The following is a 53932-nucleotide window of genomic DNA, read 5'->3' as shown; positions in this document are numbered from 1 at the left end:
CCCCCACGCCCATCAACGCGCCGGGATCAGGCCCACCCGTCGCCCACCCGTCGCCTACCCGTCACCCCTCCACCCCGGGGCCTGGCCCGGGCCCCGGCCCCGGCCCCGGCCCCGGAACCTGCCCGTCCCGCCCCCGCCCCTGCCGCGGCAGATCCAGCGCGGCCGCCGCGGCGGAGTCGCAGTACTCGCGCACCGCGCTCGTCCGCGCCACCACGCGCCCCCGGTGGACCACCACGCGGCTGTACGCGAGGGAGAGCGCCCCCGGGAGGGTGTCGCTGCGGACCGCGAGGAGTTCGGCGGGGAAGCCCGCCTCCAGCCTGACCTCGGGGAGGCCCAGGGCCGCGCGCGCCGCCGCGCTCACGGCGGCGTACGCCTCGTCAGGTCGCAGACCCGCACGGGACGCCAGGAGGTACGCGGCCTCCAACGGGTCCCCGCGCCCCACCGGGTTCGACACGTCCCGCAGGGCGCCGCTGCCCGCGGTGACGCGCACCCCGGCGCCGCGCAACAGCCGTACTGGCGCCGTCTCCGTGACGTCCGGCAGCGCGCCGCAGGCGCCCTGCGGCAGACACACCACCGTCACCCCGGCCGCCGCCAACTGCTCCGCCGTGCGCGCGGCCACCCGCGGCGGCAGCCCGGCGAGGCCGCCGCAGGGGCCGACCGTCACGCCCGGACGCAGGCCCCCGGCCATCGCCGCGAGCCGGGCGAGCCGCACCGGGTCGACGCCGTCCGTATGCAGGTCGACGGGGCGGCCGAACTCCGCGGCGAGATCGAGGACGGTCTCCACGTACCCCGTCGGATCGGGGTCGAGATCCGGGCAGCCGCCCACGACGGCGGCACCCATCCGCACCGCGTCCCGCAGCATCGCCACCCCGTCGGCACCGGCCGCGCCCGTCAGGAGCCGCGGCACCGCGACGACGGACAGGTCGACGAGCCCGCGCAGCGCCCGCCGCGCCTGGAGCACCGCCTCCAGCGAGACCAGGCCCTGCACGTCCCCCACGCGCACGTGTGCGCGCACCGCGGTCGCCCCGTGCCCGAGCTGGAGCAGCGCGGCCTCGGTGGCGCGCCGCTGGACGTCCTCGGCGGCGTACGAGAGCGGCCCTTCGGAGAGGGCCGACAGCGCCGTGTCGCTGTGGGCGTGCGGCTCGGCGGCCGCGGGCAGCAGGAGGAAGCCGCTCAGGTCCAGGCGCGCGCCGTGGGCGGTGAGGCTGCCCGCGGTGCCGACGGCCTCGATGCGTCCGGCGCCGATCCGGACGTCCACGGTCCTGCCGTCCGCGAGCCGCGCCCCGCGGAGCAGCAGGGACCCGGGTTCGGCGGCGGGCTCGGCGGAGTGGGGCTGCGGCTGACTGTCGGGCATCGCGCTCCTGGGGGCTCGGGGGCGGCTGCGAGGCTCGACGCGCGACGCCGTCAGGGACGGCGCCCGCCCACGGGTTCCGCGTACGACGACAGGCGACTCCCGAGTACCCGACTCCCGAGTACGCCGACGACCGCGTCCCGGCGCGCGAGCGGCGACGCGCGGCGACGCGCGAGATCACGCAGCGTGAGCCGAGCCTAGGGCGGCGGCGGCCCCGCATCGGGGAGGAGCGCAATAGTCGTACCGATGTGGTGCGAGTGCGCCGTGAGGTCCCCTGAGGCGGACGAGACGGCCCGATCCCGGCCCGTGCCATGCCCCCGGACGGGCCTCGCGAAACGGATTTGGGCGATCGGCGGCCGAGCGTGTAATGTCTTCATCGCTCGCCCCAATAGCTCAGTCGGTAGAGCGTCTCCATGGTAAGGAGAAGGTCTGCGGTTCGATTCCGCATTGGGGCTCTGATGTGCCAGGTTCCTCGCCCTCGGGCGAGGGTCCGAAGCGCATCGCAGCGGTGTAGCTCAGTCGGTAGAGCAAGCGGCTCATAATCGCTGTGTCACCGGTTCAAGTCCGGTCACCGCTACCCTCAGTAGCCGATTGTGGGGTCGGTCCTTCGATCGGCTACTCTTTTATGCGTTCATCCGTCCATCCGTCCGTCAAGGAGCACTCACGTGGCTGCCACCGACGTCCGCCCGAAGATCACGCTGGCCTGCGTGGAGTGCAAGGAGCGGAACTACATCACCAAGAAGAACCGGCGTAACAACCCGGACCGACTGGAGATGAAGAAGCACTGCCCGCGTTGCAACTCGCACACCGCGCACCGCGAAACGCGATAATCACAGGCTCGCACTAGAGGCCGCTCCCAGCCATGGGGGCGGCCTCTAGTCGTTCATAGAGAAACCAGCGAGAAACCAGCTGCAGGAGGTGCCGAGCCATGGCGCTCGACCAGTCCTTCGTCGGGCGGTCCTACCCGCCCACCGACCCGTACGAGGTCGGCCGCGAAAAGATCCGCGAATTCGCCGTCGCGGTGGGCGACGCCAACCCCGTGTACACCGACACGGAGGCGGCCAAGGAGTTCGGCCACCGGGACGTGCTCGCGCCGCCGACCTTTGTGTTCGCGATCACTTTCAAGGCCGCGGGCCAGGTCATCGAGGACCCGCAGCTGGGTCTCGACTACAGCCGCGTCGTGCACGGCGACCAGAAGTTCGCGTACACGCGCCCCGTGTACGCGGGCGACCGGCTCACGGTCACCTCGACCATCGAGGCGATCAAGTCGCTGGCGGGCAACGACATCCTGGACATTCGCGGCGAGGTCCACGACGAGGCGGGTGACCACGTGGTGACCGCGTGGACCAAGCTCGTCGCGCGAGTCGCCGAGGAGGCGTGAGGCGATGACGGCGAAGATCGCATACGACGACGTGGAGGTCGGCACCGAACTGCCGGCCCAGAGCTTCGAGGTGACGCGCGCCACGCTCGTGCGGTACGCGGGCGCGTCCGGGGACTTCAACCCCATCCACTGGAACGAGAAGTTCGCGGTCGAGGTCGGCCTGCCCGACGTCATCGCCCACGGCATGTTCACCATGGCCGAGGCGATCCGCGTGGTGACGGACTGGACCGGTGACCCCGCCGCCGTCGTCGAGTACGGCGTGCGCTTCACCAAGCCCGTCGTGGTCCCGAACGACGACCAGGGCGCGACCATCGAGGTCAGCGCCAAGGTCGCGGCCAAGCTCGACGACAACGCGGTCCGCGTGGACCTCCTCGCCACCAGCGCCGGACAGAAGGTGCTCGGGATGTCGCGAGCGGTCGTACGGCTGGCCTGAGCAGGCCGCGGACGGCTGCGACTCCGGTCGGCCGTGGATGCGTGCGCATGCATGTGGATGCATGTGGATGTACGTGAATGTAAGGGGCGCCCTCCAGGTGGGGCGCCCCTTACGGCTTTCTGGGGGCCGGGGCCCGCCCTTGACTTTGTTAGTGATTGAGTACTAACTTATCTGCATGGTCAGGATGAGCGCAGAGGAACGGCGCGAGAGCGTCATCCGCGCGGCGATGAGCGAATTCGCCCGCGGTGGGTACCACGGGACGTCGACCGAGGCGATCGCCAAGCGCGTCGGAGTCTCGCAGCCGTACCTGTTCCGGCTCTTCCCCGGCAAGAAGGCGATCTTCCTCGCGGCGTCGGTGCGCTGCCTGGAGGAGACGCGCGAGGTCTTCGAGGGGGCCAGCGAGGGGCTTCACGGCGAGGAGGCCCTGCACGCCATGGCGCGGGCGTATCACGGGCTCATCGCGAAGGACCCCGACAAGCTCCAGATGCAACTGCAGACGTATGTGGCCGTGGCGGCCGCGGAGGCCGACGGGGACCACGAGTTCGGCGAGGCGGTCCGCGCCGGCTGGATGGGCCTCTGGGAGGCGGTGCACCTGCCGCTCGGGGCCGATGTGAACGAGACGACGACGTTCATGGCGTACGGGATGCTCATCAACGTCCTGTCGGCCATGGGGTTTCCGCCCGAGCACCGTGTGTGGGAGGGGTTCTATGACTCCTCTCGGCCCGCGGAGGAGTCACCAGAAGGGCCCTAGGCGCGCTCCGCTCGTGCGGGAAGTGCCCGGCTTCCGGGCCTTTCTCTGTCCGTGAAAGTTAGTCAGTAATTACTAATCAACTGGGGGAAGCGATGTCACAGCAAGCCGTACCGCGCGGGGGAGTCGTCTGGGCCCTCGTCATCACCAGCGTCGCCGGGTTCATGGCGGCCCTCGACAACCTGGTGGTCACCACCGCGCTGCCGTCCATCCGCGAGGACCTCGGGGGAGGCATCGAAGACCTGGAGTGGACGGTCAGCGCCTACACCCTCACCTTCGCCGTGCTGCTGATGTTCGGCGCGGCCCTGGGGGACAGGTTCGGGCGCCGCAAGCTCTTCGGGATCGGCCTCACGATCTTCACCGTGGCCTCCGCCGCCGCGGCCCTCGCGCCCGGCATCGAGGAGCTGATCGCGGCCCGTGCGGTGCAGGGCGTCGGCGCGGCGATCATGATGCCGCTCACCCTGACGCTGCTCACGGCCGCCGTGCCCGCGGACAAGCGCGGGATGGCGTACGGGATCTGGGGAGCCGTCAACGGCCTCGCCGTCGCCAGCGGGCCCCTCATCGGCGGCGCGCTCACCGAGCACGTCTCCTGGCAGTGGATCTTCTGGCTGAACGTTCCGCTGGGCATCGCCCTGCTGCCGCTCGCCCGGCTGCGCCTGAACGAGTCGTACGGCACCGGCGCCCGGCTCGACGCCGCCGGCACCCTGCTCGCCAGCGGCGGTCTGTTCGGCGTCGTCTACGCCCTGATCCGCGGCAACATCGACGGCTGGACCAGCGCGCCCGTCCTCGCCGGTCTGATCGGCGGCGGCGCCCTGCTCGCCGGGTTCGTCCACCACGGCCTGCGCAACCCGGCGCCGATGCTGCCGATGCGGCTGTTCCGCAACCGCGCCTTCGCCGCGATCAACGCCGCCAGCCTGCTGATGTTCGTCGGGATGTTCGGCTCGATCTTCCTGCTCAGCCAGTTCCTCCAGACCGTGCTCGGCTACTCGCCGACGGAGGCGGGCCTCCGCATGCTCCCCTGGACCGGCATGCCGATGATCGTCGCGCCCATCGCCGGCTACCTCTCCGACCGCGTCGGCGGCCGCCCCGTCGTCACCCTGGGGCTCGCGCTGCAGGCCGTGGGCCTCGGCTGGTTCGCCGCGATCCTCACGCCGGACGTGTCGTACGCCGCCCAGCTGCCCGCCCTGATCCTCAGCGGGATCGGCATGGCCCTGTTCTTCGCCCCGGCCGCCAGCCTGGTCATGGCCAGCGTCAGGCCCGCCGAGCAGGGCATCGCCTCCGGCGCGAACAACGCCCTGCGCGAGGTCGGCGGCGCGCTCGGCATCGCCATCCTCGCCGCCGTGTTCTCCGCGCAGGGCGGCTACGGGCCGCCGCGGATGTTCGTGGACGGCCTGGAGCCCGCGCTGTGGGTGGGCGCGGGGGTCGTCGGCCTGGCGGCCGTCGCCGCGGCGCTGCTGCCCCGGCGTCGGCCGGGGCAGGCGGATACCGCGGGTGCCTCTCCGGTGGGGGAGAAGGTGGCCGTCTCCGCGTGACGCGGGGTGCTTGACCTGGGGCGGGTGCGTCGTGCTGGCGCACTCGCCCTCACGCGCCGGGCGGGCTCTATCGGCATCGGGGCCGCGCGTCTTGTCCTCACGCGCCGGACGGGCTTCGACGCATCGGCGCTTCGCGCCTCGTCCTCAAGCGCCGGACGGGCTTCAACGCATTGGCGCTTCGCGCCTCGTCCTCAAGCGCCGGACGGGCTTGTTCTGTCCGCCCCCTGCCCCGGGGGCTTGTCGGTGGTGGCGCATACCCTGGTGTGCGTGCAGGTACTTCACGACGCTCCGCTCGCCCCGCTGACCACCTTCCGGCTCGGGGGTCCCGCCGATCGGCTGATCACCGCGACGACCGACGCCGAGGTGGTCGCCGCCGTCCGCGAGGCCGACGAATCCGGTACGCCGCTGCTGCTCATCGGCGGCGGCAGCAACCTCGTCATCGGCGACAAGGGGTTCCCCGGCACCGCCCTGCGCATCGCGACCCCCGGCTTCGCGCTCGACGGCACGACCCTGGAGCTCGCTGCGGGCGAGGTGTGGACGGACGCCGTGGAGAAGGCCGTCGCCGCGGGCCTCGCGGGCATCGAGTGCCTCGCCGGAATCCCCGGCTCCGCGGGAGCGACGCCGATCCAGAACGTGGGCGCGTACGGCCAGGAGGTCTCCCAGACGATCACCGAGGTGGTCGCCTACGACCGGAAGACCGGCGAGACGGTCACCATGGAGAACGCCGCGTGCGCGTTCTCGTACCGCCACAGCCGCTTCAAGGCCGACCCCGAGCGCTATGTCGTCCTGCGCGTCCGCTTCGAACTGGAGGACGCGGACGGGATGAGCGCCCCGATCCGGTACGCGGAGACGGCCCGGGCGCTCGGCGTCGAGGTCGGCGAGCGCGTCCCGGCCGCGGTCGCCCGGGAGACCGTCCTGAAGCTGCGGGCCGGGAAGGGCATGGTGCTCGACCCCGAGGACCACGACAGCTGGTCGGCCGGGTCGTTCTTCACCAACCCGATCCTCACGGACGACGAGTTCGCCGCCTTCCACGCGCGCGTGGCCGACCGGCTCGGCCCTGACGTCGCTCCGCCCGCGTTCCCCGCGGGCGACGGCCGGGTGAAGACCTCCGCCGCCTGGCTGATCGACAAGGCCGGGTTCCACAAGGGCTACGGCCAGGGCCCCGCCCGCATCTCCACCAAGCACACGCTGGCCCTCACCAACCGCGGCGGCGCCACCACCGAGGACCTGCTCTCCCTGGCACGCGAGGTCGTCGCGGGCGTCCGGGACGCCTTCGGGGTCACGCTGGTCAACGAGCCCGTGACCGTGGGCGTCAGCCTGTAGCCAAGGCCCCGGGGGCGCTCAGTAGGCGACGCCCACGCCCTGCTTCACCGTCGCCGGGTCGTCGATCATCGTCAGCATGGCGTGCGCCACGTCGGCCCGGCCGATCTGCCGGGCACTGCGCGGATTGCGCCCGACGGCCGTCCGGTAGGTGCCCGTCAGCGGCTTGTCGAGGAGCCGTGGCGGGCGCACGGACGTCCAGTCCGTGGCGCTGCGCGCCAGCTCGTCCTCAAGGACCCGCAGATCGGCGTACACCGCCTCGAACACCCTGCTGACCACGGACATCATCGCGCGGTCGGCGAGCGGCTCGCGCTCAGGGCGGGGCGCGAGCGGGGCCGCGCTGACCACCAGGAGGCGGCGCGTCCCCTCCGCCTCCATCGCCCGCAGCACCGGGCGCGTCAGACGCGCCGCGATCCCGGTCCGCGCGTCCTCACGCCCCCGCGCGCCGAGCCCGGAAAGCACCGCGTCCCGGCCCGCCACGACCTCGCGCAGCGCCTCCGCGTCCGAGAGGTCGGACCGGAACGTCTCAAGGCGCTTCCCGGTCGCCGTGAGCCGCGCCGGATCGCGCACCACCGCCGTGACCTCGTGCCCCGCCGTGAGCGCCTGCCGGACGATCTCCCGGCCGATGCCGCCGGTCGCCCCGAACACCGTGAGCCTCATCGCACACCCTCCAGGTGGGTAAGTATTCACTCACCACTAGAGTGAGTAAGCACTCACCCCTTCGTCAAGCCCGGATGGACGGCCCATGGAACCGCACGAACCCCGCAGACCCACCCGGGAGCGCATCCTCGACGCGGCCCACGAGCTGATGTTCACACTCGGCCTCGCGCGGGCCACCACCAAGGAGATCGCGAAGGCCGCGGGCTGCTCCGAAGCGGCGCTCTACAAGCACTTCGCCAGCAAGGAGGACCTGTTCGTCGCCGTCCTCCAAGAGCGGCTGCCCCGCCTCGGACCACTCCTGAACCGCCTCACCGAGCAGCCGGGGGAGCGCCCCGTCGAGCGGAACCTCACCGAAATCGCCGTCATGGCCTGCGAGTTCTACGAGCAGAGCTTCCCGGTCGCCGCTTCCCTGTACGCCGAGACGAAGCTCAAGCGCCGCCACGACGACGCCATGCGCGAGCGCGGCAAGGGCCCGCACCTGCCCATCGAGGCCCTGGACGCCTATCTGCGCGCCGAACGCGACGCGGGCCGCATCGCCCCCGGCGCCGACACCTTCGCCGCCGCCTCGCTCCTCCTGGGGGCCTGCGCCCAGCGCGCCTTCGCCTATGACGCCACGGTCGGCAAGCGGCCGCCGCGGCCCGTCCCCGAGTTCGCCGCCGGACTCGCCCGTACGCTCCTCGCGGGGATCAGCGACTGATCAGCGGCTGACCAGCGCGAACGCCTGACTAGCGCGCCGGACGTCAGCCGTCGAGCCACTGGTCGATCCCGGCGAGCAGCCCTTCCTGCACCCCGGCGGGCGCCGCCGAGCCGCGCACCGACTGCCGGGCCAGCTCCGCAAGATCGGCGTCGGTGAAGGCGTGGTGCTCGCGCGCGATCTCGTACTGCGCGGCAAGGCGCGAGCCGAAGAGCAGCGGGTCGTCGGCCCCGAGCGCCATCGGCACCCCGGCCTCGTACAGCGTCCGCAGCGGCACCTCCTCGGGCTTCTCGTAGACGCCGAGCGCCACGTTGGAGGCCGGGCACACCTCGCACGTCACGCCCCGCTCCGCGAGCCGCCTGAGCAGCCGCGGGTCCTCGGCGGCCCGCACGCCGTGCCCGATGCGGCGCGCGTGCAGGTCGTCCAGGCAGTCGCGCACGGACGCCGGGCCCGTCAGCTCACCGCCGTGCGGGGCCGCGAGCAGCCCGCCGTCCCGGGCGATCGCGAAGGCGCGGTCGAAGTCCCGGGCCATCCCGCGCCGCTCGTCGTTCGACAGGCCGAAGCCGACGACACCGCGGTCGGCGTACCGCACCGCGAGCCGCGCCAGCGTGCGCGCGTCCAGCGGGTGCTTCATGCGGTTCGCGGCGACCAGGACGCGCATCCCGAGCCCGGTCTCGCGCGAGGCGCTCTCGACGGCGTCCAGGATGATCTCCAGGGCCGGGATGAGGCCGCCGAGCCGGGGCGCGTACGACGTCGGGTCGACCTGGATCTCCAGCCAGCCCGAGCCGTCCCGCAGGTCCTCCTGCGCGGCCTCCCGCACCAGGCGCTGGATGTCCTCGGGAGTGCGCAGACACGACCGCGCGATGTCATAGAGACGCTGGAAGCGGAACCAGCCCCGCTCGTCCGTGGCGCGCAGCTTCGGCGGCGTCCCGCTGGTCAGCGCGGCGGGCAGATGGACGCCGTACTTGTCCGCGAGCTCCAGGAGGGTCGCTGGCCGCATCGACCCGGTGAAGTGCAGGTGCAGATGGGCCTTGGGCAGCTCTCTTACGTCACGTACGCGCTCCATTCGAGGATCTTGCCGTACGAGACCGGGCTCCCGGAAGCCGCTTTTTCACATGGGGGACGCACCTGAACAAAGAAACGGCACCCCTGAACGTTCAGGGGTGCCGTCACGCGCGTGGAGCGCGAAAACCAGGGAACCTCAGTCGCGGGCCTCAGCCAGCAGCTTCTGGATCCGTGAGACGCCCTCGACCAGGTCCTCGTCGCCCAGGGCGTACGAAAGGCGCAGATAGCCCGGCGTGCCGAAGGCCTCGCCCGGGACGACCGCGACCTCGACCTCGTCCAGGATCAGCGCGGCAAGATCGACGCTGCTCTGCGGGCGCTTGCCGCGGATCTCCTTGCCGATGAGGCCCTTCACCGACGGGTACGCGTAGAAGGCGCCCTCGGGCTCGGGGCAGACGACGCCGTCGATCTCGTTGAGCATCCGCACGATCGTCTTGCGGCGCCGGTCGAAGGCCTCGCGCATCTTCTCGACGGCGGTCAGATCGCCGGAGACGGCGGCGATGGCGGCGGCCTGCGCCACGTTGGAGACGTTGGAGGTGGCGTGCGACTGGAGGTTCGTCGCGGCCTTCACCACGTCCTTCGGGCCGATGATCCACCCCACGCGCCAGCCGGTCATGGCGTACGTCTTGGCGACGCCGTTGACCACGATGCACTTGTCGCGCAGCTCGGGCAGGAGCGCCGGGAGCGACGTGAACTCGGCGTCTCCGTAGACGAGGTGCTCGTAGATCTCGTCCGTCATGACCCACAGGCCGTGCTCGTGCGCCCAGCGGCCGATGGCCTCCGCGTCCTCGCGGCTGTAGACCGCGCCCGTCGGGTTCGACGGCGACACGAACAGGACGACCTTGGTCTTCTCCGTGCGCGCGGCCTCCAACTGCTCCACGGAGACGCGGTAGCCGGTGGTCTCGTCGGCGACGACGTCGACCGGGACGCCGCCCGCGAGGCGGATCGACTCCGGGTACGTCGTCCAGTACGGCGCCGGGACGATGACCTCGTCGCCCGGGTCGAGGATCGCGGCGAAGGCCTCGTAGATGGCCTGCTTGCCGCCGTTGGTCACCAGGATCTGGGCGACCTCGGGCTCGTACCCGGAGTCGCGCAGCGTCTTCGCGGCGATCGCGGCCTTCAGCTCGGGCAGGCCGCCCGCCGGGGTGTAGCGGTGGTACTTCGGGTTCTTGCAGGCCTCGACGGCCGCCTCGACGATGTAGTCCGGGGTCGGGAAGTCGGGCTCGCCCGCGCCGAAACCGATCACCGGGCGCCCGGCGGCCTTGAGGGCCTTGGCCTTGGCGTCGACGGCGAGGGTCGCGGACTCGGAGATCGCGCCGACTCGGGCGGAGACCCGGCGCTCGGTGGGAGGAGTGACAGCGCTCATGCGCCCATCGTTCCAGACCCGCGACGCCCCGGGCACACGGGTTTGACCCACCGCCGGATCGGCGTCCGGAACCCGGGCCGGACCCGAGCTGTTCGACGGGGGGCTCCGGAGCACGTACACTCACTGGTCGTTGGCCCTCACCGGCTGCACCTTCCAACCGCACTCCGTGCACATGGTCGGATGCTGTAGGTTGGGGGAAATCAAAGGGTCGTAGCTCAATTGGTAGAGCACTGGTCTCCAAAACCAGCGGTTGGGGGTTCAAGTCCCTCCGGCCCTGCTACACACTCCTTCGCCAGGATGTGTGCGCATGTACGTACTGCAATGCACCGCCGTGCGGCTCAACCGGGCGCGGCACGGCCACGACCCGGAATCAGGTGAGGACGAGTGACGGACGCCGTGGGCTCCATCGACATGCCTGATGCCCAGGACGAGGCGCCGGAGTCCAAGAAGGCTCGTAAGGGCGGCAAGCGCGGCAAGAAGGGCCCCTTCGGCCGTCTCGCGCTCTTCTACCGCCAGATCGTCGCCGAACTCCGCAAGGTCGTCTGGCCCACGCGCAGTCAGCTCACGACGTACACCGCCGTCGTGATCGTCTTCGTCGTCATCATGATCGGCCTCGTGACCGTGATTGACTACGGGTTCAGCCACCTCGTCAAGTACGTCTTCGGCTGATCCGCAAGCGAAGGGCGCCGCACCCGGCGCCCCTTTCGCGTGTTCCACCCCTAAGTAGCCAGGAAGAAGCAGCCACCGTGTCTGACCCGAACCTGAACGACGACGCCATCGAGTCGGCGGAGTCCGTGGAGGACCAGATCGACATCGTCGAGGCTGCGGACGCCGTGGACCCGGACCAGGCCGAGGCTGCCGACGTCGTCGCGGGCGAGCCCGCCGAGGAGGCGGCCCTGCACGTGGAGTCCGAGGACGCCGAGGACGCCGACGCCGAGTCGATCGAGGCCGCCGACGCCGAGGAGTCCGACGAGTCCGCGGACGCCGAGGCAGCCGACGAGTCCGAGGACGCTGACGACGCCGACGAGGCCGAGGAAGCCGCCGAGGAGGCGGAGCCCGCCGAGCCCGTCGACCCGGTCGCCGCCCTCCGCGACGAGCTCCGCGGCCTGCCCGGCGAGTGGTACGTCATCCACACCTACGCCGGTTACGAGAACCGCGTGAAGACCAACCTCGAGCAGCGCGCCGTCTCGCTGAACGTCGAGGACTTCATCTTCCAGGCCGAGGTGCCGCAGGAAGAGGTCGCGCAGATCAAGAACGGCGAGCGCAAGACCATCCGCCAGAACAAGCTCCCCGGCTACGTCCTGGTGCGCATGGACCTGACGAACGAGTCCTGGGGCGTCGTCCGCAACACCCCCGGCGTCACCGGCTTCGTCGGCAACGCCTACGACCCGTACCCGCTGACCCTGGACGAGATCGTCAAGATGCTCGCCCCGGAGGCCGAGGAGAAGGCCGCCCGCGAGGCCGCCGAGGCCGAGGGCAAGCCCGCCCCGCAGCGCAAGGTCGAGGTCCAGGTCCTGGACTTCGAGGTCGGCGACTCGGTCACCGTCACCGACGGCCCGTTCGCCACGCTGCAGGCCACGATCAACGAGATCAACGCCGACTCGAAGAAGGTCAAGGGCCTCGTCGAGATCTTCGGCCGCGAGACCCCGGTCGAGCTGAGCTTCGACCAGATCCAGAAGAACTGACGCCACGCTCTTCCGACAGGGCCCCCGACCAGCGGATCACCGCCGGTCGGGGGCCCTGTCGCAGGCCGTGCCGCACCCCCGTACGAAGTAAATGTGTTCCACACCACAACCATCGGGCCGCTCGGGCTGTCTGACCTGATAGACGGAACCGCTCGGCCTGCTCCGCCCTCCTCGAATCGCCAGCCACGCCCCAGGGGATCTCTGCGACCCTGGCGCGGCGATTTGTGGTGCTCTGCTGGGGTATGGCCGGTCGGGCTCACCACTCACGAGCAAGGGGACACCTCATGAGAGCTCGTAAGACCGCGATCGCCGCCAGTGCCTGCGCCTTCGTCCTGATCGGCGGCGGCTCCGCCCTCGCGGGCACGGGACCGGCCCCCGCGCCGGAGGCCCGCAAGGGCGCCGCCCAGTCGACGGCGCCCTCCGCGGACGGCAACCCGAGGAGCGCCAGGGCGCAGGCGGCGGGGGTCTGCGCCGACGCGTACCAGATCGGGACCACCGCCTACATCGACCGGAGCGGCGCGCACGCGGCCTCGGTCAAGCAGTTCTACTCGCCCTCGTGCAAGCAGAACTACGGCTATGTGTGGGTGTGGAAGAGCTTCCGCGACAAGGTCGACGACTACGACGTCTCCACCGGCGTCTACAGCTACGCCCGGGACGAGATCGTCGGCCAGGACTGGTGGAACCGGACCAACGGCGCCGAGTTCTGGTCGCTGCCCGCGGACACCGCCGACGAGTGCACCTCGGCGATCGGGACGCTGCGGGCCCCGGGCGACGCGCTGCCCGGCCAGGCCAGGACCTCCAAGCGCTGCTGACGCCCGCCCATGAGCAGGTCCGCGGGTCCGCGCACGGGGGCGGACCCGCGGACCTGTTCGATACTCGGTTTGGGCCCCGCCGTGTTACCCGTTATCGTAGGGCGGTATGCCTCCATCCAGATGATCCGGACACTCCTCTGGAGTAAAGCCGGATGATCATGTATGGGATGGGGCTCAACACTCTCACTAGGACCCGGAGAGAGCAATGCCTCCCAAGAAGAAGAAGGTCACGGGGCTTATCAAGCTCCAGATCCAGGCTGGTGCCGCCAACCCGGCTCCGCCGGTCGGCCCCGCGCTGGGCCAGCACGGCGTGAACATCATGGAGTTCTGCAAGGCCTACAACGCCGCGACCGAGTCGCAGCGTGGCTGGGTGATCCCGGTGGAGATCACGGTCTACGAAGACCGTTCCTTCACCTTCATCACCAAGACCCCGCCGGCCGCGAAGATGATCCTCAAGGCCGCGGGCGTGGAGAAGGGCTCCGGCGAGCCGCACAAGACCAAGGTCGCCAAGATCACCCAGGCGCAGGTCCGCGAGATCGCCACCACCAAGATGCCCGACCTCAACGCCAACGACCTCGACGCCGCGTCGAAGATCATCGCTGGCACCGCCCGCTCCATGGGCATCACGGTCGAGGGCTGATCCCAGCCCCACGTGGCGGAGTCGCGCCGTCGACCCCGTGACCTGAAGTGGCAGGGCCAGCGCTGGCCCGGACCACGAACTCCCCACCTGAACCTCAGGAGTAGAAGTGAAGCGCAGCAAGACTCTCCGCGCTGCGGACGCCAAGATCGACCGGGACAAGCTGTACGCCCCGCTCGAGGCCGTCCGTCTCGCCAAGGAGACCTCCGCGACCAAGTTCGACGGCACCGTCGAGGTCGCCTTCCGCCTGGGTGTCGACCCGCGCAAGGCCGACCAGATGGTCCGTGGCACCGTGAACCTCCCGCACGGCACCGGTAAGACCGCCCGGGTCCTGGTCTTCGCGACCGGTGACCGTGCTGCGGCCGCGGAAGCCGCTGGGGCCGACATCGTCGGCGCCGACGAGCTGATCGACGAGGTCGCGAAGGGCCGCCTGGACTTCGACGCCGTCGTCGCAACCCCGGACCTCATGGGCAAGGTCGGCCGCCTCGGCCGCGTGCTCGGTCCGCGTGGTCTGATGCCGAACCCGAAGACCGGCACCGTCACCCCCGACGTCGTGAAGGCTGTCAACGACATCAAGGGCGGCAAGATCGAGTTCCGCGTCGACAAGCACTCGAACCTGCACTTCATCATCGGCAAGGTGTCCTTCGACGACACCAAGCTGGTGGAGAACTACGCCGCGGCCCTGGAGGAAGTCCTCCGTCTGAAGCCGTCGGCCGCCAAGGGCCGGTACATCAAGAAGGCCGCCATCACCACCACGATGGGCCCCGGCATTCCGCTGGACTCCAACCGCACCCGCAACCTCCTCGTCGAGGAGGACCCGGCCGCCGTCTGACACTGACGACTGCCGCGCGTCTGGCGCGTATCGGACGGGTCCCGCAACCATTCGTGGTGCGGGACCCGTCCCGTTGTTCGGGTACAAACTCGGGGAACGAGCTTTCCCCGTACGTGATTTCGGATACGTGGCAAGGACGCCGGAGGGCGGGGCGCGCTACCGTGCTGGCTCTCCACGGACGCAAGGGGTGGGACGACATGAACGGCACGACAGTGCGCCGCGTGGCGGTGGCGATCGCGGCCGCGGCGGCGCTGACCGGCGTGACCGCCTGCGGTTCCTCGGGCGATTCGGGCGACTCGGACCGCTCCAAGGGTTCCAACGGCTCCACGGGCGGCGACAAGGGCAAGGGCGGCCTGAGCGTCAGCCCGATAGCCGCCCTGCGCGCGATCGAGAGCACCACGGACAAGGCGGACTCGGCCAAGGTGGAGTCCGAGACCACCATGGGTTCCGTGATGTCCATGAAGGCCAGCGGCGCCCTCGGCTGGTCGGACGGCCTCACCGGCAACATGACCATCACGTACACCGGCGGCCAGCTGGCCGAGACCATGCGGCAGACGGGCAGCACCTCGATGGAGGCGCGCTATCTGCCCGACGCGTACTACGCCAAGATGGGCGAGCAGTTCGCCGCCCAGGCCGACGGCAAGCACTGGATCAAGTACGCGTACGACGATCTGGAGCGGATCGGCGGCGGTTCGGGCGCGTACATGAAGGACGCGATGCAGAACAGCACGCCGCATCAGTCCGTGAAGATGCTGCTCGCCTCCGGCGATGTGAAGAAGGTCGGCGAGGAGACGGTCCGGGGCGTGAACACCACGCACTACTCGGGCACCGTCGACGTCGCCGAGCTCGCGGAGAAGTCCTCAGGGCTGAGCGAGTCCCAGCTCGCCGACATGAAGAAGCAGCTGGAGCAGGCGGGCGTCACCACAGAGACCGTCGACATCTGGGTCAACGACGAGAACCTGCTGGTCAAGAAGGTCGAAAAGGGCCAGATGAAAACCGGTGAGCTGTCCTCGACGGCGTACTACAGCGACTACGGCACCGACGCCTCCGCCGAGGAGCCGCCCGCGTCCGACACCGCCGACTTCAAGGACCTGATGAACCGCCAGCCGACCGTCTGACCACCAGGGACAATCCAGAGGAGCCCCCGCGCGTCCGTCAGGTAATCTCACCCCACGCAATATGTGGATCAAATGTTCCTAGGGGTGGGGTAATGAACGTTTCCGTACGTACGGGTCGTAAGAGAGCGGCCGGGGCCGCGCTGGCGGCCCTGCTGCTCGCCGGTGGCGCGGTGGCCTGCGGCACGGAGAAGAAGTCGGACAGCGCGGGGGACGACCTCTCGCCTGCCGCGGCCGTGAAGAAGGCCGCGAGCAACAGCGACGAGCTCAAGTCGTTCAGCTTCCGGATGAAGGGCCAGGTCCCCGGGGACGGCCGCGTCCAGGGCGAGGCGTCCATGTCCACCGAGCCGCTCGCCATGAGCATGAAGATGAGCGCTCCGGACCAGGGTCCCGAGAAGATGGAGCTGCGCCTCGTCGGCGACGGGATGTACCTCGGCGGGGGCAAGGAAGCCGCCAAGGAGATGGACGGCAAGAGCTGGGTCAAGTTCGACGCCAAGACGCTCGGCAAGGGCGCGCCGAACAAGCCCGCCCCCAGCTCCGCCACCAGCCAGGCCGACCAGAACCCGGCCGCCGAGTCCACCTTCCTGACCGGCTCCGACGACGTGAAGAAGGTCGGCGAGGAGAAGGTCGAGGGCGTCGAGACCACCCGCTACCGGGGCACGGTCAAGGTGGACGACATGCGCGCCGAGCTCAAGGCGGACAAGGACCTCGACGCCAAGACCCGCGAACGCCGCGAGAAGAACCTCAAGAAGTACGAGGACATGGGGATCGACAAGCTCACCATGGACCTGTGGATCGACGGCGACAACCACACCAAGCGCTTCCGCACCCAGGGTGACGCCGACAAGGGCAAGTTCGACATGACCATCACGTTCTTCGACGTGAACAAGCCGGTGAAGGTCACGGCGCCGCCGAAGAGCGAGGTCATGGACATCGCGGCGATGATGAAGGAGATGCGGGGCTGACCTGCTCTCCGGCGCGGGGCTGACCCGCTGCGTGGCGTGGGGCTGACCCGCTCCCGGCCCTCGTCCGTGCCCCGGACGACCGATTTGCATGACGCGGCCCCGTTCGCGTAATCTTCCACAGAAGCCAAAGACCGCTGGTCGTTGCTGTGTGCTCGCAAGAGTGTGCGGCGGCCGAAGGATCCGCTGAACTGCGGGCGACCCGCGCAGGTGACTGTGGAAGTGCTCCCGGATGGATGCCCTCGTGGTGTCTTTCGGTCGAGCTCACGCCCCGTGCGCCTGCGCCGGGGCGTTTCGTTTTATGCAGAACCCCTTCCTTGTGTGCCTGATGCAGGCGGTCCGGCGACGCGCGGCTGATCGATCAGGTCAGTCGAGGATCATCACCCCGGAAGGAGGCCGAGGCTCATGGCGACGTCCGACAAGGTCGCAGCCGTCGAGGAGATCACGCAGAAGCTGCGCGACTCCAACGCTGCTGTTGTGACTTCTTACACCGGACTGAGCGTGGCGCAGCTCAAGCAGCTCCGTCGTTCTCTCGGCGACAACGCTCAGTACCGTGTGGTGAAGAACACGCTGACCAAGATCGCGGCCAACGAGGCCGGGATCCAGCTGGACGAGCACCTGAAGGGCTCGACCGCTGTCGCCTTCGTGACCGGTGACCCGGTCGAGGCGGCGAAGGGTCTGCGTGACTTCGCCAAGGAGAACCCCGCCCTTGTGATCAAGGGTGGCGTTCTGGACGGCAAGGCGCTGTCCGCCGACGAAATCAAGAAGCTTGCGGACCTCGAGTCCCGCGAGGTTCTGCTCAGCAAGCTGGCCGGTGCCATGAAGGGCAAGCAGTCTCAGGCTGCCTCTGTCTTCCAGGCGCTGCCGTCGAAGCTCGTCCGCACCGTGGACGCGCTGCGCGCCAAGCAGGCCGAGCAGGGCGGTGCCGAGTAATTCGGCTCGCACAGTGACCGCCGCCTGAGGCGACGGTCGTATGCGGGCCACTAGTACGCCCGCCTCTCATGTACATCCGGCACCCGCCGAATTAGTGGAAGGACCGCCATCATGGCGAAGCTCAGCCAGGACGACCTGCTCGCTCAGTTCGAAGAGATGACCCTCATCGAGCTCTCCGAGTTCGTGAAGGCCTTCGAGGAGAAGTTCGACGTCACCGCCGCCGCTGCCGCGCCGGTCGTCGTCGCCGGTGGTGCCGCTGGTGGCGCCGCTGCCGCCGCCGAGGAGGAGCAGGACGAGTTCGACGTCATCCTCACCGGTGCCGGCGACAAGAAGATCCAGGTCATCAAGGTCGTGCGTGAGCTGACCTCCCTGGGTCTGAAGGAGGCCAAGGACCTCGTCGACGGCACCCCGAAGCCGGTCCTCGAGAAGGTCGCCAAGGACGCCGCGGAGAAGGCCGCCGAGGCCCTCAAGGGCGCCGGCGCCTCTGTCGAGGTCAAGTAACACCTCACGGGGTCGTACGCGACTCCTCGAGCCTCGTGGTCCTGTGACGGACCACACGGCTCCCGCGCTGTAACGCGCACGCACTGAAGGGCGATCACCCAACTGGGTGGTCGCCCTTCGGCGTTCCCGTGACGGCTGCCTTGCACTGTCGGCGGCGGCGAGTATGGTGATCTTCGTTGTGCCTCCGGGCGCCCCAGGGGCCCGGATCGGGGCCTGTCAGGGCAAGGGGGCCTTGACGAACCGCACGCAGCGCGCAATTCTCAGGACGCGTCGTCACAAGGATCCGCATCCGAGGCATGGATCGGCGGCGAAGAGGGCAGTATCGATGTGCGTTGAGGACGTGGCTTGCCGCAGGTGTTGAGAACAACGAGGGTCTCCAGAAACCCGCACTGGACATCAGTGGGCCAGGTGGCTACACTGACCCTTTGCGCTGCCTGTTAGCTGCCTCCTGCCCGTCACCAGGGGCATGCCCTCGCCTGAGCACCGTAGATGGAAGCCTCCCTGACCTGGGATTTCTATCTCCGTGTCCAGTGGGGGACCGGTACGCGCGTAGTGAGTCCGAGCCCTCGGAAGGACCCCCTCTTGGCCGCCTCGCGCACTGCCTCGACCGCGAATACGAACAACGGCGCCAGCACCGCCCCGCTGCGCATCTCCTTTGCAAAGATCAAGGAGCCCCTCGAGGTTCCGAACCTTCTTGCGCTGCAAACCGAGAGCTTCGACTGGCTGCTCGGCAACGCCGCGTGGAAGGCTCGTGTCGAGGCGGCTCTGGAGTCCGGACAGGACGTCCCCACCAAGTCCGGTCTGGAGGAGATCTTCGAGGAGATCTCCCCGATCGAGGACTTCTCCGGGTCGATGTCGCTGACCTTCCGCGACCACCGCTTCGAGCCTCCCAAGAACTCGATCGACGAGTGCAAGGAGCGCGACTTCACCTTCGCCGCCCCGCTCTTCGTCACCGCTGAGTTCACCAACAACGAGACCGGCGAGATCAAGTCCCAGACGGTCTTCATGGGCGACTTCCCGCTCATGACGAACAAGGGCACCTTCGTCATCAACGGCACCGAGCGTGTCGTGGTGTCGCAGCTCGTCCGTTCCCCCGGTGTCTACTTCGACTCCTCCATCGACAAGACGTCCGACAAGGACATCTTCTCTGCCAAGATCATCCCGTCCCGGGGTGCCTGGCTGGAGATGGAGATCGACAAGCGCGACATGGTCGGCGTCCGCATCGACCGCAAGCGCAAGCAGTCCGTCACCGTCCTCCTGAAGGCGCTCGGCTGGACCACCGAGCAGATCCTCGAGGAGTTCGGCGAGTACGAGTCCATGCGCGCCACCCTGGAGAAGGACCACACCCAGGGCCAGGACGACGCGCTGCTCGACATCTACCGCAAGCTGCGCCCGGGCGAGCCGCCCACGCGCGAGGCCGCGCAGACGCTCCTCGAGAACCTGTACTTCAACCCGAAGCGCTACGACCTCGCGAAGGTCGGCCGCTACAAGGTCAACAAGAAGCTGGGCGCCGACGAGCCGCTGGACGCCGGCGTACTCACCACCGACGACGTCATCGCGACCATCAAGTACCTGGTCAAGCTGCACGCCGGTGAGATCGAGACGGTCGGTGAGAACGGCAACTCGATCGTCGTCGAGACCGACGACATCGACCACTTCGGCAACCGCCGTCTGCGCAACGTCGGCGAGCTGATCCAGAACCAGGTCCGTACGGGTCTCGCCCGTATGGAGCGCGTCGTGCGCGAGCGCATGACCACCCAGGACGTCGAGGCGATCACGCCGCAGACCCTGATCAACATCCGGCCGGTCGTCGCCTCCATCAAGGAGTTCTTCGGCACCAGCCAGCTGTCGCAGTTCATGGACCAGAACAACCCGCTGTCGGGTCTCACCCACAAGCGCCGTCTGTCGGCGCTCGGCCCGGGTGGTCTCTCCCGTGAGCGGGCGGGCTTCGAGGTCCGAGACGTGCACCCGTCTCACTACGGCCGCATGTGCCCCATCGAGACGCCCGAAGGCCCGAACATCGGTCTGATCGGTTCGCTCGCCTCGTACGGCCGCGTCAACGCGTTCGGCTTCGTCGAGACGCCGTACCGCAAGGTCGACGAGCAGGGTGTCGTCAGCGACGAGGTGCGCTACCTCACGGCTGACGAAGAGGACCGATTCGTCATCGCGCAGGCCAACGCGCCGCTCACCGACGACCAGCGGTTCGCCGAGGCCCGTGTCCTGGTCCGCCGCCGCGGCGGCGAGGTCGACTACGTGGCTCCGCAGGACGTGGACTACATGGACGTCTCGCCGCGCCAGATGGTGTCGGTCGCGACCGCCATGATCCCCTTCCTCGAGCACGACGACGCCAACCGCGCGCTCATGGGCGCGAACATGATGCGCCAGGCCGTGCCGCTGATCACCGCCGAGGCCCCCCTCGTCGGCACCGGCATGGAGTACCGCTGCGCGGTCGACGCCGGTGACGTGATCAAGGCCGAGAAGGCGGGTGTGGTCCAGGAGGTCTCCGCGGACTACGTCACCGTCACCAACGACGACGGCACGTACACCACGTACCGCGTCGCCAAGTTCTCCCGCTCCAACCAGGGCACCTCGGTCAACCAGAAGGTTGTCGTCGAGGAAGGCGCGCGCGTCATCGAGGGCCAGGTCCTCGCCGACGGTCCCGCCACCCAGGAAGGCGAGATGGCCCTTGGCAAGAACCTGCTCGTCGCGTTCATGCCGTGGGAGGGCCACAACTACGAGGACGCGATCATCCTGTCGCAGCGCCTCGTCCAGGACGACGTCCTCTCCTCGATCCACATCGAGGAGCACGAGGTCGACGCCCGTGACACCAAGCTCGGCCCGGAGGAGATCACCCGGGACATCCCGAACGTCTCCGAGGAGGTCCTCGCCGACCTCGACGAGCGCGGCATCATCCGGATCGGTGCCGAGGTCGTCGCCGGTGACATCCTCGTCGGCAAGGTCACGCCCAAGGGTGAGACCGAGCTGACGCCGGAGGAGCGCCTGCTCCGCGCGATCTTCGGTGAGAAGGCCCGCGAGGTCCGTGACACCTCCCTGAAGGTCCCGCACGGCGAGATCGGCAAGGTCATCGGCGTCCGCGTCTTCGACCGCGAGGAGGGCGACGAGCTGCCCCCGGGCGTGAACCAGCTGGTTCGTGTCTACGTGGCGCAGAAGCGCAAGATCACCGACGGTGACAAGCTCGCCGGACGCCACGGCAACAAGGGCGTCATCTCGAAGATCCTGCCGATCGAGGACATGCCGTTCCTGGAGGACGGCACCCCGGTCGACATCATCCTCAACCCGCTCGGTGTCCCGTCCCGAATGAACCCGGGACAGGTCCTGGAGATCCACCTCGGCTGGCTCGCCAGCCGCGGCTGGGACGTCTCAGGACTCGGCGAGGACTGGGCGCAGCGCCTCCAGGCGATCGGCGCCGACTCGGTCGCCCCCGGCACCAACGTCGCGACCCCGGTCTTCGACGGCGCCCGCGAGGACGAGCTGGCCGGCCTGCTCCAGCACACCATCCCGAACCGCGACGGCGAGCGCATGGTGCAGCCGACCGGTAAGGCGAGGCTGTTCGACGGCCGCTCCGGCGAGCCGTTCCCGGACCCGATCTCCATCGGGTACATGTACATCCTCAAGCTGCACCACCTGGTCGACGACAAGCTGCACGCCCGCTCGACCGGTCCGTACTCGATGATCACCCAGCAGCCGCTGGGTGGTAAGGCTCAGTTCGGTGGCCAGCGCTTCGGTGAGATGGAGGTGTGGGCGCTGGAGGCTTATGGCGCCGCGTACGCCCTCCAGGAGCTGCTGACCATCAAGTCCGACGACGTCACCGGCCGCGTGAAGGTCTACGAGGCCATCGTCAAGGGCGAGAACATCCCCGAGCCCGGCATTCCTGAGTCCTTCAAGGTGCTCATCAAGGAAATGCAGTCCCTCTGCCTCAACGTGGAGGTGCTGTCCTCGGACGGCATGTCCATCGAGATGCGCGACACGGACGAGGATGTCTTCCGCGCCGCGGAGGAGCTCGGTATCGACCTGTCCCGGCGCGAGCCGAGCAGCGTCGAAGAGGTCTGACGGGTCCCCCGCCACCCCGGAGAACACCGGGGTGGCGGGCCCCCGGACCCCGACAGACCATTGATGAAGCGCCAATATCTCGCTGACGCGAGGTGGCACAACCCTGAGAGGGATTGACGCATAGTGCTCGACGTCAACTTCTTCGACGAGCTCCGGATCGGCCTGGCTACCGCGGACGACATCCGCCAGTGGAGCCACGGCGAGGTCAAGAAGCCCGAGACCATCAACTACCGCACCCTCAAGCCCGAAAAGGACGGACTCTTCTGCGAGAAGATCTTCGGTCCGACCCGGGACTGGGAGTGCTACTGCGGCAAGTACAAGCGTGTCCGCTTCAAGGGCATCATCTGCGAGCGCTGCGGCGTCGAGGTCACTCGCGCCAAGGTGCGTCGTGAGCGGATGGGCCACATCGAGCTGGCCGCGCCCGTCACGCACATCTGGTACTTCAAGGGCGTCCCCTCGCGCCTTGGCTACCTGCTCGACCTCGCGCCGAAGGACCTCGAGAAGGTCATCTACTTCGCCGCGTACATGATCACGTTCGTGGACGAGGAGCGCCGCACGCGCGACCTGCCGTCGCTCGAGGCGCACGTCTCCGTCGAGCGCCAGCAGATCGAGAACCGCCGCGACGCCGACCTCGAAGGCCGCGCCAAGAAGCTCGAGACCGACCTGGCCGAGCTCGAGGCCGAGGGCGCCAAGGCCGATGTGCGCCGCAAGGTGCGCGAGGGCGCCGAGCGCGAGATGAAGCAGCTGCGCGACCGCGCGCAGCGCGAGATCGACCGTCTCGACGAGGTCTGGGCGCGCTTCAAGAACCTCAAGGTCCAGGACCTCGAGGGCGACGAGCTGCTCTACCGCGAGCTGCGTGACCGCTTCGGCACGTACTTCGACGGCTCGATGGGTGCCGCTGCCCTGCAGAAGCGCCTGGAGTCCTTCGACCTGGACGAGGAGGCCGAGCGCCTCCGCGAGATCATCCGCACCGGCAAGGGCCAGAAGAAGACCCGTGCGCTCAAGCGCCTGAAGGTCGTCTCCGCGTTCCTGCAGACCTCGAACAGCCCCAAGGGCATGGTTCTGGACTGCGTGCCGGTCATCCCGCCGGACCTGCGTCCGATGGTGCAGCTGGACGGTGGCCGCTTCGCGACCTCCGACCTGAACGACCTGTACCGCCGCGTGATCAACCGCAACAACCGCCTGAAGCGCCTTCTCGACCTCGGTGCCCCCGAGATCATCGTGAACAACGAGAAGCGCATGCTCCAGGAGGCCGTGGACGCCCTCTTCGACAACGGTCGTCGTGGTCGCCCGGTCACCGGTCCCGGCAACCGCCCCCTGAAGTCCCTCAGCGACATGCTGAAGGGCAAGCAGGGTCGCTTCCGCCAGAACCTCCTCGGCAAGCGCGTGGACTACTCCGCGCGTTCCGTGATCGTCGTCGGTCCGCAGCTGAAGCTGCACCAGTGCGGTCTGCCGAAGGCCATGGCCCTGGAGCTCTTCAAGCCGTTCGTGATGAAGCGCCTGGTCGACCTGAACCACGCGCAGAACATCAAGAGCGCCAAGCGGATGGTCGAGCGCGGCCGCACGGTCGTGTACGACGTCCTCGAAGAGGTCATCGCGGAGCACCCGGTTCTGCTGAACCGTGCGCCCACGCTGCACCGCCTCGGCATCCAGGCCTTCGAGCCGCAGCTGGTCGAGGGCAAGGCCATCCAGATCCACCCGCTCGTCTGCACCGCGTTCAACGCGGACTTCGACGGTGACCAGATGGCCGTCCACCTGCCGCTCTCCGCGGAGGCGCAGGCCGAGGCCCGCATCCTGATGCTGTCCTCGAACAACATCCTCAAGCCCGCCGACGGCCGTCCGGTCACGATGCCGACCCAGGACATGGTCCTCGGTCTGTTCTTCCTGACCACCGACGGTGAGCTCCGTGACGTCAAGGGCGAGGGCCGCGCGTTCGGCTCCACCGCCGAGGCGATCATGGCGTTCGACGCCGGCGAGCTGGCGCTCCAGTCGACCGTCGACATCCGCTTCCCGGTGGGCACCATCCCGCCGCGTGGCTGGGTGCCGCCGGTCGCCGAGGAGGGCGAGCAGGAGTACCAGCAGGGCGACAGCTTCCGCCTGCGTACGTCCCTGGGCCGCGCGCTCTTCAACGAGCTGCTGCCCGAGGACTACCCGTTCGTCGACTACTCGGTGGGCAAGAAGCAGCTCTCCGAGATCGTCAACGACCTCGCCGAGCGCTACCCCAAGGTCATCGTGGCGGCGACGCTCGACAACCTGAAGGCGGCCGGCTTCTACTGGGCGACCCGTTCCGGCGTCACCGTGGCCATCTCCGACGTCGTGGTCCCCGAGGCCAAGAAGGAGATCGTCGCGGGCTACGAGGCCCAGGACGAGAAGGTCCAGAAGCAGTACGAGCGCGGTCTGATCACCAAGGAAGAGCGCACGCAGGAGCTCATCGCGATCTGGACCAAGGCGACCAACGAGGTCGCCGAGGCGATGAACGCGAACTTCCCCAAGACCAACCCCATCTTCATGATGGTTGACTCGGGTGCCCGAGGAAACATGATGCAGATGCGTCAGATCGCCGGTATGCGTGGTCTGGTGTCGAACGCCAAGAACGAGACGATCCCGCGTCCGATTAAGGCCTCCTTCCGTGAGGGCCTGTCGGTGCTCGAGTACTTCATCTCGACGCACGGTGCTCGTAAGGGTCTTGCGGACACGGCTCTCCGTACCGCCGACTCCGGTTACCTCACCCGTCGTCTGGTCGACGTCTCCCAGGACGTCATCATTCGCGAGGAGGACTGCGGCACCGAGCGCGGCCTCAAGCTGCGCATCGCGGACCGCGCCGCCGACGGCTCGCTGCGCAAGACGGAGAACGTCGAGACGTCCGTCTACGCCCGCATGCTGGCCGAGGACGTCGTCATCGACGGCAAGGTCATCGCGCCGGCCAACGTCGACCTCGGTGACGTGCTCATCGACGCCCTGGTCGCCAACGGCGTCGAGGAGGTCAAGACCCGCTCGGTCCTGACCTGTGAGTCCGCGGTCGGCACCTGTGCCTTCTGCTACGGCCGTTCGCTGGCCACCGGCAAGCTGGTCGACATCGGTGAGGCGGTCGGCATCATCGCCGCCCAGTCCATCGGTGAGCCCGGCACGCAGCTGACGATGCGTACCTTCCACACCGGTGGTGTGGCCGGTGACGACATCACCCAGGGTCTGCCCCGAGTCGTCGAGCTCTTCGAAGCCCGTACGCCGAAGGGTGTCGCCCCGATCTCCGAGGCCGCGGGCCGCGTCCGTATCGAGGAGACCGAGAAGACCAAGAAGCTCGTCGTCACCCCGGACGACGGCAGCGACGAGACGGCGTTCCCGATCTCGAAGCGCGCCCGTCTGCTCGTGGGCGAGGGCGACCACGTCGAGGTGGGCCAGAAGCTCACCGTGGGTGCCACCAACCCGCACGACGTGCTCCGCATCCTGGGTCAGCGCGCCGTCCAGGTCCACCTGGTCGGCGAGGTCCAGAAGGTCTACAACTCGCAGGGCGTGTCGATCCACGACAAGCACATCGAGATCATCATCCGGCAGATGCTGCGCCGCGTGACGATCATCGAGTCCGGCGACGCCGAGCTCCTTCCCGGCGAGCTGGTCGAGCGTTCGAAGTTCGAGACCGAGAACCGTCGTGTGGTCACCGAGGGCGGTCACCCCGCCTCCGGCCGTCCGCAGCTGATGGGTATCACCAAGGCCTCGCTCGCGACGGAGTCCTGGCTGTCGGCCGCCTCCTTCCAGGAGACGACCCGAGTCCTGACGGACGCGGCGATCAACGCCAAGTCCGACAGCCTCATCGGCCTCAAGGAGAACGTCATCATCGGTAAGCTCATCCCGGCCGGTACGGGTCTGTCCCGCTACCGCAACATCCGGGTGGAGCCGACCGAGGAGGCCAAGGCCGCGATGTACTCGGCCGTCGGCTACGACGACATCGACTACTCGCCGTTCGGCACCGGCTCCGGCCAGGCCGTTCCGCTGGAGGACTACGACTACGGTCCCTACAACCAGTAGTCCTCGCCTCCAGTAGCGAGACACTGCCGCAGGGCGGTCACCCGGTGAGAGCCGGGTGGCCGCCCTGCGGCGCTTTGCCGCATGATGGAGGGCACACATCGTGTGGGGGAGCGTGCGTATCGTGACAAATCCGTCGTGGCAGCCGGCGCCGTGGCCGGGGCAGCAGGGGCCGTCTTCGATGCTGGCCGGGCACTCCGACCGCGAGCGCGCGGTGGACGTGCTGCGCGCGGGCTTCGCCGAGGGGCGCCTGGAACAGGCCGAGTACGAGCGGCGGGTGGAGCGCGCCTACAAGGCCCGCACGGTGGGGGAGCTCGGCCTGCTGGTCGCCGACCTGCCGCAGGGGCCGAGCGGCTTCCACCAGATGGCCCCGCCCGTCCCGGCCACCTTCGCGGCGGCGCCGCCCACGAACGGCAAGGCCACCGCGGCCATGGTGTGCGGGATCGCGACATTCTTCACGTTCGGCGCCACGGCGATCCCCGCGGTCGTCCTCGGCCACATGGCCCGCTCCGAGATCCGCCGCACCCATGAGTCGGGCGACGGCCAGGCGGTGGCGGGCCTGGTCATGGGCTGGCTGTCGATCGTGGGCTGGGCGCTGCTCCTGATGCTGATCGTGTCGGCGGCGAACTGAGCCCACGAGGGCACACCCAGCCCGTCCGGCGCCTGAGGGCCAGGCCGAAGGCCGATCAACGGCTGACGGCGCCCGCGGCGCCCGGCGTGTCCTGGCTGTGGGGTATTTGTTTTGACCGCAGCCAATGAGGTAGGTACGCTCAGACCTTGTGCCTGGGGTGTGCCTGGGCTCGCGCGCGTGTCTTCAGCCGCAGCGTGAGTCCGATCCGGCCGCCGCAATCTGCGCCCTTCCCGCCTTTGAGCGGGGGTCTGCAGCATTCGACACACCCGACCGCGTGGGTCGGCGACGTTCCAGGTTAGCTTTACTATTCGGCACACAGAAACCGGAGAAGTAGTGCCTACGATCCAGCAGCTGGTCCGTAAGGGCCGGCAGGACAAGGTCGAGAAGAACAAGACGCCCGCACTCGAGGGTTCGCCCCAGCGCCGTGGCGTCTGCACGCGTGTGTTCACGACCACCCCGAAGAAGCCGAACTCGGCCCTCCGTAAGGTCGCGCGTGTGCGTCTGACCTCTGGGATCGAGGTCACGGCCTACATTCCGGGTGAGGGACACAACCTGCAGGAGCACTCCATCGTGCTCGTGCGTGGTGGCCGTGTGAAGGACCTGCCTGGTGTTCGTTACAAGATCATCCGCGGTTCGCTTGACACCCAGGGTGTCAAGAACCGCAAGCAGGCCCGCAGCCGCTACGGCGCCAAGAAGGAGAAGTAGAAATGCCTCGTAAGGGCCCCGCCCCGAAGCGCCCGGTCATCATCGACCCGGTCTACGGTTCCCCTCTGGTGACCTCCCTCATCAACAAGGTGCTGCTGAACGGCAAGCGCTCCACCGCCGAGCGCATCGTCTACGGCGCCATGGAGGGCCTGAAGGAGAAGACCGGCAACGACCCGGTCATCACCCTCAAGCGCGCGCTCGAGAACATCAAGCCGACCCTCGAGGTCAAGTCCCGCCGCGTCGGTGGTGCGACCTACCAGGTGCCGATCGAGGTCAAGCCCGGTCGCGCCAACACGCTGGCCCTGCGCTGGCTGGTGGGCTACTCCCGCGCCCGTCGCGAGAAGACCATGACCGAGCGCCTGCTCAACGAGCTCCTCGACGCCTCCAACGGCCTCGGTGCCGCTGTGAAGAAGCGCGAGGACACCCACAAGATGGCCGAGTCCAACAAGGCCTTCGCGCACTACCGCTGGTAGTCGCTACCCCCATCGAGACCGAGAGAAGACTGAGCCGATATGGCTACCACTTCACTTGACCTGGCCAAGGTGCGCAACATCGGCATCATGGCTCACATCGACGCGGGCAAGACGACGACCACCGAGCGGATCCTGTTCTACACCGGTGTCTCGTACAAGATCGGTGAGGTCCACGACGGCGCCGCCACGATGGACTGGATGGAGCAGGAGCAGGAGCGTGGCATCACGATCACCTCTGCTGCCACCACCTGTCACTGGCCGCTGAACGACGTCGACCACACGATCAACATCATTGACACCCCCGGGCACGTCGACTTCACGGTCGAGGTGGAGCGTTCGCTCCGCGTGCTCGACGGTGCTGTCACGGTGTTCGACGGTGTCGCCGGCGTTGAGCCCCAGTCCGAGACCGTGTGGCGTCAGGCGGACCGCTACGGCGTCCCGCGCATCTGCTTCGTCAACAAGCTCGACCGCACGGGTGCCGAGTTCCACCGCTGCGTCGACATGATCGTCGACCGCCTCGGTGCGACCCCCATCGTCATGCAGCTGCCCATTGGCGCGGAGGCTGACTTCAAGGGCGTCGTCGACCTCGTCACGATGAAGGCCTTCGTCTGGTCCGCCGAGACCAAGATGGGCGAGGCCTACGACATCGTCGACATCCCGGCCACGCACACCGAGGCCGCCGACGAGTGGCGCGGCAAGCTCCTCGAGGCCGTCGCCGAGAACGACGAGCAGATGATGGAGCTGTACCTCGAGGGCCAGGAGCCCACCGAGGAGCAGCTGTACGCGGCGATCCGTCGCATCACCATCGCCTCCGGCAAGGGCAACGGCGAGACCACGGTCACGCCGGTGTTCTGCGGCACCGCGTTCAAGAACAAGGGCGTTCAGCCCCTGCTCGACGCCGTCGTGCGCTACCTCCCCTCCCCCCTGGACGTCGAGGCCATCGAGGGCCACGGCACCAAGGACCCGGAGGAGGTCGTCAAGCGCAAGCCGTCCGACGACGAGCCGCTCGCGGCCCTCGCGTTCAAGATCGCGAGCGACCCGCACCTCGGCAAGCTCACCTTCGTCCGGATCTACTCCGGTCGCCTTGACTCCGGCACCGCCGTGCTGAACTCCGTCAAGGGCAAGAAGGAGCGCATCGGCAAGATCTACCGCATGCACGCGAACAAGCGTGAGGAGATCGAGTCGGTGGGCGCCGGTGACATCGTCGCCGTCATGGGTCTGAAGCAGACCACCACGGGCGAGACGCTCTGTGACGACAAGGCCCCGGTCATCCTGGAGTCCATGGACTTCCCGGCCCCGGTCATCCAGGTCGCCATCGAGCCGAAGTCCAAGGGCGACCAGGAGAAGCTGGGTGTCGCCATCCAGCGCCTCTCGGAGGAGGACCCCTCCTTCCAGGTCCACTCGGACGAGGAGACCGGCCAGACCATCATCGGTGGTATGGGCGAGCTTCACCTCGAGGTGCTCGTCGACCGCATGAAGCGCGAGTTCCGCGTCGAGGCGAACGTCGGCAAGCCGCAGGTCGCGTACCGCGAGACGATCCGTCGGGCCGTCGAGCGCGTGGACTACACCCACAAGAAGCAGACCGGTGGTACCGGTCAGTTCGCCAAGGTGCAGATCGCGATCGAGCCCATCGTGGACGGCGACGCGTCGTACGAGTTCGTGAACAAGGTCACCGGTGGCCGCATCCCGCGGGAGTACATCCCGTCGGTGGACGCCGGTGCGCAGGAGGCCATGCAGTTCGGCATCCTGGCGGGCTACGAGATGACGGGCGTCCGCGTCACGCTTCTCGACGGCGCCTACCACGAGGTCGACTCCTCCGAGCTCGCCTTCAAGATCGCCGGTTCGCAGGCCTTCAAGGAGGCCGCGCGGCAGGCGAAGCCCGTGCTGCTCGAGCCGATGATGGCCGTCGAGGTCACCACGCCCGAGGACTACATGGGTGACGTCATCGGCGACATCAACTCCCGCCGTGGCCAGATCCAGGCCATGGAGGAGCGCAGCGGCGCTCGCGTCGTGAAGGGCCTCGTGCCCCTCTCGGAGATGTTCGGCTACGTCGGCGACCTCCGCAGCAAGACGTCGGGTCGCGCAAGCTACTCAATGCAGTTCGACTCCTACGCCGAGGTTCCGCGGAACGTCGCCGAGGAGATCATCGCGAAGGCCAAGGGCGAGTAACTCACCCGAGTTCACGCTTTAGGCTTGACACCATCCGCCGGGGCTCGACCCCGCAGGGCAAGAACCCCGGCGGCTGGCTTCCCAGCAAAGATCACCTGGCGCCGATGAAGCAAGGCGTACAGAACCACTCCACAGGAGGACCCAGTGGCGAAGGCGAAGTTCGAGCGGACTAAGCCGCACGTCAACATCGGCACCATCGGTCACATTGACCACGGTAAGACGACCCTCACGGCCGCCATTACCAAGGTGCTGCACGACGCGTACCCGGACCTGAACGAGGCCTCGGCCTTCGACCAGATCGACAAGGCTCCCGAAGAGCGCCAGCGCGGTATCACCATCTCGATCGCGCACGTCGAGTACCAGACCGAGACGCGCCACTATGCCCACGTCGACTGCCCCGGTCACGCGGACTACATCAAGAACATGATCACGGGTGCCGCGCAGATGGACGGCGCCATCCTCGTGGTCGCCGCCACCGACGGCCCGATGCCGCAGACCAAGGAGCACGTGCTCCTGGCCCGCCAGGTCGGCGTTCCGTACATCGTCGTCGCCCTGAACAAGGCCGACATGGTGGACGACGAGGAGATCCTGGAGCTCGTCGAGCTCGAGGTCCGTGAGCTCCTCTCCGAGTACGAGTTCCCGGGCGACGACGTCCCGGTCGTCAAGGTCTCGGCGCTCAAGGCGCTCGAGGGCGACGCCGAGTGGGGCAAGTCCGTCCTCGACCTGATGAAGGCCGTCGACGAGTCCATCCCGCAGCCCGAGCGTGACGTCGACAAGCCGTTCCTGATGCCGATCGAGGACGTCTTCACGATCACCGGTCGTGGCACCGTCGTCACCGGTCGTATCGAGCGCGGCATCCTCAAGGTCAACGAGACCGTGGACATCATCGGCATCAAGACCGAGAAGACCACCACCACGGTCACGGGCATCGAGATGTTCCGCAAGCTGCTCGACGAGGGCCAGGCCGGTGAGAACGTCGGTCTGCTGCTCCGCGGCATCAAGCGCGAGGACGTCGAGCGCGGCCAGGTCATCATCAAGCCCGGTTCGGTCACGCCGCACACCGAGTTCGAGGCCGCCGCGTACATCCTGTCGAAGGACGAGGGTGGCCGTCACACCCCGTTCTTCAACAACTACCGCCCGCAGTTCTACTTCCGCACGACGGACGTGACCGGCGTGGTGACCCTCCCCGAGGGCACCGAGATGGTCATGCCGGGTGACAACACCGACATGCTCGTCGAGCTGATCCAGCCCGTCGCCATGGAAGAGGGCCTGAAGTTCGCCATCCGTGAGGGTGGCCGGACCGTCGGCGCCGGCCAGGTCACCAAGATCACCAAGTAAGTACTCCTTGCTTGTTGGTCGGGGCGACCCGGCTGCTCTGAACTGAGCGCAGCGAGAGGCCCCATCCGCCATTACGGCGGGTGGGGCCTCTTGTCGTGTCCGGTTGTCCAGGGGACGGCCGCGCCGCTTGACAATCGGCTCGATTGGCCTTCGTCGTCCTACCTATGGCACACTGTTCAGGTTGCTCGGTTGAGTGCCGATGCTGCGCGCCTCCCGCCGGGAGGACTGAAAGCGAGTCCCACAGTACTCGTCGCCCCATCTGCCGTAAGGCAGCGCTGTGGCGGACGTACGGGAATCTTTCGGGAAGTGCAGCGCGGAGGCTCAGCCAGGCGCCCGGTGGGTTTCTTCCCCCGGACCCGCGGTCACTCAGGGCCGCAGCCCCTAGCCGGGAAATCCTTCGGGAGATCCATGTGAGCGGGACTGCGACACGCCCGACCGCGTGGGTCGGAGGAAGTGGAAAAGAGGGCCTCCCGGGGGCCAGAGCGTTCGAGACAAAGGACTACTAAGTAGCCATGGCGGGACAGAAGATCCGCATCCGGCTCAAGGCCTACGACCACGAGGTCATCGACTCCTCGGCGAAGAAGATCGTCGAGACGGTGACCCGCACTGGTGCGTCGGTCGCGGGCCCGGTGCCGCTGCCCACTGAGAAGAACGTGTACTGCGTCATCAAGTCGCCGCACAAGTACAAGGACTCGCGCGAGCACTTCGAGATGCGCACGCACAAGCGCCTGATCGACATCCTCGACCCGACGCCCAAGACCGTTGACTCTCTGATGCGACTCGACCTCCCGGCCGGTGTCGACATCGAGATCAAGCTCTGAGGCCGGTGATCTGAAGATGACGAAGCAGATCAAGGGCATCCTGGGCGAGAAGCTCGGCATGACGCAGGTGTGGGACGAGAACAACCGCATTGTTCCCGTCACGGTCGTCAAGGCCGGGCCCTGTGTCGTTACCCAGGTCCGTACGAACGACAGCGACGGCTACGAGTCGGTCCAGATCGCCTTCGGCGAGATCGACCCGCGCAAGGTGAACAAGCCCCTCAAGGGCCACTTCGCCAAGGCCGACGTCACCCCCCGTCGCCACCTCGTCGAGATCCGTACCGCTGACGCCAGCGAGTACACCCTCGGCCAGGAGCTGACCGCCGAGACCTTCGAGTCGGGCGTCAAGGTCGACGTGACCGGCAAGAGCAAGGGCAAGGGCTTCGCCGGTGTCATGAAGCGCCACAACTTCGGTGGCCTCGGCTCCAGCCACGGCACCCAGCGCAAGCACCGCTCGCCCGGTTCCATCGGTGGCTGCGCCACCCCGGGTCGTGTGTTCAAGGGCCTCCGCATGGCGGGCCGCATGGGCAACGAGCGGGTCACCACCCAGAACCTGACCGTCCACGCCGTTGACGCGGAGAAGGGTCTGCTGCTCATCAAGGGCGCGGTTCCCGGTCCGAACGGCGGCCTCGTCCTGGTCCGCACCGCGGCCAAGGGGGCCTGAGGTAACCGATGAGCACTGTTGACATCCTTTCGCCGGCAGGCGACAAGGCCGGTACCGTCGAGCTCCCCGCGGAGATCTTCGACGCGAAGGTCAGCATCCCGCTGATCCACCAGGTCGTCGTCGCGCAGCTGGCCGCTGCCCGCCAGGGCACGCACAAGACCAAGACCCGCGGCGAAGTCCGTGGTGGTGGCAAGAAGCCTTACCGCCAGAAGGGCACCGGCCGCGCCCGCCAGGGTTCGACCCGCGCGCCGCAGTTCGCCGGTGGTGGCGTCGTGCACGGTCCCGTGCCGCGTGACTACTCGCAGCGGACCCCGAAGAAGATGAAGGCCGCCGCCCTGCGCGGTGCCCTCACCGACCGGGCCCGCAACAGCCGCATCCACGTCATCACCGACGTGGTCGAGGGCGACATCTCCACCAAGGCCGCCAAGGCTCTCCTCGGCAAGCTCAGCGAGCGCAAGAACGTGCTCCTGGTCGTCGAGCGCGAGAACGAGAAGGCCGTGCTGTCCGCCCGCAACCTGCCCCAGGTCCACATCCTGGAGCCGGGCCAGCTGAACACGTACGACGTTCTCGTCTCGGACGACGTGGTCTTCACCCAGGCCGCTTTCGAGTCCTTCGTGTCTGGCCCCAAGGCCGCTGACACCGAAGGGAGCGAGGCCTGATGGCTATCCGTCACCCCGCTATCGCCTCGAAGGCCGCCAAGGCCGCCAAGGCCGCGCGCGTCGCCAAGGCGAAGCGCCACGCCACCGAGGGCAAGAACACCGTCGAGACGCCGCTGAGCAAGAGCTTCACGGACCCCCGTGACGTGCTCCTCAAGCCGGTCGTCTCGGAGAAGAGCTACGCGCTGCTCGACGAGGGCAAGTACACCTTCGTCGTCGCGCCGGGCGCCAACAAGACCCAGATCAAGCAGGCCGTCGAGGCGGTCTTCTCGGTCAAGGTCACCGGCGTGAACACGCTCAACCGCCAGGGCAAGCGCAAGCGCACCCGCACCGGTTTCGGTAAGCGTGCCGACTCCAAGCGCGCGATCGTGACCCTCGCTGAGGGCGACCGTATCGACATCTTCGGCCAGGCCTCCTAACGGAGACCCTGGTCCGAATATCGGACGAGGACTGAGAAATGGGAATCCGCAAGTACAAGCCGACGACGCCGGGCCGCCGTGGCTCCTCCGTCGCCGACTTCGTCGAGGTCACGCGGTCCACGCCGGAGAAGTCGCTGGTCCGCCCGCTGCACAGCAAGGGCGGCCGTAACAACGCCGGTCGTGTGACCGTTCGCCACCAGGGTGGCGGACACAAGCGCGCCTACCGAGTGATCGACTTCCGTCGTCACGACAAGGACGGCGTGCCGGCGAAGGTCGCGCACATCGAGTACGACCCGAACCGCACCGCGCGCATCGCCCTGCTGCACTACGCAGACGGCGAGAAGCGCTACATCATCGCTCCGCGCGGACTGGCGCAGGGTGACCGGGTGGAGAACGGCCCTGGCGCCGACATCAAGCCCGGCAACAACCTGGCCCTGCGCAACATCCCGGTCGGTACCACGATCCACGCGATCGAGCTCCGTCCGGGCGGCGGCGCCAAGTTCGCCCGCTCCGCGGGTGCCTCGGTGCAGCTCCTGGCGAAGGAGGGCTCCATGGCCCACCTCCGCATGCCGTCGGGCGAGATCCGCCTGGTCGACGTCCGCTGCCGCGCCACCATCGGCGAGGTCGGCAACGCCGAGCAGTCGAACATCAACTGGGGCAAGGCCGGCCGCATGCGCTGGAAGGGCGTTCGCCCGACCGTGCGCGGTGTCGTCATGAACCCGGTTGACCACCCGCACGGTGGTGGTGAGGGCAAGACCTCCGGTGGTCGCCACCCGGTCTCCCCGTGGGGTCAGAAGGAGGGTCGTACTCGTTCGCCCAAGAAGGCGTCGAACAAGTACATCGTCCGCCGCCGCAAGACGAACAAGAAGCGCTAGGAGCGGGTTTAGATGCCGCGCAGTCTCAAGAAGGGGCCCTTCGTCGACGACCACCTGATCAAGAAGGTGGACGCCCAGAACGAAGCTGGCACCAAGAACGTCATCAAGACCTGGTCCCGTCGCTCCATGATCGTGCCGGCCATGCTCGGCCACACGCTCGCGGTGCACAACGGCAAGACCCACATTCCGGTGTTCGTCACCGAGTCGATGGTCGGCCACAAGCTCGGCGAGTTCTCGCCGACGCGCACCTTCCGGGGTCACGTCAAGGACGACCGGAAGTCGAAGCGCCGCTAACGCGGGGTGGAATCGACTATGACTAACACCGAAGGGACAACCATGGAAGCCAGGGCCCAGGCGCGGTACATCCGCGTCACGCCCATGAAGGCCCGCCGCGTGGTGGACCTCATCCGTGGCATGGATGCCACGGAGGCTCAGGCGGTCCTGCGTTTCGCCCCGCAGGCCGCGAGCGTGCCGGTCGGCAAGGTGCTGGACAGCGCCATCGCCAACGCCGCGCACAACTACGACCACACCGACGCCTCCACGCTGGTCATCAGCGAGGCGTACGTGGACGAGGGCCCGACCCTGAAGCGGTTCCGTCCGCGTGCCCAGGGCCGTGCCTACCGGATCCGTAAGCGGACCAGCCACATCACCGTGGTCGTCAGCAGCAAGGAAGGAACCCGGTAATGGGCCAGAAGGTAAACCCGCACGGGTTCCGGCTCGGTGTCACGACCGACTTCAAGTCGCGTTGGTACGCCGACAAGCTGTACAAGGACTACGTCAAGGAAGACGTCGCCATCCGTCGGATGATGACGTCCGGCATGGAGCGCGCCGGCATCTCGAAGGTGGAGATCGAGCGCACCCGTGACCGCGTGCGTGTGGACATCCACACCGCTCGTCCCGGCATCGTCATCGGCCGCCGTGGCGCCGAGGCCGACCGCATCCGCGGTGACCTCGAGAAGCTCACGGGCAAGCAGGTCCAGCTGAACATCCTCGAGGTCAAGAACCCCGAGGTCGACGCTCAGCTCGTGGCCCAGGCCGTCGCGGAGCAGCTGTCCTCCCGCGTCTCCTTCCGTCGCGCCATGCGTAAGAGCATGCAGTCGGCGATGAAGGCGGGCGCCAAGGGCATCAAGATCCAGTGTGGCGGTCGTCTCGGCGGCGCCGAGATGTCCCGCTCGGAGTTCTACCGCGAGGGCCGCGTGCCCCTGCACACGCTCCGCGCGAACGTCGACTACGGCTTCTTCGAGGCCAAGACGACCTTCGGTCGCATCGGCGTGAAGGTCTGGATCTACAAGGGCGACGTCAAGAACATCGCCGAGGTCCGCGCCGAGAACGCCGCTGCCCGCGCCGGCAACCGCCCGGCCCGTGGTGGCAACGACCGCCCGGCCCGTGGTGGCCGTGGTGGCGAGCGTGGCGGCCGCGGCCGCAAGCCGCAGCAGCAGTCCGCGCCGGCTGCCGAGGCCCCCAAGGCCGAGGCTCCCGCCGCCGCTGCCGCTCCGGCTGAGAGCACCGGAACGGAGGCCTGACCGACATGCTGATCCCCCGTAGGGTCAAGCACCGCAAGCAGCACCACCCCAAGCGCCGCGGTATGGCCAAGGGTGGTACGACGGTCGCGTTCGGCGAGTACGGCATTCAGGCCATGACCCCGGCGTACGTGACCAACCGCCAGATCGAGGCGGCCCGTATCGCGATGACCCGCCACATCAAGCGTGGCGGCAAGGTCTGGATCAACATCTACCCGGACCGTCCGCTGACGAAGAAGCCTGCCGAGACCCGCATGGGTTCCGGTAAGGGTTCCCCCGAGTGGTGGGTCGCGAACGTGCACCCGGGCCGGGTGATGTTCGAGCTGTCCTACCCGAACGAGAAGACTGCGCGTGAGGCTCTCACTCGTGCGGCCCACAAGCTGCCGATGAAGTGCCGGATCGTCAAGCGCGAGGCAGGTGAAGCGTGATGTCGGCCGGTACCAAGGCGTCTGAGCTGCGCGAGCTGGGCAACGAGGAGCTCCTGAACAAGCTCCGCGAGGCCAAGGAAGAGCTGTTCAACCTCCGCTTCCAGGCGGCGACGGGTCAGCTCGAGAACCACGGTCGGCTGAAGGCCGTCCGTAAGGACATCGCGCGGATCTACACCCTGATGCGTGAGCGCGAGCTGGGCATCGAGACGGTGGAGAGCGCCTGATGAGCGAGAGCAACGTGACTGAAGAGACGAAGGCCGCGCGCGGCTTCCGCAAGACCCGTGAGGGTCTGGTCGTCAGCGACAAGATGGACAAGACCGTCGTCGTCGCCGTCGAGGACCGCGTCAAGCACGCGCTGTACGGCAAGGTCATCCGTCGTACGAACAAGCTCAAGGCGCACGACGAGCAGAACGCCGCCGGCGTCGGCGACCGCGTCCTCCTGATGGAGACGCGTCCGCTGTCGGCGACCAAGCGCTGGCGCGTCGTCGAGATCCTCGAGAAGGCCAAGTAATTTCCGAGGGGGTTTCCCCTCGGATCAGTTCCGCCAGGCTCGGCAGGGGCCCCACTCCCCGGAGTGAAGCCCCTGCCGGGAACCGGCAGACAAACAGGAGATAGACGTGATCCAGCAGGAGTCGCGACTTCGCGTCGCCGACAACACGGGTGCGAAGGAAATCCTCACCATCCGTGTTCTCGGTGGCTCGGGTCGCCGCTACGCGGGCATCGGTGACGTCATCGTCGCCACCGTCAAGGACGCGATCCCCGGTGGCAACGTGAAGAAGGGTGACGTCGTCAAGGCGGTCATCGTTCGCACCGTCAAGGAGCGCCGCCGTCCGGACGGCTCGTACATCCGCTTCGACGAGAACGCCGCCGTCATTCTGAAGAACGACGGCGACCCTCGCGGCACCCGTATCTTCGGCCCGGTGGGCCGTGAGCTGCGCGAGAAGAAGTTCATGAAGATCATCTCGCTCGCGCCGGAGGTGCTGTAAGCATGAAGATCAAGAAGGGTGATCTGGTTCAGGTCATCACCGGCAAGGACAAGGGCAAGCAGGGCAAGGTCATTGCCGCTTACCCGCGCGAGGAGCGCGTCCTGGTCGAGGGTGTCAACCGGGTCAAGAAGCACACCAAGGCCGGCCCGACCGCCAGCGGCTCGCAGGCCGGCGGCATCGTGACCACCGAGGCCCCCGTCCACGTCTCCAACGTCCAGCTGGTCGTGGAGAAGGACGGCAACAAGGTCGTCACGCGCGTCGGTTACCGCTTCGACGACGAGGGCAACAAGATCCGCGTTGCCAAGCGGACGGGTGAGGACATCTGATGACGACCACCACCACTCCGCGTCTCAAGACGAAGTACCGCGACGAGATCAAGGGCAAGCTGCAGGAGGAGTTCTCGTTCGAGAACGTCATGCAGATCCCCGGTCTCGTGAAGATCGTGGTCAACATGGGTGTCGGCGACGCCGCCCGTGACTCCAAGCTCATGGACGGTGCCGTCCGTGACCTGACCACCATCACCGGTCAGAAGCCGGCCATCACCAAGGCCCGCAAGTCCATCGCGCAGTTCAAGCTGCGTGAGGGCCAGCCGATCGGTGCCCACGTCACGCTCCGTGGCGACCGCATGTGGGAGTTCCTGGACCGCACCCTGTCGCTCGCGCTGCCGCGCATCCGCGACTTCCGTGGTCTGTCCCCCAAGCAGTTCGACGGCCGTGGCAACTACACCTTCGGTCTCACGGAGCAGGTCATGTTCCACGAGATCGACCAGGACAAGATCGACCGTGTCCGGGGTATGGACATCACCGTGGTCACCACGGCGACCAACGACGCTGAGGGCCGGGCGCTCCTTCGTCACCTCGGCTTCCCGTTCAAGGAGGCGTAAGCGAGATGGCGAAGAAGGCTCTTATTGCCAAGGCTGCTCGTAAGCCCAAGTTCGGTGTGCGTGCGTACACCCGCTGCCAGCGCTGCGGCCGTCCGCACTCCGTGTACCGCAAGTTCGGCCTGTGCCGCGTGTGCCTCCGTGAGATGGCTCACCGTGGCGAGCTGCCGGGCGTGACCAAGAGCTCCTGGTAATTCCCCCTCTGTCCTGAGGACATGGGCAATTCCAGAGGCTCTCGGTAAGCAATGAGGCCGGTGGGGGCCCAGTCGCACATGCCTTAGGCTTGTGTGGTTGGGCGCCTGCCGCCCTCGTACGACTTACTACGCCGTAGGTCCCCGCGCCGCACCCGTCCCGCCCATGAGTGGGGAGAGGGATGGCGCATACAGGAAACCCCGGCGAGAGAGGCCGAAGGCCAATTCATGACCATGACTGATCCGATCGCAGACATGCTTACGCGTCTGCGGAACGCGAACTCGGCTTACCACGACACCGTGGCGATGCCGCACAGCAAGATCAAGTCGCACATCGCGGAGATCCTCCAGCAGGAGGGCTTCATCACGGGCTGGAAGGTCGAGGACGCCGAGGTCGGCAAGAACCTCGTGCTCGAGCTCAAGTTCGGTCCGAACCGTGAGCGCTCCATCGCGGGCATCAAGCGGATCTCGAAGCCGGGTCTGCGCGTGTACGCGAAGTCCACCAACCTGCCGAAGGTGCTCGGCGGCCTGGGCGTGGCGATCATCTCCACGTCGCACGGTCTGCTCACCGGCCAGCAGGCGGGCAAGAAGGGCGTGGGTGGGGAAGTCCTCGCCTACGTCTGGTAGCGGAAGGGAACGGAGGAAACAGCTATGTCGCGTATTGGCAAGCTCCCCATCACGGTTCCCGCCGGCGTGGACGTCACCATCGATGGCCAGACGGTCCAGGTGAAGGGTCCCAAGGGCACCCTGAACCACACCGTTGTCGCGCCGATCGAGATCGCTAAGGGTGAGGACGGCGTCCTGAACGTCACCCGCCCCAACGACGAGCGTCAGAACAAGGCCCTGCACGGCCTGTCCCGCACGCTGGTGGCGAACATGATCACCGGTGTGACCCAGGGTTACGTGAAGAAGCTCGAGATCAGCGGTGTCGGTTACCGCGTCCTGGCGAAGGGCTCCAACCTGGAGTTCTCGCTCGGCTACAGCCACCCGATCCTGATCGAGGCGCCCGAGGGCATCTCGTTCAAGGTCGAGTCGCCGACCAAGTTCTCGGTCGAGGGCATCGACAAGCAGAAGGTCGGCGAGGTTGCGGCCAACATCCGCAAGCTGCGCAAGCCTGACCCGTACAAGGCCAAGGGCGTCAAGTACGAGGGCGAAGTCATCCGCCGCAAGGTCGGAAAGGCGGGTAAGTAAGCCATGGCATACGGTGTCAAGATTGCTAAGGGCGACGCTTACAAGCGTGCTGCCATTCAGCGTCGTCACATCCGGATCCGTAAGCACATCTCGGGTACGGCTGAGCGTCCGCGCCTGGTCGTGACGCGCTCCAACCGCCACATCGTGGCCCAGGTCATCGACGACATCAAGGGTCACACCCTGGCGTCGGCGTCGACCCTGGACGCGTCCATCCGTGGTGGTTCGGACGACAAGTCGGCGCAGGCCGGCAAGGTCGGCGCCCTGGTCGCCGAGCGCGCCAAGGCCGCCGGTGTCGAGGCTGTCGTGTTCGACCGTGGTGGTAACCGTTACGCGGGGCGCATCGCCGCCCTGGCGGACGCCGCCCGTGAAGCCGGGCTCAAGTTCTGAGCCGCCCGTCGCGCAGCGACCTTGTGTCTCTGCGTAGCTAGCGGAAAAGAGAGAGGTAATTCCAATGGCTGGACCCCAGCGCCGCGGTGGCGGTGCCGGTGGCGGCGAGCGGCGGGACCGGAAGGGCCGTGACGGCGGCGCAGCTGCCGCCGAGAAGACCGCGTACGTTGAGCGCGTTGTCGCGATCAACCGCGTCGCCAAGGTTGTGAAGGGTGGTCGTCGCTTCAGCTTCACTGCGCTCGTCGTAGTGGGCGACGGTGACGGCACCGTGGGTGTCGGTTACGGCAAGGCCAAGGAGGTGCCGGCCGCCATCGCCAAGGGTGTTGAGGAGGCCAAGAAGCACTTCTTCAAGGTCCCGCGCATCGCCGGCACCATCCCGCACCCGATTCAGGGTGAAAAGGCCGCGGGCATCGTCCTGCTCAAGCCGGCTTCGCCGGGTACCGGTGTTATCGCCGGTGGTCCCGTGCGTGCCGTGCTCGAGTGCGCCGGTGTTCACGACATCCTGTCGAAGTCCCTGGGCTCCGACAACGCGATCAACATCGTGCACGCGACCGTGGCGGCCCTCAAGGGTCTGCAGCGTCCCGAGGAGATCGCGGCCCGCCGCGGTCTGCCGCTCGAGGACGTCGCTCCCGCCGCTCTCCTGCGTGCGCGTGCGGGAGCGGGTGCGTAATCATGGCTCAGCTCAAGATCACGCAGACGAAGTCGTACATCGGCAGCAAGCAGAACCACCGCGACACCCTGCGTTCGCTTGGCCTGAAGAAGGTCAACGACGTGGTCGTCAAGGAGGACCGCCCCGAGTTCCGCGGCATGGTGCAGACCGTCCGCCACCTCGTGACGGTTGAGGAGGTCGACTGATCATGGCGGAGAACAACCCGCTCAAGATCCACAACCTCCGTCCCGCCCCGGGCGCCAAGACCGCCAAGACCCGTGTGGGTCGTGGTGAGGCGTCGAAGGGTAAGACGGCCGGTCGTGGTACCAAGGGCACGAAGGCCCGTTACCAGGTTCCGGAGCGCTTCGAGGGTGGCCAGATGCCCCTCCACATGCGCCTCCCGAAGCTGAAGGGCTTCAAGAACCCGTTCAAGACCGAGTACCAGGTCGTCAACCTGGACAAGCTCGCGGCCCTCTACCCCGAGGGTGGCGAGGTCACGGTGGCCGATCTGGTCGCCAAGGGCGCCGTTCGCAAGAACAGCCTTGTCAAGGTTCTTGGCCAGGGCGAGGTCTCCGTGGCGCTGCAGGTGACGGTCGACGCCGTCTCCGGCTCCGCCAAGGAGAAGATCACCGCCGCTGGCGGTACCGTCACCGAGCTCGTCTGAATTTCCCAGGCGTCTCGATGACTTGAACGATCCCGACCGGGGATGCCCACAAAAGGGGCATCCCCGGTTGGTCGTTCCAAGGGGGGCACGGTCGCCGGTAAGGTGGCGTGCACTGTTACTTTCCGCGCGGTCTGTCCTCGCGACCGGCCGGGCGGTTCTTGGCTTTTAACTAGACACACCTACTTATCCGTCGGACTCACCACCGTCACCTCTGACGCAGTAGCGCGGGGGTCGCAGGAGGCACCGTGCTCACCGCGTTCGCCCGGGCGTTCAAGACGCCCGACCTGCGCAAGAAGCTGCTCTTCACGCTCGGCATCATCGTGATCTACCGGCTCGGGACACACATCCCGATCCCGGGCATCAACTACAAGAACGTCCAGACCTGTATCGACGCGGCCAATGCCAACCAGGGCCTCTTCGGTCTGGTCAACATGTTCAGTGGCGGCGCCCTCCTGCAGATCACGATCTTCGCGCTCGGCATCATGCCGTACATCACGGCGAGCATCATCCTGCAGCTGCTGACCGTGGTGATCCCGCGTCTGGAAGCCCTCAAGAAGGAGGGCCAGGCGGGCACGGCGAAGATCACGCAGTACACGCGCTACCTGACCATCGCGCTCGCGATCCTGCAGGGCACCGGCCTGGTGGCCACCGCCCGCACCGGCACCCTGTTCCAGGGCTGCCCGGTCGCCTCGGAGATCGTCCCCGACCAGTCGATCTTCGTCACCATCACGATGGTCATCACCATGACCGCCGGTACGGCCACCGTCATGTGGCTCGGTGAGCTCATCACCGACCGCGGCATCGGCAACGGCATGTCGATCCTGATGTTCATCTCGATCGCCGCGACCTTCCCCGCCGCCCTGTGGGGCATCAAGAAGTCGGGCACCCTGGCGGGCGGCTGGATCGAGTTCTTCACCGTGATCCTCGTCGGCCTCTTCATGGTCGGCCTGGTGGTCTTCGTCGAGCAGGCGCAGCGCCGCATTCCGGTGCAGTACGCGAAGCGCATGATCGGCCGCCGGTCCTACGGCGGCACGTCGACGTACATCCCGCTGAAGGTCAACCAGGCGGGCATCATCCCTGTGATCTTTGCCTCGTCGCTGCTCTACATTCCGGCTCTCGTCGCCCAGTTCGCGGGCGGTCAGTCCAGCTGGAAGACGTGGATCGAGCAGAACCTGACCAAGGGTGACCACCCGATTTACATCGTCACCTACTTCGTCCTGATCGTGTTCTTCGCCTTCTTCTACGTGGCGATCTCCTTCAACCCGGAGGAAGTCGCGGACAACATGAAGAAGTATGGTGGCTTCATCCCGGGCATCCGGGCTGGCCGACCGACCGCTGAGTACCTGAGCTACGTACTCAACCGGATCACCTGGCCGGGCTCGCTGTATCTGGGTCTGATCGCTCTTGTGCCAACGATGGCGTTGGTGGGCTTCAACGCGAACCAGAACTTCCCGTTCGGTGGAACGAGCATCCTCATCATCGTGGGTGTGGGTCTGGAGACCGTGAAGCAGATCGAGAGCCAGCTCCAGCAGCGCAACTACGAAGGGTTCCTCCGCTGATGCGAATCGTCCTTGTCGGACCGCCCGGTGCGGGCAAGGGGACGCAGGCCGCGTTCCTTGCCAAGAACCTGTCGATCCCGCACATCTCCACGGGCGACCTCTTCCGCGCCAACATCAGCCAGCAGACGGAGCTCGGCAAGCTGGCCAAGTCCTTCATGGACGCCGGAAACCTCGTCCCGGACGAGGTGACCATCGGTATGGCTCAGGACCGCATGGCGCAGCCGGACGCGGAGAACGGCTTCCTGCTCGACGGCTTCCCGCGCAACGTGTCGCAGGCCGAGGCCCTGGACGAGGCGCTGAAGACGGACGGCCAGCGCCTGGACGCGGTCCTGGACCTGGAGGTCCCCGAGGACGAGGTCGTCAAGCGCATCGCGGGCCGCCGCATCTGCCGCAACGACTCCAGCCACGTCTTCCACGTGACGTACAGCCCGCCGAAGCAGGAAGGTGTCTGCGACGTCTGCGGCGGCGAGCTCTACCAGCGCGGGGACGACAAGGAAGAGACCGTGCGCAAGCGGCTCGACGTGTACCACCGCGAGACCGAGCCGATCATCGACCACTACAAGGCGCAGGGCCTGGTCGTCACGATCTCGGCCCTCGGCAAGGTGGACGAGGTCACGAAGCGTGCGATGGCCGCCCTCAAGGGCGACGCGTAACCATCATTCCCCCGCTTCGGCCGCGGTGCCCGTCCTGGGCGCCGCGGCCGTAGTGTGTTGAGTGCACAACGGTTGTACGAAGACGGAGAGCGGAAGCCCCATGGCGCAGATCAAGACTCCCGAGCAGATCGCCACGATGCGTGCGGCGGGACTCGTCGTCGCCGCCATGCACAAGGCCACGCGTGCCGCGGCCGTGCCGGGCGCGACCACCAAGGACCTGGACGACGTGGCGCGCAAGGTGCTGGCCGAGCACGGCGCCAAGTCGAACTTCCTCGGGTACGGCGGCTTCCCCGCGACCATCTGCACCTCGAAGAACGAGGTCGTCGTGCACGGCATCCCGAGCGACGACGTCGTCCTGCAGGACGGCGACATCATCTCCATCGACGCCGGCGCCATCATCGACGGCTGGCACGGTGACGCCGCGTTCACGGCGTTCGTGGGCAGTGGTCACGCTCCGGAGCTGATTGAGCTCTCCCGGGTGACCGAGGAGTCGATGTGGGCCGGGATCGCGGCCATGAAGCAGGGCAACCGCCTCGTCGACGTCTCCCGCGCCATCGAGACGTACATCCGCCGCCAGCCCCGGCCCGCCTCCGGCAAGTACGGGATCATCGAGGACTACGGCGGCCACGGCATCGGCACCGAGATGCACATGGACCCGCACCTGCTGAACTACGTCGAGCGGCGCCGGGGCCGGGGCCCGAAGCTGGTGCCCGGCTTCTGCCTGGCGATCGAGCCGATGGTGTCCCTCGGCACCGCGAAGACCGAGGTCCTCGAGGACGACTGGACGGTCGTCACCGCCGACGGCACCTGGTCCTCGCACTGGGAGCACTCCGTCGCCCTGACCGAGCGGGGCCCGCTGGTGCTCACCGCGCCGGACGGCGGCAAGGCGAAGCTCGCCGAGTACGGGGTCGAGGCCGCGCCGGACCCGCTCGGCTGAGCCGTCGGGGGCGCTCGGAAGGCCGTAGGGCTTAAGGATCTTCAGCCCGGGGCATTCATCCTCGATTCGTCTTTCTGAGTGCACTGACGTAGACTGACGCGTCGGCTCTCGTGCATTCGCATGTCTGCGTGTGCGTGTGGAGCCGATCAAGGTAGTCGATTCGAAGGGCGAAGCGTGGCCAAGAAGCAAGGTGCCATCGAGATCGAGGGCACTGTCGTCGAGTCTCTTCCGAACGCTATGTTCAAGGTCGAGCTCCAGAACGGCCACCAGGTCCTGGCACACATCAGCGGCAAGATGCGCATGCACTACATCCGCATCCTCCCTGACGACCGGGTCGTGGTGGAGCTCTCTCCGTACGACCTGACGCGTGGCCGGATCGTCTACCGGTACAAGTAGATCTTGCCCGCATCCCGCTCCCGCGGGGTGGTGGCACTGACCCGGAGAACCTCACACCCATGAAGGTCAAGCCGAGCGTCAAGAAGATCTGCGACAAGTGCAGGGTGATCCGCCGTCACGGCCGGGTCATGATCATTTGCGACAACCCGCGCCACAAGCAGCGCCAGGGCTGACGCACGACTGCAGTTCGCAGATTTTCGCGCGACGCACGTAAGTACATATACGCAGCACCCGTCCCTCTTCAGTTCCTTTGGTAGTGGAGGGCGACACCCCCGGTCGGAGGCCGGGGACCCAGGATGTACCTAGTACGGCACCTGGGAGTGGTTCTGCTGAAGACCTCCGAAGAATCAACAGGAGCCATGAATGGCACGCGTTGAAGGCGTTGACCTCCCGCGCGAAAAGCGCATCGAGGTCGCCCTCACCTACGTGTTCGGCATCGGCCGCACGCTGGCCCAGCAGACGCTGGACGCCACCGAGGTGGACCGCAACACCCGTGTTCGCGACCTGACCGAGGAAGACCTCGTCAAGATCCGCGAGTACGTGGACGCCAACATCAAGACCGAGGGTGACCTCCGTCGCGAGATCCAGGCCGACATCCGCCGCAAGGTCGAGATCGGCTGCTACCAGGGTCTTCGTCACCGTCGTGGCCTGCCCGTCCGCGGTCAGCGCACCAGCACGAACGCCCGCACCCGCAAGGGCCCGCGTCGCGCCATCGCCGGTAAGAAGAAGCCGGGCAAGAAGTAGTCCTCGCTCAGCGGTCTATCGACAGCTGACGCTGCAGGACCGACCACCTCCCGTAGGAGTTATAGATGCCCCCCAAGGGTCGTCAGGGCGCTGCCAAGAAGGTGCGCCGCAAGGAAAAGAAGAACGTCGCTCACGGCCACGCGCACATCAAGAGCACGTTCAACAACACGATCGTGTCCATCACGGACCCGACCGGCAACGTGATCTCCTGGGCCTCCGCCGGCCACGTCGGCTTCAAGGGCTCGCGCAAGTCCACGCCGTTCGCCGCGCAGATGGCCGCCGAGTCGGCTGCCCGTCGCGCGCAGGAGCACGGCATGCGCAAGGTCGACGTCTTCGTCAAGGGTCCGGGTTCCGGTCGCGAGACCGCCATCCGTTCGCTGCAGGCGACCGGCCTTGAGGTCGGCTCGATCCAGGACGTGACGCCCACGCCGCACAACGGCTGCCGTCCGCCCAAGCGCCGCCGCGTCTGACGTACGGCTGCTTGTCTGTGGTTTCCGGGCGGTACGGCTCCTTCGGGCCGTACCGCCCGTACCCTTGTAGTACCAGTCGGGCATCAAATAGCGGGTGCCCACGACTTGAAGGAAGCACTACATGCTGATCGCTCAGCGTCCCTCGTTGACCGAAGAGGTCGTCGACGAGTTCCGCTCCCGGTTCGTCATCGAGCCGCTGGAGCCGGGCTTCGGTTACACCCTCGGCAACTCTCTGCGCCGGACCCTCCTGTCCTCGATCCCGGGTGCGGCGGTCACGTCCATCCGCATCGACGGCGTGCTGCACGAGTTCACCACCGTGCCGGGCGTCAAGGAGGACGTCACCGACCTGATCCTCAACATCAAGCAGCTGGTCGTCTCCTCGGAGCACGACGAGCCGGTCGTGATGTACCTGCGCAAGCAGGGCCCGGGTCTGGTCACCGCCGCCGACATCGCGCCCCCGGCCGGTGTCGAGGTGCACAACCCCGACCTCGTCCTCGCCACGCTCAACGGCAAGGGCAAGCTGGAGATGGAGCTGACCGTCGAGCGCGGTCGCGGCTATGTCTCCGCCGTGCAGAACAAGCAGGTCGGCCAGGAGATCGGCCGCATCCCGGTCGACTCCATCTACTCGCCGGTGCTGAAGGTCACGTACAAGGTCGAGGCCACGCGTGTCGAGCAGCGCACCGACTTCGACAAGCTGATCGTCGACGTCGAGACCAAGCAGGCCATGCGCCCGCGTGACGCCATGGCGTCCGCCGGCAAGACCCTGGTCGAGCTGTTCGGTCTCGCCCGCGAGCTGAACATCGACGCCGAGGGCATCGACATGGGTCCGTCCCCGACGGACGCCGCGCTCGCCGCCGATCTGGCGCTGCCGATCGAGGAGCTGGAGCTCACCGTTCGGTCGTACAACTGCCTCAAGCGCGAGGGCATCCACTCCGTGGGTGAGCTCGTCGCCCGCTCCGAGGCCGACCTCCTCGACATTCGCAACTTCGGTGCGAAGTCCATCGACGAGGTCAAGATGAAGCTCAACGGGATGGGTCTGGCCCTCAAGGACAGCCCGCCCGGATTCGACCCGACCGCCGCCGCGGACGCCTTTGGCGCCGATGACGACGCGGACGCCGGGTTCGTCGAGACCGAGCAGTACTAAGGGCTCGGGCCCGACGGTTTGATTTTGGCTGCGGGCCGGCTTCGGCTGGTCGCGCAGTTCCCCGCGCCCCTTATGGGGCGCGGTACCGCTGACCCCGGTACCTGATACGGCCGGGGCAGATCACAAGGAGAAACACCATGCCGAAGCCCACCAAGGGTGCCCGTCTGGGTGGCGGTGCCGCGCACGAGAAGCTGATGCTGGCGAACCTCGCCAAGGATCTCTTCGAGCACGGCCGCATCACGACGACCGAGGCCAAGGCCCGTCGCCTGCGCCCGTACGCGGAGCGTCTGGTCACCAAGGCGAAGAAGGGTGACCTTCACAACCGCCGTCAGGTGCTTCAGGTCATCACGGACAAGAGCGTCGTCCACACGCTCTTCGCCGAGATCGGCCCGCGCTACGAGAACCGCCCGGGTGGCTACACCCGTATCACCAAGATCGGTAACCGCCGTGGCGACAACGCGCCCATGGCCGTCATCGAGCTGGTGGAGGCCCTGACCGTGGCCCAGCAGGCCACCGGTGAGGCCGAGGCGGCGACGAAGCGCGCCGCTAAGGACGCCGAGGTTTCCGAGGCCAAGGTCGACACGACCAAGGGCGACGAGGCTGCCGAGGAGTCGAAGGACGCGTAAGCGTTCTGCCGGGGACTGCGCGTCGTCGGCTGCGGCTCCGTCGTGGCTGGTCGCGCAGTTCCCCGCGCCCCTTCCGGGCGTCGCGGGCCCGCCCCCTGTGGGGCGGGCCCGCTTTTGTGTTGTCTGAGAGGATCCACGGGTGAGTGATGAGGTGGAGCCCGGGTTCGTCCGGGTGCGGTTGGACCTGTCGTACGACGGCCGGGACTTCTCCGGGTGGGCCAAGCAGCGCGAGGGGCAGCGGACCGTCCAGGGGGAGATCGAGGACGCCCTGCGGACGGTGACGCGGTCGCGGGAGACGTACGAGCTGACCGTGGCCGGGAGGACCGACAGCGGGGTGCACGCCAGGGGGCAGGTCGCGCACGTCGATCTGCCGGAGGGCGTGTGGGACGAGCACCGGGAGAAGCTGCTGCGGCGGCTCGCCGGGCGGCTGCCGCAGGACGTGCGGATCTGGCGGGCCGAGGAGGCTCCCGCCGGGTTCAACGCGCGGTTCTCGGCGATCTGGCGGCGGTACGCGTACCGCGTGACCGACCACCTCGGCGGCGTCGACCCGCTGCTGCGCGGCCATGTGCTGTGGCACGACTGGGCGCTCGACATGGACGCCATGAACGAGGCCGCGCGGGCGCTGCTCGGGGAGCACGACTTCGCCGCGTACTGCAAGCGGCGTGAGGGTGCGACGACCATTCGCACCTTGCAGGAGCTGCGGTGGGAGCGGCGGGCGGACGGGGTTCTGGAGGCCACCGTGCGGGCGGACGCCTTCTGTCACAACATGGTGCGGTCCCTGGTGGGGGCCATGCTGTTCGTGGGCGACGGGCACCGGACGCCGGACTGGCCGGGCAAGGTCCTCGCGGCGGGTGTGCGGGACTCGGCGGTGCATGTGGTGCGGCCGCACGGGCTCACGCTGGAGGAGGTCGGCTACCCGGCCGACGAGCTGCTGGCGGCGCGCAGCGTGGAGGCGCGCAACAAGCGGTCGCTGCCGTCGGCCGGATGTTGCTGAGCTCTGGATAGAGCGTTCGTTCTAGTCAGGGTTGTTGGCGGCGGCCGACGCCTGCGCCTCGCCGCGGCGGTTGATCTGGTTGAAGGCGAAGCGGGCGAGGTCGTCGCCGACCGCGTAGGCCTTGCGGTCCTTCGTCGTGACGTCCTTGCCGTTCAGGAAGCCGGTCGTCGTGAAGTACGCGTAGCGGCCGTACGTGTTGTACGTGCCGCGGCAGACGGCGGTGCGGCAGAAGGTGCCGACGCCCTTGCCGGACAGCGAGGTGACCAGGCCCTTGTCGGCCTGCTTGGTGGCGCGGGCGGCCTGGGTCTCGGTGTCGAAGACGGCGACGCCGACGGTGACCGCGATGCCCTGGCGGGCGTAGCTGACGCGCATCAGCTTGGTGCACTCGTTCCTGGTCAGGACCTTGCCGAGGACCGGCTGGGCGACCGAGGCGCACCGTTTGGTGTCGTCGGTGCGGCCCTTCTTGTAGATCTTGTCGCCGGAGGTCAGCTTGGTGCCGGGGAAGAGGAGCGCGGCGCTCAGGGGTGCCTTGTCCTTGTCGGCGCTGGAGACGTAGTCCTTCGGGTCCGGCGGTGGCGGGGGAGTAGTGGCCTCGAAGGACGGCTCGGGCGCGGTGGAGGCGCCGGGGATGTCCGGGGACGAGGGCAGCTCGCTCGCGGGCTTGTCGGAGGCGCTGGCGTCGTCGCCGTTCGCGGAGACGACCGCGATGGCCACGGCCGCCGCGACGCCGACGGTGGCGAGGGCGCCGCCGCCCATCAGGAGCCATTTGCGGCGCCGGGCCCGCTTCTCGGAGGCCTCGGCCAGTGCCGCCCAGTCGGGGGTCTGAGAGCCCCCCGGACCCCACTGAGGTCCCCCTTGCCCAAAGCTCATGGGCGGCATCTTAGACGGGGGCACGGGGATGTTGAGCCGGGGTCGTGGGGGGTTCTCGCCCTAGCCTGAGCCGCATGGAAGCGGGCAAAACGGGTGTTTCCGATGGCGTGGGCTGGTGGCTGCGGCCCGCAGGGTGGCAGGCGTGGGCGGTGCTCGGGGTGGTCCTGGGGGCGGTGGCGCTGAGGGTGGCGGTCCGGGTGCCGGACGGGGGCATGGACAACGGGATCGTGGCGCGGGCGGCCGGGGCGTGGCTGGAGGGGCGCTCGCCGTACGCCGACCGGCACTTCCTGTATCTGCCGGGGGCCGTCATCGCGGCGGCGCCGCAGGCGCTGCTGCCGCAGCCGGTGGTGCGGGTCCTGGTGCCGGTGGGGGTGACGGGGGCGCTCGCAGGCGGCTGGGGCTGTGCCTTGCGTATCTATGGGGTGTCCTGGCGGAGCCGGTTCGCGGTTCTTGGTCTGCTGGGGCTGGCCATGGGGTTCGCGCCCTTCGGGCACCTGGTGGAGCTGGGGAACTGGACGGTGGCGTCGGCCCTCGCGCTGCCGCTGGCGCTGCTGTGCGCGTGCCGGGGGCGGTGGGAGCGGGCGGGTGTGGTCCTCGGGGTCGCCGTGGCCGTGAAGCCGCTCCTGGTGCCCGTCCTGCTCCTCTTCGTCTTCGCCCGGCGGTGGCGGGCGCTCGGGGTGGCCGTGGGGGTGCCGGTGGCGGTGTCCCTGCTCGCGGCGCTCGCGCTGCCGGATCCCGCGGGGTTCTGCACGCGGACGCTGCCGTTTTTGCTGCGTGGGGGCGACAGCTTCGTACGGCTCTATGAGGCCTCTCCCGCGGCGGTCCTGCCGCGGCTCGGGGTGCCGTCGGGGGCGGCCGCGCTGGTCGCCGGGGCGGGGGCGGCGGCCGGGGTGTGGTGTGCGTGGCGGCGGTGGGGGCGCGGGGACGCGGGGCCGGGGCGGGTCGTGGACACGGCGGTGGCGCTGATGCTGGCCGCGTTCCTCGTGTCCCGGCCCTCCTACGACCACTATCTGCTGGTCGTGCTGCCGCTGGTGCTCGCGGGGGCCTTCGAGGCGGGGGCCGTGGCGCGGGGGGCCGGGTTCTGGGTGGCGCTGGTGCCGCAGGTGCCGGGGTTCGCGTGGGTGGGGGTGGAGGCGGGGGTGCGGCGGGCCTTCAAGGACGCGGTGTCGCTCTGCGTGCTCGCGGGGGTGGTGTTCCGGCACTGTGCGCGGCCGGTCAGCCGCCCGCGGGGGGGAGGGAGAGGGGGGCCCGCAGAGGGTGGGGAGAGGGGGGTCTTCAGGGGTCGTTTTGACCCGTCCGGGGTAGGGCCGGTATTCTGCCTGTTCGTTATGTGTATTGGCCTTCTCAAACTCACGTGAGGGGCCCTTGCACCGGCCCACCGGGCCGATGACCAGCGGTAGGACTAGGTTGCGTCGCCGATGTCCACCAAGGCTGTCGTCCATCGTCCGAGGTGGCCTTGTCAGGACCCCTCCCCCCGGTCCCCGGGATCGTAGGGGAGACCCACCTCTGAAGAAGCGAAGGCTACGAACCGTGCGTACGTACAGCCCCAAGCCCGGCGATGTCACCCGCCAGTGGCACGTCATTGACGCCCAGGACGTCGTCCTGGGACGCCTGGCGACCACTGCCGCCACCCTCCTGCGGGGCAAGCACAAGCCGATTTACGCCCCCCACATGGACATGGGCGACTTCGTCATCATCATCAACGCCGAGAAGGTTCACCTCTCCGGCAACAAGAAGACCCAGAAGATGGCCTACCGCCACTCGGGCTACCCGGGCGGCCTCCGCTCGGTCCGCTACGACGAGCTGCTTGAGAAGAACCCCGAGAAGGCCGTGGAGAAGGCCATCAAGGGCATGCTCCCCAAGAACTCGCTGGGCCGTCAGATGCTCTCGAAGCTGAAGGTCTACAAGGGTGACCAGCACCCGCACGGCGCGCAGCAGCCGCAGCCGTTCGAGATCACCCAGGTCGCGCAGTAGTTCCGGCCACCCCCTAAGACGAAGAGAATCTGAGGATCATCGTGGCCGAGACCACCGCTGAGCAGCCGATCGACGAGACCGTCGACATCGAGCACTACACCACCGAGTCCGAGGTGCCCGTCGAGGGCGAGTACACCTCGGAGTCGAACGCCGCGCGCTTCGGCGACCCGCAGCCGGCCGCCGGCCTGGGCCGTCGCAAGAACGCCATCGCCCGCGTCCGGATCGTTCCGGGCACCGGCAAGTGGAAGATCAACGGTCGCACCCTTGAGGACTACTTCCCCAACAAGGTGCACCAGCAGGAAGTCAACGAGCCGTTCAAGGTTCTCGAGCTCGAGGGCCGCTACGACGTGGTCGCCCGCATCTCGGGTGGCGGCGTCTCCGGCCAGGCCGGTGCCCTGCGCCTCGGCGTGGCCCGTGCCCTGAACGAGGCCGACGTGGACAACAACCGCGGCGCCCTCAAGAAGGCCGGCTTCCTCAAGCGCGACGACCGTGCGGTCGAGCGCAAGAAGGCCGGTCTGAAGAAGGCCCGCAAGGCCCCGCAGTACAGCAAGCGCTAATCGTCGCTGCCTGCTAGTACTTCACGAACGCCCCGGCGGCACCCTGTGTGCTGCCGGGGCGTTTCGTCTATCAGCGCCCCGGCCGATACGGGGTGGAAGCTCGGAATGTCGGAATGTTCGGAGGACAGCAGTGGGACGACTCTTCGGCACGGACGGCGTGCGCGGTGTCGCCAACGCGGACCTGACGGCTGAGCTCGCGCTCGGTCTCTCGGTCGCCGCGGCGCATGTGCTCGCCGAAGCGGGCACCTTCGAGGGCCATCGCCCGACAGCGGTGGTTGGGCGTGATCCCCGCGCGTCCGGAGAGTTCCTGGAGGCCGCGGTCGTCGCGGGTCTGGCAAGCGCGGGCGTGGACGTCCTGCGCGTCGGTGTGCTGCCCACCCCCGCGGTGGCCCATCTCACCGGTGCGCTGGGCGCCGACCTCGGCGTGATGCTGTCCGCCAGCCACAACGCCATGCCGGACAACGGCATCAAGTTCTTCGCCCGCGGCGGCCACAAGCTCGCCGACGAGCTGGAGGACCGGATCGAGTCCGTCTACGACGAGCACCGCACCGGCGCTCCCTGGCAGCGGCCCACCGGTGCCGGTGTCGGCCGCGTCACCTCGTACGACCAGGGGCTCGACCAGTACGTCGCGCACCTCATCGGGGTCCTGCCGAACCGGCTCGACGGGATGAGGATCGTCCTGGACGAGGCGCACGGCGCCGCCGCCCGGGTGTCGCCGGAGGCGTTCTCGCGCGCGGGTGCCGAGATCGTCACCATCGGCGCGGCCCCCGACGGTCTGAACATCAACGACGGCTGCGGCTCCACGCACCTGGAGCAGCTCCAGGCCGCCGTCGTCGAGCACGGCGCCGACCTCGGCATCGCGCACGACGGCGACGCCGACCGCTGCCTCGCCGTGGACCACACGGGCGCGGAGATCGACGGGGACCAGATCCTCGCCGTGCTCGCGCTCGGCATGCGGGAGCGCGGGGTGCTGCGCCGCGACACCGTCGTCGCCACCGTCATGTCGAACCTCGGCTTCAAGCTCGCCATGGAGCGCGAGGGCCTGAAGCTCGTGCAGACCGCCGTCGGCGACCGGTACGTCCTGGAGGAGATGAAGGCCAGCGGCTACGCCCTCGGCGGCGAGCAGTCCGGGCACGTCATCGTCCTGGACCACGCCACGACCGGCGATGGCACGCTGACCGGTCTGCTGCTCGCGGCCCGCGTCGCCGAGACCGGCCGCAGCCTCAAGGACCTGGCCGCCGTCATGGAG

At 68.0% G+C, this 53932-nt stretch carries 63 protein-coding genes and 3 tRNA genes (1 of these 66 only partly in view); 61 read left to right on the top strand and 5 right to left on the bottom strand.

Annotated elements, in window-relative coordinates; translation table 11 throughout:
• Positions 1-61: 61 nt before the first annotated feature.
• Entirely contained in the window at positions 62-1354 is a 1293-nt protein-coding gene (locus AC07A4_RS03880; RefSeq protein ID WP_478592433.1) for an amidohydrolase family protein, read from the bottom strand.
• 379 nt (positions 1355-1733) lie between these two features.
• Between AC07A4_RS03880 and AC07A4_RS03875 the strand changes: the two genes are divergently transcribed.
• The 8 genes from AC07A4_RS03875 (at position 1734) to AC07A4_RS03840 (ending at position 6768) form a co-directional block, all read left to right on the top strand.
• Positions 1734-1806 (top strand) — tRNA-Thr (locus AC07A4_RS03875).
• Positions 1807-1855: 49 nt separating this feature from the next.
• Positions 1856-1928: transfer RNA gene (locus AC07A4_RS03870), tRNA-Met, on the top strand.
• Between the two features lie 88 nt (positions 1929-2016).
• Entirely contained in the window at positions 2017-2181 is a 165-nt protein-coding gene (rpmG, locus tag AC07A4_RS03865) for a 50S ribosomal protein L33 (protein WP_003956487.1), read from the top strand.
• 98 nt (positions 2182-2279) lie between these two features.
• A complete protein-coding gene (locus tag AC07A4_RS03860; RefSeq protein ID WP_478592430.1) occupies positions 2280-2732 on the top strand; it encodes an FAS1-like dehydratase domain-containing protein in 453 nt (150 codons plus the stop codon).
• A 4-nt stretch (positions 2733-2736) separates the two neighbouring features.
• On the top strand, positions 2737-3165 hold the full coding sequence (locus AC07A4_RS03855) for a MaoC family dehydratase (RefSeq protein WP_478592427.1): 429 nt from the start codon (positions 2737-2739) through the stop codon (positions 3163-3165).
• A gap of 175 nt (positions 3166-3340) precedes the next feature.
• Positions 3341-3916 (top strand): TetR/AcrR family transcriptional regulator, encoded by a 576-nt coding sequence (locus AC07A4_RS03850; protein WP_478592424.1) that lies wholly within the window; start codon positions 3341-3343, stop codon positions 3914-3916.
• 92 nt (positions 3917-4008) lie between these two features.
• Complete coding sequence (locus AC07A4_RS03845) at positions 4009-5445, top strand: DHA2 family efflux MFS transporter permease subunit (RefSeq protein WP_478592421.1); 1437 nt, start codon at positions 4009-4011, stop codon at positions 5443-5445.
• A gap of 246 nt (positions 5446-5691) precedes the next feature.
• Positions 5692-6768 carry a UDP-N-acetylmuramate dehydrogenase gene (locus tag AC07A4_RS03840; RefSeq protein WP_478592913.1) on the top strand — a complete coding sequence of 359 codons (1077 nt, stop codon included), beginning with the start codon at positions 5692-5694 and terminating at the stop codon, positions 6766-6768.
• A gap of 18 nt (positions 6769-6786) precedes the next feature.
• On the opposite strand, the gene AC07A4_RS03835 is transcribed toward AC07A4_RS03840, so the two are convergent.
• On the bottom strand, positions 6787-7425 hold the full coding sequence (locus AC07A4_RS03835; protein ID WP_478592418.1) for an NAD(P)-dependent oxidoreductase: 639 nt from the start codon (positions 7423-7425) through the stop codon (positions 6787-6789).
• Between the two features lie 85 nt (positions 7426-7510).
• Here AC07A4_RS03835 and AC07A4_RS03830 point away from each other — a divergent pair, with 85 nt between their 5' ends.
• Positions 7511-8122 (top strand): TetR/AcrR family transcriptional regulator, encoded by a 612-nt coding sequence (locus AC07A4_RS03830; RefSeq protein WP_478592416.1) that lies wholly within the window; start codon positions 7511-7513, stop codon positions 8120-8122.
• A 43-nt stretch (positions 8123-8165) separates the two neighbouring features.
• On the opposite strand, the gene AC07A4_RS03825 is transcribed toward AC07A4_RS03830, so the two are convergent.
• Both AC07A4_RS03825 and AC07A4_RS03820 read right to left on the bottom strand, forming a co-directional pair.
• Entirely contained in the window at positions 8166-9185 is a 1020-nt protein-coding gene (locus AC07A4_RS03825) for an adenosine deaminase (protein WP_478592413.1), read from the bottom strand.
• Positions 9186-9320: 135 nt separating this feature from the next.
• A complete protein-coding gene (locus AC07A4_RS03820) occupies positions 9321-10547 on the bottom strand; it encodes a pyridoxal phosphate-dependent aminotransferase (protein ID WP_478592410.1) in 1227 nt (408 codons plus the stop codon).
• Between the two features lie 204 nt (positions 10548-10751).
• Between AC07A4_RS03820 and AC07A4_RS03815 the strand changes: the two genes are divergently transcribed.
• The 48 genes from AC07A4_RS03815 to truA all read left to right on the top strand — a co-directional run bounded on the left by AC07A4_RS03815 (position 10752) and on the right by truA (position 49282).
• Positions 10752-10824 (top strand) — tRNA-Trp (locus AC07A4_RS03815).
• Positions 10825-10931: 107 nt separating this feature from the next.
• A complete protein-coding gene (gene secE / locus AC07A4_RS03810) occupies positions 10932-11216 on the top strand; it encodes a preprotein translocase subunit SecE (protein ID WP_478592407.1) in 285 nt (94 codons plus the stop codon).
• 77 nt (positions 11217-11293) lie between these two features.
• Positions 11294-12232, top strand: a complete 939-nt coding sequence (gene nusG / locus AC07A4_RS03805) for a transcription termination/antitermination protein NusG (protein ID WP_478592404.1) — start codon at positions 11294-11296, stop codon at positions 12230-12232.
• A gap of 284 nt (positions 12233-12516) precedes the next feature.
• The gene (locus AC07A4_RS03800) at positions 12517-13044 is read left to right on the top strand and encodes a hypothetical protein (protein ID WP_478592401.1); all 528 of its coding nucleotides are present in this window, start codon (positions 12517-12519) and stop codon (positions 13042-13044) included.
• A 205-nt stretch (positions 13045-13249) separates the two neighbouring features.
• On the top strand, positions 13250-13684 hold the full coding sequence (gene rplK / locus AC07A4_RS03795) for a 50S ribosomal protein L11 (RefSeq protein ID WP_030359033.1): 435 nt from the start codon (positions 13250-13252) through the stop codon (positions 13682-13684).
• Between the two features lie 106 nt (positions 13685-13790).
• Positions 13791-14513 (top strand): 50S ribosomal protein L1, encoded by a 723-nt coding sequence (gene rplA / locus AC07A4_RS03790; RefSeq protein ID WP_478592398.1) that lies wholly within the window; start codon positions 13791-13793, stop codon positions 14511-14513.
• Between the two features lie 197 nt (positions 14514-14710).
• Entirely contained in the window at positions 14711-15631 is a 921-nt protein-coding gene (locus tag AC07A4_RS03785) for an SCO4651 family lipoprotein (RefSeq protein ID WP_478592395.1), read from the top strand.
• Between the two features lie 92 nt (positions 15632-15723).
• Positions 15724-16593, top strand: coding sequence for an SCO4651 family lipoprotein (locus tag AC07A4_RS03780; protein WP_478592393.1), 870 nt, complete (start codon positions 15724-15726; stop codon positions 16591-16593).
• 402 nt (positions 16594-16995) lie between these two features.
• Complete coding sequence (rplJ, locus tag AC07A4_RS03775) at positions 16996-17523, top strand: 50S ribosomal protein L10 (protein WP_478592390.1); 528 nt, start codon at positions 16996-16998, stop codon at positions 17521-17523.
• A gap of 111 nt (positions 17524-17634) precedes the next feature.
• Positions 17635-18024: a 50S ribosomal protein L7/L12 gene (gene rplL / locus AC07A4_RS03770; RefSeq protein WP_478592387.1), complete on the top strand. Its 390-nt coding sequence runs from the start codon at positions 17635-17637 to the stop codon at positions 18022-18024.
• Positions 18025-18606: 582 nt separating this feature from the next.
• The gene (gene rpoB / locus AC07A4_RS03765; protein ID WP_478592384.1) at positions 18607-22095 is read left to right on the top strand and encodes a DNA-directed RNA polymerase subunit beta; all 3489 of its coding nucleotides are present in this window, start codon (positions 18607-18609) and stop codon (positions 22093-22095) included.
• A gap of 123 nt (positions 22096-22218) precedes the next feature.
• On the top strand, positions 22219-26118 hold the full coding sequence (locus AC07A4_RS03760; RefSeq protein ID WP_478592381.1) for a DNA-directed RNA polymerase subunit beta': 3900 nt from the start codon (positions 22219-22221) through the stop codon (positions 26116-26118).
• Positions 26119-26239: 121 nt separating this feature from the next.
• Positions 26240-26746: a DUF1707 and DUF4190 domain-containing protein gene (locus tag AC07A4_RS03755; protein WP_478592378.1), complete on the top strand. Its 507-nt coding sequence runs from the start codon at positions 26240-26242 to the stop codon at positions 26744-26746.
• Between the two features lie 333 nt (positions 26747-27079).
• The gene (gene rpsL, locus AC07A4_RS03750) at positions 27080-27451 is read left to right on the top strand and encodes a 30S ribosomal protein S12 (RefSeq protein ID WP_003948652.1); all 372 of its coding nucleotides are present in this window, start codon (positions 27080-27082) and stop codon (positions 27449-27451) included.
• A 2-nt stretch (positions 27452-27453) separates the two neighbouring features.
• On the top strand, positions 27454-27924 hold the full coding sequence (rpsG, locus tag AC07A4_RS03745) for a 30S ribosomal protein S7 (RefSeq protein ID WP_055553483.1): 471 nt from the start codon (positions 27454-27456) through the stop codon (positions 27922-27924).
• Positions 27925-27963: 39 nt separating this feature from the next.
• Entirely contained in the window at positions 27964-30093 is a 2130-nt protein-coding gene (gene fusA / locus AC07A4_RS03740) for an elongation factor G (protein WP_478592373.1), read from the top strand.
• A gap of 144 nt (positions 30094-30237) precedes the next feature.
• A complete protein-coding gene (gene tuf / locus AC07A4_RS03735; RefSeq protein ID WP_478592370.1) occupies positions 30238-31431 on the top strand; it encodes an elongation factor Tu in 1194 nt (397 codons plus the stop codon).
• Positions 31432-31943: 512 nt separating this feature from the next.
• A complete protein-coding gene (rpsJ, locus tag AC07A4_RS03730; RefSeq protein WP_003948644.1) occupies positions 31944-32252 on the top strand; it encodes a 30S ribosomal protein S10 in 309 nt (102 codons plus the stop codon).
• A gap of 16 nt (positions 32253-32268) precedes the next feature.
• Positions 32269-32913 carry a 50S ribosomal protein L3 gene (rplC, locus tag AC07A4_RS03725; RefSeq protein WP_478592367.1) on the top strand — a complete coding sequence of 215 codons (645 nt, stop codon included), beginning with the start codon at positions 32269-32271 and terminating at the stop codon, positions 32911-32913.
• A gap of 8 nt (positions 32914-32921) precedes the next feature.
• Positions 32922-33572, top strand: coding sequence for a 50S ribosomal protein L4 (gene rplD, locus AC07A4_RS03720; RefSeq protein WP_478592365.1), 651 nt, complete (start codon positions 32922-32924; stop codon positions 33570-33572).
• The gene (gene rplW / locus AC07A4_RS03715; RefSeq protein WP_030685476.1) at positions 33572-33988 is read left to right on the top strand and encodes a 50S ribosomal protein L23; all 417 of its coding nucleotides are present in this window, start codon (positions 33572-33574) and stop codon (positions 33986-33988) included. Before rplD ends, rplW begins: the two co-directional genes overlap by 1 nt.
• Before the next feature lie 38 nt (positions 33989-34026).
• Entirely contained in the window at positions 34027-34863 is an 837-nt protein-coding gene (gene rplB, locus AC07A4_RS03710) for a 50S ribosomal protein L2 (RefSeq protein ID WP_478592362.1), read from the top strand.
• Positions 34864-34875: 12 nt separating this feature from the next.
• Positions 34876-35157, top strand: a complete 282-nt coding sequence (gene rpsS / locus AC07A4_RS03705) for a 30S ribosomal protein S19 (RefSeq protein ID WP_003992359.1) — start codon at positions 34876-34878, stop codon at positions 35155-35157.
• Between the two features lie 42 nt (positions 35158-35199).
• Positions 35200-35547, top strand: coding sequence for a 50S ribosomal protein L22 (gene rplV / locus AC07A4_RS03700; protein WP_009997296.1), 348 nt, complete (start codon positions 35200-35202; stop codon positions 35545-35547).
• Complete coding sequence (gene rpsC / locus AC07A4_RS03695; protein ID WP_478592359.1) at positions 35547-36386, top strand: 30S ribosomal protein S3; 840 nt, start codon at positions 35547-35549, stop codon at positions 36384-36386. Before rplV ends, rpsC begins: the two co-directional genes overlap by 1 nt.
• Before the next feature lie 5 nt (positions 36387-36391).
• Positions 36392-36811 (top strand): 50S ribosomal protein L16, encoded by a 420-nt coding sequence (gene rplP / locus AC07A4_RS03690; RefSeq protein WP_164321737.1) that lies wholly within the window; start codon positions 36392-36394, stop codon positions 36809-36811.
• The gene (gene rpmC / locus AC07A4_RS03685; protein WP_010036720.1) at positions 36811-37035 is read left to right on the top strand and encodes a 50S ribosomal protein L29; all 225 of its coding nucleotides are present in this window, start codon (positions 36811-36813) and stop codon (positions 37033-37035) included. Before rplP ends, rpmC begins: the two co-directional genes overlap by 1 nt.
• On the top strand, positions 37035-37322 hold the full coding sequence (gene rpsQ, locus AC07A4_RS03680) for a 30S ribosomal protein S17 (protein ID WP_030039759.1): 288 nt from the start codon (positions 37035-37037) through the stop codon (positions 37320-37322). The genes rpmC and rpsQ overlap by 1 nt, the downstream gene beginning before the upstream one ends.
• Before the next feature lie 106 nt (positions 37323-37428).
• Positions 37429-37797: a 50S ribosomal protein L14 gene (gene rplN / locus AC07A4_RS03675; protein WP_003974257.1), complete on the top strand. Its 369-nt coding sequence runs from the start codon at positions 37429-37431 to the stop codon at positions 37795-37797.
• Between the two features lie 2 nt (positions 37798-37799).
• Positions 37800-38123 carry a 50S ribosomal protein L24 gene (rplX, locus tag AC07A4_RS03670; protein ID WP_030685463.1) on the top strand — a complete coding sequence of 108 codons (324 nt, stop codon included), beginning with the start codon at positions 37800-37802 and terminating at the stop codon, positions 38121-38123.
• A complete protein-coding gene (rplE, locus tag AC07A4_RS03665) occupies positions 38123-38680 on the top strand; it encodes a 50S ribosomal protein L5 (protein ID WP_478592356.1) in 558 nt (185 codons plus the stop codon). The genes rplX and rplE overlap by 1 nt, the downstream gene beginning before the upstream one ends.
• A 5-nt stretch (positions 38681-38685) precedes the next feature.
• Positions 38686-38871 carry a type Z 30S ribosomal protein S14 gene (locus AC07A4_RS03660; RefSeq protein ID WP_003956452.1) on the top strand — a complete coding sequence of 62 codons (186 nt, stop codon included), beginning with the start codon at positions 38686-38688 and terminating at the stop codon, positions 38869-38871.
• Positions 38872-39096: 225 nt separating this feature from the next.
• Entirely contained in the window at positions 39097-39495 is a 399-nt protein-coding gene (gene rpsH / locus AC07A4_RS03655; protein WP_018528360.1) for a 30S ribosomal protein S8, read from the top strand.
• A 24-nt stretch (positions 39496-39519) separates the two neighbouring features.
• On the top strand, positions 39520-40059 hold the full coding sequence (gene rplF, locus AC07A4_RS03650; RefSeq protein ID WP_478592353.1) for a 50S ribosomal protein L6: 540 nt from the start codon (positions 39520-39522) through the stop codon (positions 40057-40059).
• Positions 40060-40062: 3 nt separating this feature from the next.
• Positions 40063-40446: a 50S ribosomal protein L18 gene (gene rplR, locus AC07A4_RS03645; RefSeq protein ID WP_478592351.1), complete on the top strand. Its 384-nt coding sequence runs from the start codon at positions 40063-40065 to the stop codon at positions 40444-40446.
• 64 nt (positions 40447-40510) lie between these two features.
• Entirely contained in the window at positions 40511-41116 is a 606-nt protein-coding gene (rpsE, locus tag AC07A4_RS03640; protein WP_467087521.1) for a 30S ribosomal protein S5, read from the top strand.
• Between the two features lie 2 nt (positions 41117-41118).
• Positions 41119-41301 (top strand): 50S ribosomal protein L30, encoded by a 183-nt coding sequence (rpmD, locus tag AC07A4_RS03635; protein ID WP_128554711.1) that lies wholly within the window; start codon positions 41119-41121, stop codon positions 41299-41301.
• A gap of 2 nt (positions 41302-41303) precedes the next feature.
• Positions 41304-41759 (top strand): 50S ribosomal protein L15, encoded by a 456-nt coding sequence (rplO, locus tag AC07A4_RS03630; RefSeq protein ID WP_189782214.1) that lies wholly within the window; start codon positions 41304-41306, stop codon positions 41757-41759.
• A gap of 245 nt (positions 41760-42004) precedes the next feature.
• Positions 42005-43318 (top strand): preprotein translocase subunit SecY, encoded by a 1314-nt coding sequence (secY, locus tag AC07A4_RS03625; protein WP_478592346.1) that lies wholly within the window; start codon positions 42005-42007, stop codon positions 43316-43318.
• Entirely contained in the window at positions 43318-43971 is a 654-nt protein-coding gene (locus tag AC07A4_RS03620; protein ID WP_478592343.1) for an adenylate kinase, read from the top strand. Before secY ends, AC07A4_RS03620 begins: the two co-directional genes overlap by 1 nt.
• Positions 43972-44071: 100 nt before the next feature.
• A complete protein-coding gene (map, locus tag AC07A4_RS03615; RefSeq protein WP_478592340.1) occupies positions 44072-44908 on the top strand; it encodes a type I methionyl aminopeptidase in 837 nt (278 codons plus the stop codon).
• Positions 44909-45082: 174 nt separating this feature from the next.
• Positions 45083-45304: a translation initiation factor IF-1 gene (gene infA / locus AC07A4_RS03610; RefSeq protein WP_003948620.1), complete on the top strand. Its 222-nt coding sequence runs from the start codon at positions 45083-45085 to the stop codon at positions 45302-45304.
• A 59-nt stretch (positions 45305-45363) separates the two neighbouring features.
• A complete protein-coding gene (gene rpmJ / locus AC07A4_RS03605; protein WP_003948619.1) occupies positions 45364-45477 on the top strand; it encodes a 50S ribosomal protein L36 in 114 nt (37 codons plus the stop codon).
• A gap of 190 nt (positions 45478-45667) precedes the next feature.
• Entirely contained in the window at positions 45668-46048 is a 381-nt protein-coding gene (gene rpsM, locus AC07A4_RS03600; protein ID WP_030782528.1) for a 30S ribosomal protein S13, read from the top strand.
• Between the two features lie 65 nt (positions 46049-46113).
• Complete coding sequence (gene rpsK / locus AC07A4_RS03595; protein WP_003948617.1) at positions 46114-46518, top strand: 30S ribosomal protein S11; 405 nt, start codon at positions 46114-46116, stop codon at positions 46516-46518.
• A 121-nt stretch (positions 46519-46639) separates the two neighbouring features.
• Complete coding sequence (locus AC07A4_RS03590) at positions 46640-47662, top strand: DNA-directed RNA polymerase subunit alpha (protein ID WP_016645160.1); 1023 nt, start codon at positions 46640-46642, stop codon at positions 47660-47662.
• A 137-nt stretch (positions 47663-47799) separates the two neighbouring features.
• Positions 47800-48288, top strand: coding sequence for a 50S ribosomal protein L17 (gene rplQ, locus AC07A4_RS03585; protein WP_478592336.1), 489 nt, complete (start codon positions 47800-47802; stop codon positions 48286-48288).
• Between the two features lie 139 nt (positions 48289-48427).
• Positions 48428-49282: a tRNA pseudouridine(38-40) synthase TruA gene (gene truA / locus AC07A4_RS03580; protein ID WP_478592334.1), complete on the top strand. Its 855-nt coding sequence runs from the start codon at positions 48428-48430 to the stop codon at positions 49280-49282.
• A gap of 21 nt (positions 49283-49303) precedes the next feature.
• Here the strand turns inward: truA and AC07A4_RS03575 are convergent, their stop codons facing one another.
• On the bottom strand, positions 49304-50152 hold the full coding sequence (locus AC07A4_RS03575; RefSeq protein WP_478592331.1) for a hypothetical protein: 849 nt from the start codon (positions 50150-50152) through the stop codon (positions 49304-49306).
• 74 nt (positions 50153-50226) lie between these two features.
• Here AC07A4_RS03575 and AC07A4_RS03570 point away from each other — a divergent pair, with 74 nt between their 5' ends.
• From AC07A4_RS03570 to glmM, 4 genes are all read left to right on the top strand, one after another.
• Complete coding sequence (locus AC07A4_RS03570) at positions 50227-51510, top strand: glycosyltransferase 87 family protein (RefSeq protein ID WP_478592329.1); 1284 nt, start codon at positions 50227-50229, stop codon at positions 51508-51510.
• A gap of 172 nt (positions 51511-51682) precedes the next feature.
• Positions 51683-52126: a 50S ribosomal protein L13 gene (gene rplM / locus AC07A4_RS03565; protein WP_144320469.1), complete on the top strand. Its 444-nt coding sequence runs from the start codon at positions 51683-51685 to the stop codon at positions 52124-52126.
• A 41-nt stretch (positions 52127-52167) separates the two neighbouring features.
• Positions 52168-52683 (top strand): 30S ribosomal protein S9, encoded by a 516-nt coding sequence (gene rpsI / locus AC07A4_RS03560; protein ID WP_478592327.1) that lies wholly within the window; start codon positions 52168-52170, stop codon positions 52681-52683.
• A 130-nt stretch (positions 52684-52813) separates the two neighbouring features.
• On the top strand, positions 52814-53932 hold the 5' portion of the coding sequence (glmM, locus tag AC07A4_RS03555) for a phosphoglucosamine mutase (protein WP_478592324.1). It continues 240 nt past the right edge of the window; only the first 1119 of its 1359 coding nucleotides appear in the window; the start codon lies at positions 52814-52816; the stop codon falls past the right edge of the window.

The organism is Streptomyces sp. NPDC043996 (genome assembly GCF_056435225.1).
The sequence above is the reverse complement of the archived record's forward strand: the minus strand, read 5'-3'. Positions and strand labels throughout refer to the sequence as shown.

What these genes read in the sequence shown, in the direction of transcription:
- AC07A4_RS03860 (WP_478592430.1), top strand. Translation starts at nt 2,280, where the DNA reads ATGGCGCTCGACCAGTCCTTCGTCGGGCGGTCCTACCCGCCCACCGAC.
- AC07A4_RS03570 (WP_478592329.1), top strand. Translation starts at nt 50,227, where the DNA reads ATGGAAGCGGGCAAAACGGGTGTTTCCGATGGCGTGGGCTGGTGGCTG.
- rpsH (WP_018528360.1), top strand. Translation starts at nt 39,097, where the DNA reads ATGACCATGACTGATCCGATCGCAGACATGCTTACGCGTCTGCGGAAC.
- AC07A4_RS03590 (WP_016645160.1), top strand. Translation starts at nt 46,640, where the DNA reads ATGCTGATCGCTCAGCGTCCCTCGTTGACCGAAGAGGTCGTCGACGAG.
- rplJ (WP_478592390.1), top strand. Translation starts at nt 16,996, where the DNA reads ATGGCGACGTCCGACAAGGTCGCAGCCGTCGAGGAGATCACGCAGAAG.
- rplQ (WP_478592336.1), top strand. Translation starts at nt 47,800, where the DNA reads ATGCCGAAGCCCACCAAGGGTGCCCGTCTGGGTGGCGGTGCCGCGCAC.
- rpmJ (WP_003948619.1), top strand. Translation starts at nt 45,364, where the DNA reads ATGAAGGTCAAGCCGAGCGTCAAGAAGATCTGCGACAAGTGCAGGGTG.
- rpsG (WP_055553483.1), top strand. Translation starts at nt 27,454, where the DNA reads ATGCCTCGTAAGGGCCCCGCCCCGAAGCGCCCGGTCATCATCGACCCG.
- rplE (WP_478592356.1), top strand. Translation starts at nt 38,123, where the DNA reads ATGACGACCACCACCACTCCGCGTCTCAAGACGAAGTACCGCGACGAG.
- rpmC (WP_010036720.1), top strand. Translation starts at nt 36,811, where the DNA reads ATGTCGGCCGGTACCAAGGCGTCTGAGCTGCGCGAGCTGGGCAACGAG.
- AC07A4_RS03780 (WP_478592393.1), top strand. Translation starts at nt 15,724, where the DNA reads ATGAACGTTTCCGTACGTACGGGTCGTAAGAGAGCGGCCGGGGCCGCG.
- AC07A4_RS03855 (WP_478592427.1), top strand. Translation starts at nt 2,737, where the DNA reads ATGACGGCGAAGATCGCATACGACGACGTGGAGGTCGGCACCGAACTG.
- AC07A4_RS03880 (WP_478592433.1), bottom strand. Translation starts at nt 1,354, where the DNA reads ATGCCCGACAGTCAGCCGCAGCCCCACTCCGCCGAGCCCGCCGCCGAA.
- rplV (WP_009997296.1), top strand. Translation starts at nt 35,200, where the DNA reads ATGGAAGCCAGGGCCCAGGCGCGGTACATCCGCGTCACGCCCATGAAG.
- AC07A4_RS03660 (WP_003956452.1), top strand. Translation starts at nt 38,686, where the DNA reads ATGGCGAAGAAGGCTCTTATTGCCAAGGCTGCTCGTAAGCCCAAGTTC.
- rplB (WP_478592362.1), top strand. Translation starts at nt 34,027, where the DNA reads ATGGGAATCCGCAAGTACAAGCCGACGACGCCGGGCCGCCGTGGCTCC.
- rpsS (WP_003992359.1), top strand. Translation starts at nt 34,876, where the DNA reads ATGCCGCGCAGTCTCAAGAAGGGGCCCTTCGTCGACGACCACCTGATC.
- rplX (WP_030685463.1), top strand. Translation starts at nt 37,800, where the DNA reads ATGAAGATCAAGAAGGGTGATCTGGTTCAGGTCATCACCGGCAAGGAC.
- AC07A4_RS03850 (WP_478592424.1), top strand. Translation starts at nt 3,341, where the DNA reads ATGGTCAGGATGAGCGCAGAGGAACGGCGCGAGAGCGTCATCCGCGCG.
- AC07A4_RS03825 (WP_478592413.1), bottom strand. Translation starts at nt 9,185, where the DNA reads ATGGAGCGCGTACGTGACGTAAGAGAGCTGCCCAAGGCCCATCTGCAC.
- rpsK (WP_003948617.1), top strand. Translation starts at nt 46,114, where the DNA reads ATGCCCCCCAAGGGTCGTCAGGGCGCTGCCAAGAAGGTGCGCCGCAAG.
- AC07A4_RS03785 (WP_478592395.1), top strand. Translation starts at nt 14,711, where the DNA reads ATGAACGGCACGACAGTGCGCCGCGTGGCGGTGGCGATCGCGGCCGCG.
- rplK (WP_030359033.1), top strand. Translation starts at nt 13,250, where the DNA reads ATGCCTCCCAAGAAGAAGAAGGTCACGGGGCTTATCAAGCTCCAGATC.
- rplD (WP_478592365.1), top strand. Translation starts at nt 32,922, where the DNA reads ATGAGCACTGTTGACATCCTTTCGCCGGCAGGCGACAAGGCCGGTACC.
- rplR (WP_478592351.1), top strand. Translation starts at nt 40,063, where the DNA reads ATGGCATACGGTGTCAAGATTGCTAAGGGCGACGCTTACAAGCGTGCT.
- AC07A4_RS03835 (WP_478592418.1), bottom strand. Translation starts at nt 7,425, where the DNA reads ATGAGGCTCACGGTGTTCGGGGCGACCGGCGGCATCGGCCGGGAGATC.
- rplC (WP_478592367.1), top strand. Translation starts at nt 32,269, where the DNA reads ATGACGAAGCAGATCAAGGGCATCCTGGGCGAGAAGCTCGGCATGACG.
- rplL (WP_478592387.1), top strand. Translation starts at nt 17,635, where the DNA reads ATGGCGAAGCTCAGCCAGGACGACCTGCTCGCTCAGTTCGAAGAGATG.
- AC07A4_RS03575 (WP_478592331.1), bottom strand. Translation starts at nt 50,152, where the DNA reads ATGAGCTTTGGGCAAGGGGGACCTCAGTGGGGTCCGGGGGGCTCTCAG.
- map (WP_478592340.1), top strand. Translation starts at nt 44,072, where the DNA reads ATGGCGCAGATCAAGACTCCCGAGCAGATCGCCACGATGCGTGCGGCG.
- rpsJ (WP_003948644.1), top strand. Translation starts at nt 31,944, where the DNA reads ATGGCGGGACAGAAGATCCGCATCCGGCTCAAGGCCTACGACCACGAG.
- rpsM (WP_030782528.1), top strand. Translation starts at nt 45,668, where the DNA reads ATGGCACGCGTTGAAGGCGTTGACCTCCCGCGCGAAAAGCGCATCGAG.
- AC07A4_RS03800 (WP_478592401.1), top strand. Translation starts at nt 12,517, where the DNA reads ATGAGAGCTCGTAAGACCGCGATCGCCGCCAGTGCCTGCGCCTTCGTC.
- rplO (WP_189782214.1), top strand. Translation starts at nt 41,304, where the DNA reads ATGGCGGAGAACAACCCGCTCAAGATCCACAACCTCCGTCCCGCCCCG.
- AC07A4_RS03845 (WP_478592421.1), top strand. Translation starts at nt 4,009, where the DNA reads ATGTCACAGCAAGCCGTACCGCGCGGGGGAGTCGTCTGGGCCCTCGTC.
- rpsC (WP_478592359.1), top strand. Translation starts at nt 35,547, where the DNA reads ATGGGCCAGAAGGTAAACCCGCACGGGTTCCGGCTCGGTGTCACGACC.
- AC07A4_RS03620 (WP_478592343.1), top strand. Translation starts at nt 43,318, where the DNA reads ATGCGAATCGTCCTTGTCGGACCGCCCGGTGCGGGCAAGGGGACGCAG.
- rpsE (WP_467087521.1), top strand. Translation starts at nt 40,511, where the DNA reads ATGGCTGGACCCCAGCGCCGCGGTGGCGGTGCCGGTGGCGGCGAGCGG.
- AC07A4_RS03820 (WP_478592410.1), bottom strand. Translation starts at nt 10,547, where the DNA reads ATGAGCGCTGTCACTCCTCCCACCGAGCGCCGGGTCTCCGCCCGAGTC.
- rplP (WP_164321737.1), top strand. Translation starts at nt 36,392, where the DNA reads ATGCTGATCCCCCGTAGGGTCAAGCACCGCAAGCAGCACCACCCCAAG.
- fusA (WP_478592373.1), top strand. Translation starts at nt 27,964, where the DNA reads ATGGCTACCACTTCACTTGACCTGGCCAAGGTGCGCAACATCGGCATC.
- rpmD (WP_128554711.1), top strand. Translation starts at nt 41,119, where the DNA reads ATGGCTCAGCTCAAGATCACGCAGACGAAGTCGTACATCGGCAGCAAG.
- rplW (WP_030685476.1), top strand. Translation starts at nt 33,572, where the DNA reads ATGGCTATCCGTCACCCCGCTATCGCCTCGAAGGCCGCCAAGGCCGCC.
- rplF (WP_478592353.1), top strand. Translation starts at nt 39,520, where the DNA reads ATGTCGCGTATTGGCAAGCTCCCCATCACGGTTCCCGCCGGCGTGGAC.
- AC07A4_RS03830 (WP_478592416.1), top strand. Translation starts at nt 7,511, where the DNA reads ATGGAACCGCACGAACCCCGCAGACCCACCCGGGAGCGCATCCTCGAC.
- rpsQ (WP_030039759.1), top strand. Translation starts at nt 37,035, where the DNA reads ATGAGCGAGAGCAACGTGACTGAAGAGACGAAGGCCGCGCGCGGCTTC.